Genomic DNA, 49,321 nt, shown 5'->3' on the forward strand with positions numbered 1-49,321 from the left:
AATCTTGCAGTACCAACTGATTGCCATAACTTTTGTTCCTGTTCTTTAGTTGGATATAGTCTAACTTTCTTGGCTAGGATCACTTTCCAACAACTCCTTAATCATTTTATTCACTTTATTAGCTCTTTTACCTTGAAGTGTACAACTAAAAACTGTAACAATTTGAATTAAATCTTCAACTAATTCTTGTTCCTCGGTCTTTTCAGTATTGTCTATGATTTCAATAGTTGTTCCGTACTTATTACATAGATTTTCTATGATTTCAAAACCAAATCTTAATAATCTATCTTTATATAGAATTACTATCTTTTCAACTTCTGAATTAGTTATCATGTCTATTAACTGATTTAATCCTTTTTTACTGTAGTTAATTCCACTTCCTATGTCTTGTATGATTTCAAATTGATAACCTTTAGCGTACATATATGTCTTAACATTTTCTATCTGTCTTGCTAAATCATCTTTTTGTTTATGAGAACTAACTCTACAGTATCCAATTACTTTTTTAGTTTCAATGCCTTTTATGCCTAAAAAATGATTAAGTTGCTCTTGAGAATAATATCTATAGCCACTAGGGGCAACATGTTGTGGCTTTAATACACCTTTTTTATCCCAATCTCGCAAAGTTTGAGTTGTTCTTCCAATAAGTTTTGAAAATTTCCCTATCGAATAATATTTCACTTATATCACCTCTTGAATTGATCACACTACAAATAATATAAAAATCCAATAAAGTTTTATAAATTTTTATAAATTTATTTCAACAGTTACCTTGCCCCATAATATACAAACATTTATTTTCTTAAATGATAGCATTTCCCATATAAACAATCAACCTATTAAATTTTTCTGAGCCAAAATGAATTATTTAAACAAAGTTGTTTTTTTATAAACATATGTCAAATCATAGTATCTTTATATTTATATCCATTTAGTCCATATTTCCTTTTTCTACTACCAATACTCTACTACATTTATTATCTTCTGATATCCATAAATGCACACTTTTTTCTTCTTTCTTTATTAGATTTTTGAATTCATCCATGGTAATTTTATTATATATGAATGTTGATTTTTGAATATTTCCATTAGGTGAATACTTATATTTTCTTAACTGAAGAAATAATTTAGTATTGTTATCTATTATATATTTATCTTCATTACTTTGAACTTTATAATTATCATCATAAAATCTTCTTGATTTGTCTATTAGGATACTATCATTATCCACATCTATACACACCGTTTGTATATCAGCACTATACGCATCTACACCTTCTAATATTTCCTGATTAATAACTTCTACTTGTGCTGGAAGAATATTAGGTTGGTATAAATATAATGATAATAAACCACATAAACCAAATAAACTTAAAAATGAAAATGTAGCTATTCTCATCTTTATTTTTATATCAATTCTTTTCAATATTTTAAAATAAATAAACATACCTATAATACCACCAAAAGTATTTAATACTACATCATCTATATCACTTGCACCTAATCCTATAATATATTGAAGAAATTCAAATAATAAACTTACTCCAAAACATATAAATACAGTCTTTTTTTTATTTATATGTTTAAATAATGCTGGCAACAATATTCCTAATGGAATAAATAGTGCAAAATTACCAGCCACATTTTTCAAAGCTACATCTATAGTCACATCTTCAGTAAAATAACTTTCAATAAAAGCAAAGGGCTTTAAATTTAATGAGCGTAACTCAGTAGTAAACCCGTATTTAAATAATACAATTTTTAATAATGCCAAAATATATACTATAGCAATTACCCATACTCCAAATGATAATACATTATTTATTTGTTTTTTTAATTCTAAATTCATTATTATTCCTCCTTAATTATATAAAAAATACACATCTTACTTTTATACCTACATGATATCAAAATAAGATGTGTATTTTTTTCATTATTTAGTAAAGTTTTCTTATGTTTTTCTTCTTAAAATCATACGATTTTCTTACAATAAACTTGGAAGATAAATCTCAAATCTAATTTCTTCTTCTTCACTATATGCACTTATTGTTCCTTTATGAGCCTCAATAATTTTTTTTGCTATTGCAAGACCTAACCCTGCGCCTCCTGTTTTAGTTCCACGAGAACTATCTAATCGATAAAATTGGTCAAATATTAGATTTAATCTTTCTTTAGGAATAACATTTCCTTTATTACTAAAACACATATATATTCCATCAGATTTTTTTTCTACTATGATTTTTATTAAACCATTTTCAAAACTATAATTAATAGCATTTCTAATTAAATTATCAAAAACTCTTTCAATTTTATTAACATCACATTTAAACTCAATATTAGAAGTAATCTGCAAATCACATCTAAGATTTTTCGTTGCTAACATTGGCTTAAATTCATAAACAATCTGTTCAATCATTCGTGTTAAATTAATATTACTTAATTCAAGAGTTAAATTACTTAAATTAAATCTTGTAATATCAAAAAATTCGTTAATTAATTCTTCTAATCGCTCAGCCTTTTCTAAAGATATGTTTAAGTATTTTTTTCGAAGTTCATCAGATATATGTTCTTCATCATTTAATAAGTTTAAGTAACCAATAACAGATGTAAGAGGAGTCTTTAAATCATGAGCAAGATACACTATTAAATCATTTTTTTGCTTTTCTGATTCTTTTGCTAATTGTGCATTTAGAATAGTTTTCTGCTTTATCTGATTCATTTGTTCTTCTACTTCTTTCAATTCATCTGGAAAATGCATTGAATTATCATCATTTAATATAAGTTGTTTACTTGCATCCATCATAATCTCTATATGACCTAATGATTTTTTCCAATAATACAAAATAACAAATATAATATCTATTAGCCAAACGAATATAACTAAGCAAGGTAAATAATACTTAATCATCTGTGCTAATATATATACTGTTTCATCCCCATAAAAAGTAAATTGATGATATGTAATAAACATTAATATTAGTATAACTCCTAAAGCTATACTAGATAATAGTATGGTAATAAAAATTTTTGCTAACACTATATTTTTTAAACTTTTATTAGTCAATTGTTTTTCTTTATTCAATGGTATAGCCAACTCCCCATACTGTTTTAATAAATTTAGGTTTTCTTGATGGCTCATTCATTTTTTCACGAAGTCTTGCCACATGAGCCATTACTGTATTATTATTGTCTAAATACTTTTCTTTCCACACCGATTCAAAAAGTTCTTCTGACGAGACTACTCGTCCTTTATTTTCACATAAATACCATAAAATCGAAAACTCAATAGGTGTCAGTGTTATTGTTTTTCCATATAAGCTACATTTATGGTTATCATTGTTAATTATCAATCCATGAAAATCATATTCACTTTTCCTACATTCAAATTTATCCTCTGAATTTTTTTTATTATATTTTTTATATCGTCTTAACTGACTTTTAACTCTTGCCAATAGTTCCAATGGATTAAATGGTTTAGTTAAATAATCATCAGCCCCTAAAGTTAATCCTGTTATCTTATCAATATCCTCAATTTTTGCAGTTAACATAATTATAGGGAAAAAATACTTTTCTCTTATTATCTTGCATATCTTAAATCCATCAATATCTGGAAGCATAACATCTAAAATTGCAAGGTCAAAATCCACCTTATCTAAAGATCTTAAAGCTTCCTTTCCTGTATAAAATTTATATACATTATAATTGTCATTTTGCAGATAAACTTCTACTAAATCTGCAATGGACTGTTCATCATCTACTAATAAAACATTCAAGTTTTTAGTACTCCTTTCATTTTTCAACTAATCAAGTTTAAATTTTACTTATTAAGTTATTGTATTTATTATACATTAATACCATTTATTTTTCTATATTACAACTATATACTATATTTATAACTTTTTAACTTTTTTAACTTTTAATAATGCTATTTTTCAATTTTATCTTCATTTTAATAATAAGTATTTTTCTCATTATTAACCAGTAAGTTTTAATCCATGAAGATGTTTTCCAATTTTTTCATTTTTATCTTAATACCTTTTACTAAGAAAATTGCACATAAAAAAAGGAGCTATCGCTCCTCTGACCTTCAGTTAGTTTTGCAACAGTCCCTTTAATAATTCTTATTTGATAAAACTATCTTACATACTTTAATAATTTTTGTGGTATAAGATTTTTAATTTTATTTGGTAATATATTTATTTCTTTTTTAGATACACCACCTAATAACACTATTACAACACTATATACTATAATAGCTACAGCTATAGCTACTATCATTGCTATAACATTAAATATATATCCATTAGATATTAATCCTAAAACTTTAATAATTCCATTATAAGTAAAATACGTTGCTATTCCCATAAAAGCTGATGCTATTATAGGTCTTATGGTTGGAACTATGCATCTAACTCTAACTCTTAACACTCTATTTATAAGCCATTGATTAAGTATAAACATTATAGCAAATGATACTGTGCTACTTATTATAGCTCCATATACGTTAATTCTAGGAATTGAAACAACAAAATAATTTACTATTATTTTACCAATCATACCTATTGCACAAAATATAGTTGCTGCCTTTACCCTATCAAGACCTTGAAGTATAGAAGTTTGAAGATATACTATTCCCATTATTACTAGTACAAAAGAACCATAAATTAGAAATGATGATATTTCTTGATCTAATTTAAGTGTACGTAATATTGGCTTACTTAAAACTGCAAGTCCTACTGCTGAAGGTATTGAAAATAAATACATGATCTTCATAGTAGAATTTATGCTAGTTTTTACAGATTTTCTGTCTTTAACTGCATTGTATGTAGCTATCATCGGCACAGCAGCTACAGATATAGAGCTTAATAAGCCTAATGGTACATTTATAAGCGTTGTATATTGACCATAAAATCCCCATAAAACATCTTTTTGCTTTTCTGTATAACCCAATACGTCAACCAATGTTCCTTGTACCATTTTTACATCTATCATTCCGCCTAATTGTTGTATAGCAATAGCTATAGTTATTGGTATTACATAAAATAAAATTTTTCTTAAAATTTCTTTGTTACTATCTCTTTTTATTTCTTTCTCTATTTTAATATGTGCTAAACCCTCATAACCTCTACGATTATAGTAATTTATAAAGTATACTAGTGCTAAAAGTGCGCCAAGAGTAGTTCCTACTGTACCTCCTGCAACACCTAATTCTAGTGAAAAACCTATTAAAATATATGCAAAAAGTAAGCTGAACACTACATTAGCTACCTGCTCCATAACTTGAGAAACCCCAGTTGGAACCATATTCCCAACGCCTTGAAAATATCCTTTATAAGTACTTAATACAGTAGTAAAAAGCATCGTTGGTGCAATTGCCATAAGTGCATATGTGGATCTTTCAGTATTCATTCCTCTTGTTATTGGTCCTGCAAATACAATTAAAATAGTTGTTGATAAAATTCCAATTCCAATTGCAAGCAATCTAGATATTTTAAAAGCTTTAATTGCATCATGTTTATTACCAACTGATGCATATTCAGCAATTATCTTTGATATTGCCACTGGAAGACCTGCATTAGCAATCATATATATATATGCATATATTACATAACAAGCTTGATATATTCCCATTCCGTCTTGGCCTAATATAGCTCTTAAAAATGGCAAATATAAAATAGACATAATTTTTGTCATAAACATACATATACTTAATATAGCCATACCCTTAGCTGCAGATTTAGTATCAAAATTCGAATTGCTACCCATGAAATTTTCCTCCACTAAAACTTAAATACGTCTGTCTTTATTTTCTTTAAAATAGGTGGAAGTGATTCCGCTATGGTTTTATTTTTTAAGTATGTTAACTTGTCTCCTGTATCTTTAAATATTACTTTATAAGCATATAAAAATTGATAATCTAATCCATATCTATTAACAAAGAAACTATTAAGCTTTTTCTCGCCATACTTAGTATCTCCAACTATTGGATTGCCTAAAAATGCTAAGTGAGATCTTAGTTGATGACTTCTACCTGTTAATAATTCTAACTCCACTAAAGAAAATATTCCACAACTTTGAATTACTTTTACTTTCATAGCTATTTTTTTAGTGTTTGGTTTATATTCTTCATAAACTTTAGATATATTATTATCTTCATTTTTAGATATATATGCTTCGTAGTAACCTTCTTTTATTTTCCCTTTAATAAGAGCCATGTAATATTTTTCTACTTTTCTTTCTCTTATCATTTCATTCATTTCTTTTAATGAAGAAAAATTCTTACCATATATAACAATACCTGATGTATTTCTATCTAATCTATTACAAGGTGCTGGTGTAAATGTGATTTCCTTTTCTGGTTCATAATCTCCTTTGTCATAAAGATAAGATAAAACATAATCCGTAAGTGTTGATTCCCCATTTTTTTTATCACTATGTACTAAAACTCCTGGCCATTTTTCAACCATCAATATATTTTCATCTTCATATGTAATTTTTAGTTTATTATCAATTCTCTCAAAATTACTTTTTTTCTTTTGAGAAGCTTCTGTCTTTATTTCTCTAATTTCAACTACATCTCCATCTTGAAGAGAATACTTTTCTTTAATTTTTTTTCCATTTACTTTAATATCACCTTTTCTAAAGGATTTGTAAATAGCACTTAATGGTACATCTTTTAAAAGCTTTCTTGCAAATTTATCACATCTTTGCCCAGCTTCATTCGGTCCAATGTTTATTATCATATATCTTCCTCCTAAAAATTGTATACGGTAAATTTTTATATAAGCCATATCAAAAGAAATAAGAGACCAAAGATTCAAAGCATATTTGACCTCTTATTTCTTTAATTATACCTAAAATTAAAATGTTAATTTCATATATTCATTAATTATTTAAATAATTTACTATCATATTTAAATTAGTAGCTATTCCTATTTTAAGACATCCCTCATCTATATCAAATAGACTACTATGGGCTGGATGTGTTATACCTTTTTGCTCATTCCTACATCCCAACCAATAAAACATAGCTGGAACTTTTTGTGAAAAGTATGAGAAACTTTCAACACCTAGTGTAGGTTCTAAAACTTCTTTTACATTATCATTTCCTAAAACCTCTCTAGAGGATTTACTAAATAACTTGTACATGCCATTATCATTTATAACACAAGGATATCCATCTATTAATGTTATTTCACATTTTCCACCTTTTATACTCACTATTCCTTCTATAACTTCCTTAAATCTTTTAGTTATATAGTCTCTATCTTCCATATTAACAGTTCGTATCATACCTTCAATTATAACTTCATCAGCAATAGCATTTTGAGCCATACCTCCATTTATCTTACCAACAGTTATAACTGCTGGAGAAGTTGGCGACATTTCTCTACTAACTAAAGTTTGAAGCATTAATATAACCTCACTAGCTATAACAATTGCATCAATTCCTCTATGTGGACTAGCTCCATGGGCGCCTTTACCAGTAATTTTTACTTTAAATGGATTTGAAGCTGCATAAACAGTATTATTTTTAACACCTATCATTCCACAAGGAATCTCCTCATTAACATGAAGCCCCATTATGGCGTCTACATTAGGGTTTAATAATACACCATCTTCTATCATAAATCTTGAACCGCCAGATGTTTCCTCTGCTGGTTCAAAAATAATTTTTATATTTCCTTTTAAATTATCCTTCATATTGTTAAGTGCTTTTGCAGTACCTAATGCTATAGTCATATGTGCATCATGCCCACATGCATGCATTTTATTCTCATTTTGAGATTTATAAATAACATTCTTTTTATCGATTATTGATAGTGCATCCATGTCCGCTCTTATAGCTATAGTTTTTCCATCTTTATGACCTTTTATAATTGCAACAATTCCACCTTTTCCAATATCCTTAAAATCTATATTTTCTTTTTGTAAAAAGTTCTTTATTTTTGCTGTAGTTTTAGGAAGGTCAAAATCTAGCTCTGGACTTTTATGAAACTCTCTTCTTAGAGATATTAATTCATTTTCAAATTCCGTTACAATACTTAAAAAGTCCATAAAAACACCTCTTTTCATAAAAAAATAATAGACTCTTGAGTCTATTATTCATAAATAAATATTTAAACTTACTACTGATTATATAACATAATTTCAAATACTTCAAGAAATAGCTAAATCATCAAGTTTTGCAGAAATTAAGAGCAGAATAAAATTCTGCTCTTAATTTCCATATTTAGATGAATATTCATTTAATAAGTTTTCTTTTAACTCCCAAAGATTTTTTGACAAATCAACATAATATGCATGTGGATTCTGGATTCTTAAAACCTCTGACCAAAGCTTGTTTCTCTCAACTCTAGCATATTCTCTTATTTCCATAACAGAAGGGCTAGTATAGACTTGTTTGCCTTTTTCAAAAATTTGAACCATTAAATCTTTAATATAATAGTCCTTAATTCTTTTTCTTTTCCATGTAAATGTAGGATGGAAAATTTCTAACGGCTCATTTATATCTATAACCTCATCATGAGTGCATATTAAATCAGCAATAGCCTTGTCTGTATATTTGTCAAAGATTCTATAAGTTCTTTTAAAACTTGGATTGGTTATTTTTTCTATATTTTCACTTATTTTTATTTTAGGTACTATCTTTCCATCTTCTTCTATACCTACAAGTTTATAAACACCACCAAAAACCGGTTCGCTTTTAGCTGTTATAAGTCTTTCACCTACACCGAAGCTGTCAATTGGTGCTCCATTTTCAATAACAGAATTTATTATAAACTCATCTAATGAATTTGATACAGTAATTTTAACATCCTCATATCCTGCATCATCTAACATTTTTCTAACTTCTTTTGTAAGATATGTTATATCACCACTATCTATTCTAACTGCTTTTGGTCTTTTTCCTAATGGCTTTAAAACCTCATTAAATACTTTGATTGCATTTGGAACACCAGATTTTAATACGTTATATGTATCGACCAAAAGAACTGTATTATCTGGATAAGTATTAGACCATGCTTTAAATGCTTCATATTCATTTTTAAATAATTGAATCCAAGAATGTGCCATAGTTCCTATAGCTGGAACTTTGAACATTTCCTCTGCTATTGTACATGCAGTAGAATTGCATCCACCTATTATAGCAGCCCTAGCTCCATATATAGCACCATCATATCCTTGAGCTCTTCTTGAACCAAACTCCATAACTGGTCTACCTTTTGCAGCTTCACATATTCGAGCCGCTTTAGTTGCAATTAATGTTTGATGATTTATAGTAAGTAACAGCATAGTTTCTATAAATTGTGCTTGCATTACAGGACCTCTCACTGTAACAAGGGGTTCTCCTGGGAAAACTGGTGTTCCTTCTGGAATTGCCCAAACATCACACTCAAACTTAAAATCTTCTAAATATTTTAAAAATTCTTCATTGAACATATCCTTTTCCCTAAGGTAATCTATATCATCTTTTGTAAAGTTTAAACCTTTAAGAAAATCTATTGCTTGCTCTACTCCAGCCATTATGCAGTATCCACCACCATCTGGAATTCTTCTAAAATACATATCAAAATAAGCAACAACATCTTGGACATTATTTTTTAAGTATCCATTCATCATTGTTAACTCGTAAAAATCTACAAGCATAGTCAAATTTCTTTGATTTTTAACATTAAAGCCTTCTGAAGTATTCATTTCTTCTCCCCTTACTGTTTTGTAAATTATGTGTTATATTATAACATATTACTATTATACAATCTATATAATAGTATTTTACAAATAAAATTTGTAACTATTTGTCTTTTATAATTATATTTATTCTAATATTTACTAAATTTACTAATAAGTATACGATAAATTTTATAAAATGACCATAGGTTTTTTATAAAATTTATTATAAATATAAAAAACTATAAATTAAAATTGTTTTTAAATAATAATCTTAAAACTCTAATTATAATTATAATTTTATATGAAATGAAAAATTTAAAGTAATTCATATTATCAAAGAGTATTAGCTTATTATTTTTTAATATGTAAAAAATTAATTTTGACTAAATAAGGAGCTGCTTTTTGTGTATAAAGAATATAAAAATCTCGATAATGAAAAATTACAAGCTATATTAAGTGATGAAACTAATACTTTAGTAAGTGCAGGCCCTGGCAGCGGGAAAACTACTGTTATAGTCTATAAAGTATATCATCTTATTAAATACAAAAATATAAATCCTAGAAATATAATAATATTGACTTTTACTAAAGCCGCTGCCAACAATATGAAAGATAGATATAAAGAACTTGCTAAAAGTGAGCACACCCCATTTTTCGGGACATTCCATGGTCTGTTTTATAAAATTCTAACCCATTATTATGGTGAAATTAAAATAATGAATTCAAGTGAAAGTTTTAAATTAATAAGAAGTTTTCTTTCTTCATATATGGATGAGGTTAGTGATGACAAAGTGAAGGAATATTTAAACGCTATATCTATTTTTAAAAGTAGTGGACTTAATCTATTTGAATTTGAAACAAAACTAGATAAAGATCTTTTCAAGAATGCTTATGAAATATATGAAAGCTATAAAAAAGAAAAAGGTCTATGTGATTTTGATGACTTACAAATAATGTGCAAACAACTTTTCATAAAAAACCCGAAGCTTTTAAATGGCTATTCAAATATGTTTAAATATATATTAATAGATGAATTTCAAGATTGTGATGAACTTCAAATTGAAATATTAAAAATGCTTAATAAGGACAATTTTGTATTTGCTGTTGGAGATGAAGACCAATGTATCTACTCTTTTAGAGGTTCTAAACCTAAATATATGATTACCTTTGAAGAAAACTTTAAGGACTCAAAAATATTATATCTGCAAACAAATTATAGATGTGCTAAAAATATAGTTTCTCTTTCCAATGATCTAATTAAACATAATAAATCAAGACGAGCTAAAACAATTATTCCATATAAAAAAATTGACGGGGATATTAGAGTTCTAAATGTAGAAAATGATACTAAACAAGGACTATATATAGCAAATCATATAGAAAAAACAGTCCTTTCTTCTAATTATAATTACTCTGATTTCGCAATATTATATAGGACAAACCTTGAAAGTAGAAGAATTATAGATACTTTCATTAAGCGCTCTATACCATTTAAATTAATAGACAAGGAGTTTAACTTTTTTAATCATTTTATCTGTAAAGACATTCTTTCATATTTAAAGCTTAGCTTAGATATGAAAAATAAAGACGCTTTTACTTCAATTATAAATAAACCTTTTAGGTATATAAGCAAAAATGCTATAGAAAAAATTAAAAGTTCTAAAATAGACATAGATTGTTTTGAAACTCTAAAAGAACTTGATAACATTCGTAGTTTTCAAATTAAAAATATAGATGAACTAAAATTAGATATACACAATTTGAATAAAATGTCCCTTGGGAGTGCAATTTCTTTTATTATAAACTCCTTAGGTTATTATGACTATTTAAGAGAATATACCTCAAGATTCAAAATAGATATAACAGATTTTGATAGTATTTTAGATGAATTTCAATCTATAGCCACTGAACACAGAACAATAGTAGCATTATTATCCTATATAGAGGAATATAATGATTTTTTACATTCTAATAAAAACAATAGTGATGGTGTTATTTTAAGTACAATCCATAGTGTTAAAGGAATGGAATTTAAAAATATTTTTATAATAAATGCAGTAGAGGGGTACATCCCACATGAAAGTAATATTGAGGATAATTTAGAAGAAGAACGTAGACTTATGTATGTTGCACTAACTAGAGCTATTGATAATTTATATATTTTAATTCCTTCTACAATTCAAAATAAAACTTATAAAATATCCCCTTTTATAAAAGAATGTAATTATAAATTAAAACTACCTTTTGATGTAAATGATACTGTAATTCATGGTAATAATAACGAAGGAATAGTTACTTATATTGATGAGGATATAATAGAAATTAAATTTACAGACCAATGTAAAAGATTTGATTTGAAAACATTAATAAACTATGACCTTTTAAGAAAATTACCTAAATAAAACTATATAATATATTTTAAAAGCATTATATTACTTTAAAATGATTATAAGAAACTGTTTCTAAAGAAATAAGCAAATATAATCATTAGTTAATAATATAATGCTTTTATTATTGAATAAATTCTTCTTAATTTGCAAAACATATTGTCGTTATTATATTTTAAGGGGTGACTATTTTGAAAATAACTTCTAATTTAAAAGAAAATATTCAAAACATTACTTCTGTATTAAAAGTTAAAGAAAGTTTTGATATAATTGAAAGAATTTTAGATGTTCATGATAAAAAAATCTATTTATATTTTGTAGATGGCTTTGTTAAAGATGAAAATTTAGAATTTCTTATACGTTCTTTATTATTCATGACTAAAGAGAGCTTTTCAAAATTTGAAACTTCCAACGATTTTATACAAAAGATGATATCCTCTATGGAGGTTAGTGAGGAAGATGATGTATCCAAACTATCTACATCTGTTTTATCTGGTCAAACAGCTATGATAGTAGAAGGTTTCCCTACAGCAATTCTTTTAGATTTACGTACATATCCTGCAAGAGGCCCTCAAGAACCTGAAAAAGAACAAGTACTTCGTGGCTCTAGAGATGGCTTTGTTGAAACAATAGTTTTTAACACCGCTCTTGTTAGACGTAGAATTAGAGATTCTAGATTAGTTTTTCAAATGTTTTCTATAGGTGAAATGACTAAAACCGATGTAGCTATTGGTTATATTGATGGGGTTGTTGATAAAAAAACCCTAGATATAGTAACCACTCAATTAAAAAACATAAAAGTTGATGCTTTAACTGTAGGTGACCAAACATTAGTTGAGTCCATCGCAGGGAAAAACTGGTTCAGTCCATTTCCTAAAATTAGATATACAGAGAGACCTGATGTTGCATCTGCCCATGTTATGGAAGGTAAAATAGTACTTTTTGTAGATAACAGTCCCTCTGCTATGATTTTGCCTACAAGTTTTTTTGACTTTATTGAAGATATAGACGATTATTACTTCCCTTTAATTACAGGGAACTATTTAAGACTTATTAGAAATCTTATTCTAATATTTACAGTATTCATAACGCCGCTATATATTTATATAGTTCAAAACCCTGGAGTTTTACCAGAAAACTTAAAGTTTCTACTGCCTAGCGATATATATCCAGTTCCGTTAGTACTACAATTTATACTATTGGAACTTTCTGTAGATGGATTAAAACTTGCGTCTTTAAATACTCCTAGTTCCCTTGGAATGTCTCTCTCAGTAATTGGAGCATTAATACTTGGTGAATATGCTGTTAATTCAGGTTGGTTTATATCAGAAGCTATACTATATATGGCTATTGTTGCCCTTGCTAGCTTTACTCAACCTAGCATAGAAATGGGTTTTGCTGTGAAGTTTTTAAGAATTCTAATTTTAATTCTTACAGGATTATTTAATCTTTGGGGTTTTGGAATTGGACTTATCTTATCAATAGTGCTTTTAGCTTCAACTAAAACATTAACTGGTGAACCTTATCTTTACCCACTGTTCCCATTTAATTGGAATGCCCTTAAAAACCTTATATTTAGAACCAGTGTATCCTCTAAACAAAAAATTAATAAAAAAAATGTTGTATAAGATTCTAAAGTTATTCATTTATCAAGTGAGAAATTCAGGTCAATACTTTACTGCCAATTAATAGTTTATTTTAATTAAGAATTAATATTTCTAATGCTAATCTTTCTATTTTATATAAAATTGCAAAGCAAATTATATTATTAGGTTAAAGAAAACCTTATTCCAGCTCCATCCTTAACTATTACCTTTTATCTATTAACTAACTATAGTTATACTTGTTTTTATCAACTGATAACAAAAATTTAATGAATGAACTTAAATATAATCTTGTATCATTATATAATAAAAATGTTTTAAGATGAATATATCATCTTAAAACATTTTTATTATTAAAGTGTATTTAATTTATTTTACGTTTATTTTTCAACTTTGTCTCACTAATAAATTTCAACGCTAAATTTTCTAAATTTATAGCATCATCTAAAGGATTATGTTGAACACCATTAAAATTTATATTATATGTTTTTAACCCATTTATTAATGATATGCAATTCTTTGATTTCATATAAATACAGAATTCTTCTTGAAAATCCACATAATTATTACTCATAACATTAATTATATTTAGCTTATTTCCATTGTTTTCAGTATCTCTTTTTAAAGTTTGCATATCAACAGATCCCCAACTTACAAAAATAGTTTTATTTTTTCCTACCCATTTATCAAACTTAATCATAATATCATTAAACTTTTTAGCTGTATCTATGCCTTGTTGCTGTATTTTTGTAAGTTCTATAATTTTTTCATTTAGTTTTACATTAAATAAAGGTTTTATTAAGGAATAAAAATAATCTGTACATTCATCCTTAATATTATATTTAACGGCACCTATAGCTATAGTTTCACTTAAATTTTTTTCTCCTATAAGACCATAATTCATTTCTAAATCAAAAAATACAATATTTTCATAGTCATCTATCAAGTCCTTTAAACTTTTTAAAATCACTTTCTTATTATTTTTTTTAAATTTTTTTTCTAAAAAATTGTTTACAAAGGAATTACTATATTTATGATATATTATTTTACAATTTTCACTTTTTTCTAAGAATCTATAAATATTTTTATTCTTAGACTCATTTAAAGATTTTACTATTTCTCTATTTCTAGCCCATATTTCAATTTCTTCTTTAAAATCTATTTTATTATCTATATATAAGCAATTCAAAAGTTTTAATATGGATTCTATAATTTTTATAGAGCTTTCTCTAATACTATTACTCTTAAATTTTTCATTTTTATTTATAATAACTTTATCTTCTTTAATTATTATTATTTTAGATATAACAACTTTATTTATCTTATTATATTTTTCACTATAATAACATTTAACCTTTTCTCTTTTGTCCATTTTATTCACCATTACCTACTTGTAAAGTTTTAAATTTTATTATACATTTTAAAATTATATCAGTATTTTAATAATATGTAAATTTTCCTATCCTAAATATGAATTTATCATTTTTTCATTTTAAATTTTATCATAAAAAAATACATCAAAATAATTAATATAAAATTATTTTGATGCATCTTATTATCTCTTTTATAATAGCCTTTTTAAAGAAAATAAACTTTATTATTTATATAGGGATACAAGCTCAAATTTAAATTTATTCAAATACTTAAAAATATTTTTATACAAAATTTAATATTGAATTTAGCTACTTGCGAGCTTGCATCATCTATTTAGATATTCAAGTTTTAAGTTCAGTAATTTTAACCATTAACTTGAAACCCTATATAACGCAATAAGCTCGAATTTTAATTATTCATAAATTATAAAAAAGCTTTATTCTAAATACATTCTAGAATTTATAATATATTCCTAATATAAAATAACATTCAACATAATTAATATATGTTAAAGTTCTTCTATTAACTCCTCATTTTTAGTATATATTCCTCTGATATAATCATCACTATAAAGAATACTTATAGGAGAGGTTTTATCTTCTTTATAAGCTTCATATTCAGAAATATGTTTCAATGCTTTTTTGGATTTTTTAAGTTCTATAAAGGGACATTTATTATCATTGCCTTCCCATTTATACAAATCACATTCCTTAAAACATTCTACATCTTCATCAATTGTGCTAAGCAAAGGACATTTAGCCATATTTCATCCCCCCATCCCAAGTCATTATAAGCTATACTATCATTATAAGGTATAATTAACATAATATAAAGTATTTTTAGAAAATTATATCAGTTACTTAACATATTTTATATTTTATTTAATTTTTAAGATTAATTTTTATAATTTCTCAAAAAAAATTAGACCAATAAGGTCTAATCTAATATCCTAGTTCTTCGCCTACTATAATAACACTAATATCACTTTGCATAGGTCTTTTAGTTATAACTGAAGAAATTCTACATATTCTACTTTGTGAATTGCAATTTACACAAGTACCTTCTATTACACAAGGATTCTTTACACCTAATCTTTTGCAATTTTTAGGTGCTACATTATTTTGTATTCTTTTAAATCCCTCTTCAACATTTTCTACTATTTTATTTATTCCTGCCACAATTATAACTTTCTTAGGTCCAAAACTCATAGCTGCAACTCTATTTCCAGCCCCATCTATATTAACTAATTTACCATCAAGTGTGATAGCATTGCTACTGCAAAGAAATAAATCACTTATTAATTCTTTTCTCATTACAGACAATTTTTCTTCTTTGTTTAGTCCTTCTTCTCCATGGTCAATTATATTTCCACCTAGCTCTCTTATTTTTCTTTTTAAATTCATAGCCTTTATAGTTTGAGAACCACCAAATGCTATATTATCTCCAGATTTAATATGATACATTATAAAATTTTCTGCTTCTTCTTTCGTATCAACATATATTGCATGGAATTGATTTTTTTCTAAAGCCTTAACAACTTTTCTTCCTAAAGTATCATTATGCCAATGATGTATATGCTCCATAATTTCCCCTCCTAATCCCTCTTTGTTTAACCAAACTCTAATTATATTTATTTTTTACAAATATTAAACATATAATAATTTTTTAACTTAATATTTACATTTTCATTCAATTATTAACTAATTTTTTATTTATTTTTTTATTTTAATATACTCTAATTTAATATATATATATTCATAATTATATCACAATATTACCAACATATATAAGCTTCAAATAAAGTTACTATAAGGCTTTAAATTTTAATTATAGTTTATTCATTAAATATTTTTTATTATTTATTTTGATTTTATTATATCTAAAAATTCTTTTAAAATATATGCAGTATAACCCCAAATTGTATATCCTTCAAAAGTATAAAAATATTGTTCTATTACCCCTTCTCTAAATTTATAAGTTTCTCCTCCATTTATAAGTTCAAAAGGAAAACCATTTTTATCTATTGGACCTATTTTCATATTATATAATTTAGGCTTATATTTTAATAACTCGTCCAAAGGTATTTTTATAATTTTTTCCACTTCAAATTCACTAGGTTCTATTGTTCTTATTGAAGTTTTAGCTATAAATGGATAGATTATAAGTCTATACGGTGTTACAAACTCATCCATCTGTCCTATGTACTTTACATCCTCTTCTTGTAAATTTAATTCCTCTATGGTTTCTCTTATTGCAGCGTCTTTTTCACTCTCGTTTTTTTCAATTTTACCTCCTGGAAAACAAATATCTCCTGGCTGACTTTTTAGTGTTTTAGCTCTCAATTCAAAAATTAAATTTAATTTATCATTTTCTTCTTGCAATAATATCATAACTGCTGCTTTTTTGTATTCACCCATTTTATTGACTTTTCTATTTTTAAATATTTTCTCTATATTATCTATCACTTTTTCACCCCCATTATTTTAAGTTTATATGGTTACAATGAAACAAGCTCCCCCTTTAAATTTATTCAATAATTTAAAAATAATTTTTTAAAATGTAGTGTTAATTTCTAAATGATTCAAAGCATGTTTCACTATTCTATATATCCAAATTTTGAAATGTATGGTTTTGAAAGTCAACTTAAAATCCTATGCAACTTTTAATTTATACTCTTAATAAATATAATCTTAAATTTAAATAAAACTTAAATACTATTTTAACTGAATATTTCATTAATTTAAACCCTTTATAAACTTAATTATTTCTATTACATTTTATACTAATAGATTTTCCTGTACCACTGCTAGTGTAATCTTCTTTAACTGAAGGATATACCTGTCTACTTCCTGTAGTTATTACTATATTATCATTTGCCATTAAATATACAGTAAACTCCCCTGGAATTTCATTTCCTACTTTTGCTTGTTGCTTTATATCACCATTAAAGTACTCATAAATCTCTGTTTCATTTAGATTACTTATAGTTTTTCCACAAGATAATTGAGAGTTTACAGCCATCGCTATATTTTTAGCTGTTGCAATGTCTGCCCTTTGTTTTGCACTTTGTTGAATTTGTCCAAATTTAGGTACTGCAATAATTGCAAGTATAGCTATTATTGATATAACTACTACTAGCTCTATTAAAGTGAATCCACTCTTCTTTCTTTTTACTTTTTTCATAAATAAACCCTCTCCTTTTCTTAGTTATTTAATAATTACTTTTATTTATACCTTTTCCACTTTTTATTAAATTAAACAATTTAAGCATAAAAAAAGTTAGCTTTAAAAACTAACTTTTTTAATACCAAAAAATATTAGGAGATTAGATTTATTTTATATAATTTAATGCAAATTTTTATCAAATGGCTATCCAAAATTTACAATGCATAAGTTAAAATATAATTTTAGATCCATATATTAAATCATCATTAACTTTGTAGAGATGTTTTATACGCTTCTTTAATTGCTCCTTTATAAGCTTTAAGCAAACTTTCATTTATTTTAGGATTTAAATTTTCAAGTTCTAATTCTTCTTTTATTCTATTAGAAATTATTTTTAAAATAGAATCTTTGTATAAGTAATTCAGACTTTTTCCTTCACATAACATCTCTACTTCATAAATTCTCATTGGTATTTCTTTTATTTTAAACGCTAACTTAAACCTTTCTATTATGCTATCATTAAGTCTTAAATAAACAATACTGTGTATGTCTGGGGATAAATTTTTATTTTCACTTTTAATCTTAAAAACTCCTTTGTTTTCTCTTAAATTTAAAATTTCTTCAACATCCATAAGTTTCCTTATAAGAATCTTTTCTTCTGATATATTATTTATTAACTCCATTTTTACATACCCCCTATTTTTTTTATGTAAACTCGTGAATTAAAAATATTACATATAATTACTATATTATGTAAAATTAATAATTAAATATTTATTTGGGGATACTTTTCAAATATCATTTACTAATTTTAAATCTTATATTAGTTATATATTATTTTACAACGTATAAAAATATAACACTTTTTAAAGTTTTTTATAAAAGATTATTAACAATATGTATTTATAATAAAACGAATTGGCAATAAAACTCTATCTTCCTTCAAAATATCAAATAAATTCTAATTAATTTAATATAATGGTAATTTTTGATAAAATAGAATTTGATGGAAATACTTATTCTATGATATAATATTTTTTGTGTTATCGTCTAAAGTAACCTTTAATTTATATGTTTTATATAGATAATTTTTTTAAGAAAAGAGTGATATGGTGATTATTAAACATGAAAGTATGCCTGTTGGAGATTTTAATTTAGACTCATCTCTGTTATTTGATAATCAAAACGATTTATTTAAAGATGCTATTTTTTTTGATTTAGAACATTATGTATACAAAAAACCTATATGCATAGGTGTTTTTGGAAGTGCATATTATGAAGCAAAAGATAATACATTGAAAATTACTCAATATATGCTTCAAAATAGGTTTGAATTAAAAAAGTTATTGGATTTATCTGAAAAATATTTTAAAGATTTAATCGACAATCACAATAAGAAATATATAGTTACATTCTCTGGCAATAATGATTTTACAGTTATAAATTATCTTTATAAGAAATATAATATAAATTTCAGTATTGAAAATTCATTAAAAGATATAGACCTTCAAAAAGAGTATGAAAAAATTATGAATACTTCAATAGGACTTAAAAATTTAGAATGTAAATTTAATATTAAGCGTGAAAGTGAAGTTATAAGTGGCTCTAATCTTGCAAAAACCTTTAGCAAAATTATGAAAGATGACACTTACTTTAACAGAATGCCACGTGCTAAGAAAGAAAAAATACTTTTATATAATATGCAAGATGTGGTAAGTTTGTTTTATATCTATGTAAATTGGAACAAATATATTTCAAATGAAGATAATAAGGATACCAATATATCATCTTTAAATGAAAGCTGTAATTAAGTGGTTTTACCCATTTAGTTACAGCTTTCATTTTTAATATAATTTCAACTATAATCTAAATTATATTTCTATTTTTAAATTTTATTATATATATGTATAAATTTTTAATATTCTACAGTATATTTTAAAAAAATATTGACAAAATCACTTTCCCTTAATATAATGATATTGAGAATTGTTTTCAATGAGGAGTGATTTTAATGACATTACAAGATTTAAAACCTGGAGATATAGGTTTTATTAAAAATATACATTGTGATAAAAAACTTTCAAAACGATTATTAGCCTTAGGTTTTGTTGAAGGTACAAAGGTTTTAATGAAACAAACTGCACCTTTAGGTGACCCTATAATAATAAATGTACGTGGCACAAATTTAGCTATAAGGAAAAAAGATGCTAAAACAATAGATATAGATTTAAATAATAATTCAAATGAAGAAAAATTCAAACTAGCTATGGAGGTATAATGATGGCTACTATTGCACTACTTGGTAATCCTAATGTTGGAAAAACTACTTTATTTAATGCATTAACAGGCTCAAACCAACATGTAGGAAATTGGGCTGGAGTTACAGTAGATAAAAAAGAAGGTTTTATAGATAAAGATATAAAGATTGTGGACTTGCCTGGAATATATGCTATGGATGCATTTTCAAACGAAGAAAAAATTTCAAAAGATTTTCTTAAAAGTGATGAAGTTGATTTAATAATAAATATAGTTGATGCTTCTAACTTAGAAAGGAATTTATATCTTACAAGTCAATTAACACAATTTAACAAACCAATTTTACTAGTTGTTAACATGATAGATGTTGCTCGAAGCAAAGGAATTAACATTAATTTTGATTTACTTTCTAAAAAATTAGGGGTTAAAATTATGCCTATATCTGCTTCTAAAAAAGAAGGAATTTCAACTGTAAAAGATTTTCTTAAGTCAAAAGATTATTCTCTTTTAGATTTAAGTATAAATAATAGGCATAATTTTGAATCAATGAATGAAGAAAGAACATATAAATATATTAGTAATATTTTAAATTCTTGTATAACTAAACCTAATGAAAGTAAAATAACAATAACTGAAAAAATAGACAAAATCGTTCTTAATAAATTTTTAGCATATCCTGCTTTTTTATTTATACTATATATAATTTTTAAATTTACATTTACTTGGATAGGAGCTCCATTACAAGAATTGTTAGCAAGCTTCTTTGATGGTCCATTTTCTAGTATAGTTTCATCACTGCTTTCTAACACAAGCCCATGGTTTCAATCATTAATAGTTGACGGTATTATTGCAGGTGTCGGCGGAATTATAACTTTTTTACCTATAATATTAACTTTATTCCTAGGTATGTCAATACTTGAGGATAGTGGTTACATGGCTAGAGTTGCCTTTATAATGGATAAAATAATGAGAAAAGTTGGTCTATCCGGAAAAGCATTTATTCCCCTTATGATGGGATTTGGATGCTCTGTTCCAGGAATAATGGCATCAAGAACTCTTGAAAGTGAAAAGGATAGAAAGCTTACAGCGCTAATCTTACCATTTATGTCTTGTAATGCTAGACTTCCAATTTACGCAATGTTTGTTCCTCTATTTTTTCCTGGCCATGAAACATTAGTAGTATTTTCATTATATTTTCTAGGTATAATTGTAGCATTATCAATTGCTTTATTATTTAAAAATACTCTATTTAAAAAGTCTGAAGAACCATTTATAGTTGAATTACCTGAGTACAAGCTACCTGAAGTAAAGTCAGTAATCTTTTTAACTTGGGAAAAAGGAAAAGGTTTCTTAAGAAAAGCAGGAACAATTATATTTTCAATTTCAGTTTTAGTATGGTTCCTATCTAACTTTAGCTTTAGTGGTATGGTAGAGATGGATAAAAGCTTTTTAGCAGCAATTGGTACTTTCTTAACTCCATTATTTAAACCTTTAGGCTTTGCAAATTGGCAAAATTCAGTTGCACTTCTAACTGGTCTTGGAGCAAAAGAAATAGTTATAGGTACTTTGGAAGTTCTATATCCAACTGGCCTTGAAGCATCACTAACAGCTACTTTAACAAGTATAAGTGCATTATCATTTTTAACATTCTGTCTATTATATACTCCTTGTGTAGCAGTTATAGGTACACAAAAGAAAGAGTTTGGTGGTAAATTTGCAGCATTTGGAGCAATATATCAGTTTGCAGTAGCTTGGATTGTATCATTTTTAGTATTTAACATTGGAACACTTTTATTTTAAAATTTAAGGAAGGTGGTCACATGATAGAAATAGTAATAACAGCAGGTATCGTTGTAGTTGCTTTATATATTTTAATTAAACAAGGTAAGAAAAAACTTAAAGATGGTGGTTGCTCTGGTTGTAATGGTAGCTGCCAAGGTTGCAATATAAAAAAGAAAGATTAACATAAAAAGTTTAGAATGAAACTAAAAATTCATTCTAAACTTTTTTATTTAGTATGTTGATTTTAAAATATTAACTTGTATTACTTTATTTAATCCTAAATTTTTATAAATTATAAAAGAAAGTCACAAAAACTGGAACTAGAGAACTTAATATAACTCCATTTATAAAAGATATAACTCCAATTTCACTATTTGTTGCCTTTGCAACTATTGGAAGAGTTGTATCCATGGAAGTTGCTCCACATGGCGCTATTGCTGTATAATTATTTAGTTTTTTTGCTAATATAGGTATTAAAATAACTGCCATAACCTCTCTAAATACATTTGATAAAAATGCTATAGCTCCAAGATTAGCATTAGCCATATCTGTAAGCAATATAGCTGATAAACTATACCATCCAAATCCAGATGCTACAGCTAAACTTTCATTATAAGGCATTTTAAATATTATTCCACTTATTAATCCTCCTGCTAAACTACCTATTATTGTTCCAAAAGGAATTATTAAAACTTTAAATCCAGTTTCTTTAATATCTCTTAATATCTCTTTATTAGAACCAACGTCTAATCCTACTAAAAATATTAACATGAATAAAGCCATATTAGCTATATTCTCCATATTCCCTATAATTTGTTCTGGAAAAATAAATTTTCCAAATAATATTCCTATCATCATTGATATAAGTATTACAATAGTCAAACTTAAATCTCCTCCCCTCTAAATATTTTCTTCATAAGATGTTGTACATTCATCTATAACTTTACCATTATTGGAAGCATTGGTACCCTTATGCTTTTTAATAATTAATTTTTCACTTAAAAAATATACTAATACAATGCTACCTACTACTGATAATGCAGAAAATATGAATGCAATTAACCCTATAGAGCCTATATTTTTTATAATTTCATCATTTGATCCTATAGATGCTCCCATAAAGAAAAGTAAAAACACAACACCTAATTGTTGTAGTTTACCATTGATTTTCAATTGTTTTTCTTTCAATGGCCTTATGTACCCTAATGTCATACCTATCACTAATGCAATTAAAATTTCCATAGCTATCCCCCTTAGTTGAAATTTTTCGAAAATTATCACTTTTAAATTATATCATTTTTTTTAATCTTTTAACATATTATAACTACGTTTTTGTTTACAACAGTTCTACTTTAGAATATTTTTTATACACTTAATAATAAGAAATATTTATATAATATTAAATTTTAAATTTTGAAATTTAATAAACGTGTAATTTAAAAACATATATAACTAAAAAATTAGATCTATTTAAAGAGATTTTAACTTAATAAAAATTATAGTGTAAAATGAATTTTAGGAGTTGATTTTTATGCCTATTGTAACACCAATATATTTAAATCCACCATACTTAGTTTCTATATTTAAAGCTACTGTAATCGCTCTTGCTAACACTGAATTTTTTATAAATAAAAAAGAATTTTCCATCAAGTCAACATTGCCATTAAGCGAACTTACCTGTGGAAGAATTACTCAAGGAAATGGAACCATAGAATATACTCAAGCTTTTGTAACTGTAACTATTGAATCTATTTGTCAGTGTCCAACTACAACTTTTTTAAGACTGCATGAAATGCTAGAAGAAAATAATCTTATAAAAAACTTAAATAATTTAAATGATTTAAAATCCCTTAAAGCAGGGGATATGATTGAAGTTACTACTCTATTATTTAAAGATCCTGAGGTGAAAAATCTTTGTTCCATTGCTAATTCACTAGAACTTCAAATGCTATCCAATGCTAATTCCAATACGGTGGACCCTACAAAATTTTTGACATACTTAAAATCTACTTTAACTGATATAGATACTAATCATTGTGTAGATTATTTTTCTCAGCTACTTTTTTATAAATATAGATTAGTAATACCTCTTAGTAAAGATAATTTTTCTTCATTAAGTTGTATAGAAAATAAACCTGTAACTATCTTTGGCAAAGTAGCTTATATAGATTCTATCTTAAGAGATACTATGGTAGATGATGTTATAGAGCCTATAAAAAAGTTTATATCAACAAATAATTTAAATTTTCCATATGCTGAAAACTTTGATTTTCCAGAACCTACCCCTATCTACATAGGCATAGTTCCATTATGTATTCATGTTTAATTTTTACTTTTTCAAGTATATAGGGAAACAAGCTCAAATTTATTCAATAACTTTAAAATATTTTCATACAAGATTCAGCATTGAATTCTAAATGATTCGGAGCATGTCTCACTATTTTAGGTATCCAGGTTTTGGAAAGGATAACTTTAAGAGTCAACTTGGAACCCTATATAATAAAACCTATAGACTTAAACTTTTCATTGTTCTAGTCTATAGGTTTTTATGTTAATCATCTTTTAGCCATGTCTTAACAATATTAGTTTCCTCTTGTCCTAATTCTATAGTACCTTGACTTTCTTCTATAGCTTTTTTTAATACATTTATATCTTCTGATTTTGTACTTTTTTTGCTACTAACTTTTCTTTTATCCTTTTTCTTTCTTCTAAATGGAGAAGTTAATATATCTATAATTTCATCTATTACTTCACAAAATAATGATTTTTTTCTGCTCATTCTATCAGCTCCGTATACTATTTTTTATTATTTTAAAATGCTATAAACTTTTCTTTTTTATAATCTTTATTATTTTCACCAGTAACCATATAATGCCACCCCATATTATTATGTTTATTATAAAAGCAATAGCCACCGAAATATTAAATTCCAAAACATCACCTCATTCAATATACCCTTTATTTAGTTACAATTATATTAATATGCTCTGTACTATCTCTATACTGTGGTAATTCACAACACTCTATAGCTGCTTGTACAAAATTATCATATAATTCAGGTGCATACCTATATAGATTCTCCATTTGTATATTTAGTCCACTTAAAAAACTTTCCGCTCCTCCATAGGATACAATTTTAAAATTACATTGCTTAACTTCGTCTATGGCTAAATGTGGACTTGTAAAAAAAGTTGCTGTAAAACTTTCATCTTTAGAAAATTTTAAATTTCCTTTTAAATATCTATCAAAATGCAATTTATCATTAAATACTTCTGGGAACTCACTTACAGCTGCCTTTAAACATCCCCAAGTATTAATATAAGTTATTAATGCTATACCATCATGTTTTAGTATTCTATAAACCTCTCTTAAAACTTTCTCTCTTTCTTCTTCATAATGTAAATGATATAACGGTCCCATTAATAAAACTCCATCAAAACTTTCATCTTCAAAACTGCTTAATTCCAAAGCACTTTGACAATAATAGTTTTCTGCTTTTAATCCTATATGATTTATTTTTTTCTTTGCTATATCAAGTTCATTCTGTGAAATATCTAAAAGTGAAACTTTATATCCCATTTTTAAAAGTTCTATAGAGTATCTACCTGGTCCACAACCTATATCTAAAATCTTTCCATCTTTTTTAAAATATTTATTAATCATATTAATTGTTGTTAAAAATTCTATATTTGAATATGGTTTTCCAAGTCTTTCCCATTCCCTTTCAGCTTCTTTATCATAGTATTCTCTAACCTCCTCAATCATTTTTTTCACCCCTTTTATTAAATAAAACAATTATATTTCTTTATATAATCGTTTATAAGATTACCACCTAAATATTTATATTATTAAAACTATTAATTATATAAAAAACTAGTTATAATCATGTTTCTTTATAACTAGTTTCTTATAATCACATTTAAAACATATCTTACCTTTATTTTACATAACAGTATTGTATTTTACAATGTCGCTTTAATAAATTAAAGATAAATTTCTGGATTATTTAATATTTGTTGAATTTTTTCAAAGTACATCCCTATATGAGCACCATCTACCAAAGCATGATGTGCTTGAATTGATAATGGCATTTTTATTTTTTCATTTTCTTTAAAATACTTCCCCCATGCTATTCTTGGAATAGTATCAACTGGGCTCATATGTATAGGATGTGACATGCTAGTAAATGATACCCATGGAATACTTGTAATAAATAAGAAATCATCTCTATTAGGCTCATCTTTAAGATCTACAAACTTTTTTCTTCTATCAATCTCATTAGTCCCTCTACTTACAAATTCATTAAAATCTTCACTAAATTCTACAGGACAAAAATTAAATACTTCATCATCATTCATTATTGTAAATGATGGACTAACAACATCATGTACTATAACTTTTTCATCTCTAACTCTATATTTAAATTCATTTATAAGATTGGCTGTTTTAGTAGCAACATATACAAAGGATATAAAAAAAGGTTTTCTTTTTGTTTTTATATAATTATAAAAATTTGTAATATCTATATTAGCACATACACTAATGTGTGGATAATCTAAATTTTTAAAATGCTCATATTGTTTTTTTCTCTTCCATTGATCTATATTTAACTCTTTCAAATCACACTCTCCCTACTACATTAAATTTAACATTTCATATTCCAAATTTTTAGACACTTTTTGTTTCAATGCTCTTTCAAGTATCTCCTTATTTTCTACTCCATTTTCTATAAAATATTCTTTTATTATAGGAACTCGTCCCTTTGGATCACCCATTAAATAGTATGCTACAATCCAATCTTCTAATGATGATACATTTACTTTTACACCATCTATATCCATTTTATCTATTATGGTTTTTTCATCTAATAAAAATGAGTATACATTATCATTAGAAACTATTTTAAAATCACCCATAAACTCTATGTTTATGCCATTAATCTTATATCCAAAAAATGCCTTTGTTTTAAAACTATCTTTATATTTAAGTTCTAGCTTTTCATATCTTACATCCATTACATTCTTTACTTTTTCTACATCTTTAAAATTTATTAATATATCTATATCATTAGGACATTCCCATAACCCTTTATTATAAAGCACTAATGAACCTCCTACTGCCCATAAACAATTCAGTTTATTTAATATTGCACTAACCTCTTTTAACGCATTAAAATACATTTTCCCACCTTCTTTCTCTAGGTATTATACAATTTTTTCTTACATTCATACAACACATTTTAATATGACTATTTAGAAATATAATAAAAATATAGCATTTAAAAAAATGCTATATTTTTATTAAATAGTTTATATTTAATTTGAAAACTATTTTCCCAAACTTAAATATTTAAAATAGTGAGCCATGCTTTGAATTACTTAGAATTTAACACTGCATCTTGTATTTAAAAATTATAAAATAGCATCTATATTTTTTATTAAATTCTCTCTTCTTTTACTTCCTATCATAGCAGCATATACTCCTTTAGTATTTATAACATAATCTATAAGTTTTTTATAATTAAATTCACTGTTGTCAAAATCCTTACATTGATTAAGTGGAGCACTTATTGTAACAAATAAATCCAATCTATTTGCAGCTTCTATCGGAGTAACATATCTGTTGTTTACCTTTTGAGTCTTACTTGTAGATGCTTCAGTATTCTTTATATTATATGGCATTTGAATAAACTTAAAATGATGTCCTTCTCCCCCTACTTTTTTTGCTAAACTTACTACTTTTTCTAAAGAAATATGCATTGGATTATTTTCTCCTACTCTAAAAGCATACCAAGTTGCCATACCATAGAATCTTATTCTACCATTTTTAACTTGCTGTTCATAAAATTTAAATAGCTCTTGTAATTGATTATAAAATTCTTTTTCTTTTAATATACTCATTGATAACTCCGGATTGTGTATATACATAATATCAATAGTACTTACTTTTAAATTTTTCATACTATTTTTTAAAGAAAATTCATGTAGTGCACTATCAATTGAATATATAACTTGATTTTCTTCTATTATTTGATTTTCTCTTTTTATTGAAGGTTCTTTTAAAATTATATTATTTATATAATCACTGCAACTAATACCTAAATCATAATTGTTATCAATAATACCTGCCTTTGATGATATAACAATTTCATTTCTCTTAATTAACCTTTTTTCATTTATTAAATATTCTAAGGCTTTTCCTATATCTTTTTCTGATCTCATTTCTCTATAAATGGCTGCTGTATCAACATAATTAACACCATGACTTAATCCATAGATTATACTATCTACATAAAGTTCTGAATGAACTTCCTTAGTTTCCCCAAGATATGTGCCAATGGCCATTGGTAATGTATAAAACCAAGGGGTTCTTCTTAAAATAGAATTATCCACACTCATTTTGTTAAAGTACATCTTTGTACCTTCTAAAGTTGCATATCCATTTATGTCCATAAATCAACCTACCTTTTTAATATTATCTCTATAGTATATTCATATATTAGGCTATATATGGTATAAGCTTAAATTCAAATCTATTTTTAAATTACAAAAGGATGATTTATAAACAATTATAAATACATCCTTTTAATATCCTTTATAACTTATTTTTTTACTGCTTTAACAGCTGCAGACATAATATACTCTCCAACTTTTAAATTATGTCCCCATTTTTCTTCATATTCCTTAGGTACTTCTTTTACATCTATTGTTATATCTTCAAAACCAGCTTCATGAAGATATGCTTCTAATTCCTCAACTGAGGATGCACCTGTAACTCATCCACAATAAAGCTTTTCATCATTTTTCATTTCCTCTGTAAGCTCTTTCATTATTACTATATCTGATATAGCAATTCTTCCACCTTTTTTTAAAGCACGATAAGCCTCATTATATACCCTCTGCTTATTAGTAGATAAATTTATAACACAATTAGATATGATAACATCCACTATAGCATTTTCTACTGGAAGATTCTCAATCTCACCAAGTCTAAAATCAACATTTTTATACCTATTTCTTCTACTCGTAGCTCTTGCCTTTTTTAACATCTCAAAGGTCATGTCTACCCCTATTACCATTCCTTTATCGCCTACTTTATCAGCTGCTAAAAAACAATCGAATCCTGCTCCACATCCTAAATCTAATACGGTTTCACCTTCTTTTATATTTGCTATAAGCTGTGGATTTCCACACCCTAGTCCCATATTTGATTCTTTTGGTGCAGATTCTAGTTCTTTCATTGAATATCCTATTTTACTTGATATATCTACTGGTGAATTTTTTATTGTTAAAGTTTTATTGTTACAGCAACTCTCACTTGCACCATTAGATATTGCAATTGACTTGTAACTTTTTAATACAGCACTTTTTATCTTTTCATCACTTAAATTTTTCATACTATATTCTCCTTTTGTATTTATCTAATATCATTAACTTTGATTATTTATAGGGTTTCAAGTTTACTCTTAAAGTTATCCATTCCAAAACTTGGATACCTAAAATAGTGAGACATGCTCCGAATCACTTAGAATTCAATACTACATCTTGTGCAAAAATATTTTAAGGGTGTTGAATAAATTTAAATTGGAGCTTATTTCCCTATAATTATCGTTTTCCTTTTTTATTTAATATATATTATCACTTACTTGCAATCACTTTAGTTAATTCTAAAATTTTGAGTACTTCTTCATTTTTTATACTATAATACATCCACATTCCCACCTTACGAGAATCTAAAATATTTGCTTCTTTTAATATTTTTAAATGTTGTGATAAGTTAGACTGAGTAAATTCAACATCTTCATTCAATTTGCATACACATAACTCTTCTTTAGATAATTTTTCTACTATTTTTAATCTTATTGGATGGGCCAAGGCCTTTAAAATTTTTGTTTCCTTCTCCATAAAATCCTCCTTAAAGAAAAACATACTATATAAGCATTTTCTAATATACTTATATAGTATGTTTTTTATTTATTTTTGTCAATACATTTTTATTTTTTCTATAAAAAAACCAGCACCTAATCCATTTTAGTAATTAGCGGGCTGGTTTCTATGTTTCTAAATTTTATTTTAATTCTAATAATGTTATTATGTTATCACTTTTATTTAAAAAAGTTCTTTTTATACACCAATGTCCAACAACAATTAATTTATCATTTTCTTTATTTAGTGATAAATTCATTAAATTCTCTCCATAAGTTAACTCTTCATTTCCGTGAATACATTTTTTATTAACAAAGTCACATTCTTCTAAGGATGTAGATGTTCTACCACATATGTGAAATAAAACATTATTACTTATTAAAATGTCTTTCACACTCCTTATAATATTACACGTCATAGTACCTGTTAACTCTTTAAAATATTTAGGTCCAATTATATCTATGTTACCAACAGGGTCTGCATACGATATAACTTTAACTCCATTTTCAATAGCTTTTCTAATATATTCTACTATGCCTTCTTCTATTAATTTTAAAAGTTTTTCTATAGCATCTTTATTTTTTCTATATAATTTATAAAACAACCTACTATCCATAAGTGAAGTAACTATTGTCATAGGACCTTCTACCATTAATACAACATTTTCCTTATCTTCACTTAAATTCTTTACAGAATCTAATACTTCTTTTATTCTACCTTTAGAAAAATTTATTGGCCTTATTTTTTCTAAATCCTCAACACTATTAATAAAATATTCCCCAACTCGTGATGATGTGTTTTCATCTGCTAATTTTATTATACCTCCAAAAGCTTCAGCCTCTATAGTATTACAAAATGGCACTTTACAAAATACATCATTTTTTATTTCTTTTATTTCCTTGGAAATTTTTGACATAAATTCATTAGTATTTATTCTATCGTAAAAGTCTGGATAGCAATCACATATTGTTTTAGGTATACTTTCTATATTATCACTAACACATTTAAACATATTTTTAATCACCTTTATTTATAAATTTTAAAAACTTAATTCTTTTACAAAATGCTTTTGAAATTCTTCACTAGTTGAAAGTTCTAATATTGATATTTTTTCTTTTAAGTCCATCATAGACTTTAATACATCTTCATTTATAGTTGCAAGCCTTGCTCCTTCTAAAGATGTGTTTCCTAAGAAATCTATTTTACCACTAAATCCTTTTGGAATAAGTCCTATACTTGTAATGCTTTCACCTTTAACATGATATCCAAAAGCTCCAGCTATATATGCATTTTTCACATTCTCTATTGATATATTCATTTCTTTTAACAACATAGTTATTCCTGCTGCAATTGCTCCTTTAGCTAATTGAATTTGTCTAATATCTTTTTGTGAAATATATATATTATGTGTTATATAAAACTTTTTCTCTTTTAATCTATTTTTTAATTTATCTGGTAATTCCTTATTAAATCTCCCACTGCTTAATATTACATTAGCTTTTACAAGTTCTGCAGCTATATCTAAAAGACCACTACCACATATTCCTATTGGCTCTGAATCTCCTATTACTGAGTATTCAATATGGTAATTTTCATCTATTCTAAATCCTTCAATAGCTCCTTCTTGAGCTCTGCATCCACAACTTATATTCATACCTTCTAATGCTGGACCAGCTGCTGTGGATGTCCCCATTATCTGACCATTATTTATGGCAACTATTTCTCCATTAGTTCCTATATCTACAAATATGCTACACTCACTATTTCTATCAAATCCACTAGCTACAACCCCAGCAATTATGTCTGCTCCAACATAAGCAGATCCATTAGGGAGAATTAAAATTGTACCTTCATGATTTATATCTATATTTAAATCTGTAGCTTTTATTTCTAGCCCATTTAAGAATATCGGTCTATATGGCGCTTTTGCTAATGAAATAGGGCTAATTCCCAATAATAAATGTAACATTGTAGTATTACCTGCAATAGCTATATTATAAATATTTTTTCTTTCCCCTATTCCTCTTATAAGTTCTCCACTTAATCTATTTATTTCTAGTGTAATTGCCTTTTGTAAGTCTTCTAAACCGTTAGGATTCTCCATGCAATATGTTATTCTTGTTAAAACATCTCCACCAAATTCTGTTTGAGGATTTAATGAAGATAATTTGTTTAAAATTGTTCCATTTTCTAAATTTATAAGATAACTGGATATTCCTGTTGTTCCAATATCTATTGCTACTGAGTAAACTTTTTCTATCTTATTATCTATATCTAATATTGTTGAGTTATTTTTCACAACTTCAAAAGAATCCACATTTTCTGATTCTAATTTGTAAATTTTTTCATAAAGTTCTATTGAAGATACATCCTCATTTACATACTCTATATATGGTATTGAAACTTTATTATCTAAGTTATTTACTAATTCTTTTTTTATTTTAGGTGACACTTTTATATCTATTGATTTACCTTTAGTTACTGTTTTTAAATTTTTATTGTTTTTAATAAATTGTACATCAACATCCCCTTGAATCTTTGCTACACATGCAAGTCTTTCATTTTTTTCTTTATTTATAAAAGGTAATTCTATAGTATCTATTTCACTTAATTTGCCCTTTGCAATAACCTTACATTTTCCACAAATGCCAATACCATTACATGGAGTTTCTAACTTTAAATTATTTTTTCTTATAACTTCCAGTATAGTTTTTCCTTCTTCACATTGTACCTTTAGATTCTCATCTATAAAATGTGCTATTGCCATTACTATCTTCTCCCTTTCACATAATCCGTCATAGCTCTTAAATTTTCTTTTGGAGTTGACATACCAAGTCCACAGGCTGGTGAAACTATATCAACACCAGAGTTAATACAATTTTCTGTTACCCTTATTATTCTTTCTTTATCACCTTGATGTAATAGCAAGGTACTTACATTCCCCATAAGTGCTTTATTTATTTGTTTTCTTGCACTTCTCATATTTACTATAGAGTCAAAACTTACTGCATCAATATCTAAGTCATCTAAACTTTCTATAATATTTTTTGTATCACCACAAATATGGATTATTACAGGAGTATCTAGTTCATGTATTTCAGTTAAAAACTTCTTATACATAGGATAAGCAAATTTTTCAAAGTTTTTTCTTCCTAGAATTTCACCTGTAGCTGTAGGATCTGATATGGCTATAACATCTGCTCCTGCATTAATCATAGCTTTTGCATAGTCTATAGAGTAATCATTTACATATTCTATAAATTCATATGCTAAATCTGGATCTTTTCTAAACATTTTTATAAGCTTTAAAGGATCTACAATAGAAGTTGCAGTACTTATGGGACCAGTTATATTACCTATCACTGGTACTTCATTATTTTTAAGTTTTTCTATAGCCTTTAAAACAATTGGCATTCTTTTATCTTTTATAGGATTTATATCATATTTTTTAATAATTTCCCCTATCTCTTCTTCATTATATTTTGTTACTCTTGGCTCTACTGTTTTATCGCCGAAACTTAATTCTATACCTAATGGTTCTGCCTCAACAGTCATGCAAAATGGTACTCCATAATTTTCAAAGCCAATTTCTTCATTCACCATTTTTGCTGCCATTACCATACCTTCTAAATCACAATTGTGGTTTTCTTTAATTTCTTTTAATATATCAGTAACAGCTGCATTCATCATACCACCTGGACATATAACTGGAGGCCTGTCTACCTTTTCACCTTTTAAAACTTTTAATAATCTTTTCTTTTCATTCATAACTAAAACCTTCCCTTTTAATTTTTTAAAGTTTACTTATGTCTATAGGATATCTTCCATATATTCTAGCTGCATTCATAAGAGCTTCTATATTTTCAATTTTAGTTCCAGTAGGAATTTGACATCCAGTTCTTAATATATATCCTTTAGGACTTCCATAACCTTTTTTTATACAGCTTTTAGCTTCATTCATAATTTCTTCTATGGTTCCATTTTTTATAGTTTCTACTGGTTTAACATTGCCTGAAATACAAATTTTGTTACCTAATATATCTTTTGCATCTTTAACATCCTCAATATTATCTATACTTATAGATGTTATTCCTGTTTCAGCTACTAAATCCCAAATTTCCTTACTTTTACCACAAATATGAATACCCATTCCTCCACCAGTTGTTTCTTTAACCTTGTCAACACATTTTTTCTCATAAGGCATAGAAAACTCTTTATATTGCTTTATACTTAAAAGACTTGTAGATGATACTGGATCTGACATTGAAAAACCTACACCCAAATTTGATGCAGCTTCTATAATTTTCATATTACACTGTGTAACAATATCCAAAAGAGTATGAAGTTTATCAGGATTTTTTATCATAGCTCTTAAAAGTTTGTCTGTTCCTATAACAGCTGAAGCTGCGCTTAGTGGTCCAGCTAGATTGAATCCCACATTTACACCTTTAGAAAGTCTATCAACTACTTTAGATAATGCCTCTAAACAAATAGGAATCTTTCCATCTTTAAATGGGTTAATAACATCTAAATTGTGTACATCTTTTATATCCTTTAATATTGGTTCTCCAACATAAGATATATTATTCTTTGGAAAAACTAATTTACTTCCTAAAGCTTCTCCGACACCTCTTAATGTTGTATTTATCCCAACTGAATCATGACCTAATTTATTAAACAGAAATTCTTCTAAATCTGCCATTTTATCTGCTGAGTGATAATACTCATCAATTGTTATTCCTATAAGTGGTGCCATAGACTCTCCCATATGCGGCATACATGGTATTCTATCAATTTCTAATCCCTTTGAAAAAGCTGACATTCTTTCTTTAGAAGTCATTTCATCTTTCTTAATAATAATTTCCTCCATACTTTCCTACAACTCCTTTTAATATATAAAAATGCTCTATAAAAAATTAAGAGCATTTTCCCATATAATAATTATTAAATTATCTATATTTCTAGATTACAAAGACTTCTTTTACTTTTCTAACTGCCTCATTTGCATCAACTGTGTAAAAATCCGCACCTATTTCAGTAGCAAATTTTTGAGATACTGGACCGCCACCTATCATAACTTTGAATCTTTCTCTAATATTTCTATTTTTTAAATTATCTATAACAGTCTTCATTCCTGGCATAGTTGTTGTCATAAGTGTTGACATACAAATAATATCTGCTTCTTTTTCTTCTGCCTCTTCAACAAATCTAGTAACTGGAACATCCCTACCTAAATCATATACAGTAAATCCTGCCGCTTCCATCATTACCTTCACTAAATTTTTTCCTATATCGTGAGTATCTCCTTCTATAACGCCTATAACAACTTTCAATGGTTTATCTAATATTCCTCTATCTAAATGAGGCTTTAAAATACCCAATCCTTCATTCATCGCATCTGAAGAAATTAGTACTTCTGGAAGAAAATATTCTTCTTCCTCATACAATTTTCCCACTCTATCCATACCTTTAATTAATCCATTATTTATAGTTTCATAAGCAGGAATACCCACTTCTAAAGATTTTTCACATAACTCTCTAGTTATATCTTCCTCCATATCTACTATGGCATCACTAATATTTTTAAATAATTCTTCTTTATTCACAATAACTACCTCTTTTCCAAAACTATATGATTACTTTTTATTACCTTTTTATTACCCTTTTATATTAAAGTTCATCTACATTAATTGGATATCTTCCATATATTCTAGCTGCATTCATGAATGCTTCTATATTTTCAATTGGTGTTCCCATAGGAATTTGACATCCTGTACTTAAAACATATCCCTTAGGACTTCCATAGCCCTTTTTTATACATAATTTAGCTTCATTCATTATTTCTTCAATTGTTCCATTTCTCATAGTATCTACAGGCTTAACATTACCTGAAATACACACTTTAGGTCCTAATATTTTTTTAGCTTCTTCTATATCTTCAGCATTATCAATACTAAAAGAAGATACACCAGTTTCTAAAATAGATTCCCATATCTCTTTGCTTTTACCACATATATGTATGCTCGTTCCTTTTCCAGAAAGCTCTCTCATTTTATCTACACACATTTTTTCATAAGGCATAGAGAATTCTCTAAATTGTTTTACACTTATTAAGCTTGTAGATGACACTGGATCTGACATTCCTAAATCTACACCTAAATTTGCAAAAGCTTTTACTATCCTTAAGTTTGTTTCTGTTACTATTTCTAACAATGTATGAACTTTCTCAGGATATTTTATCATGCCTTTTAATAAGTTCTCTGTTCCAACTACAGCTGCTGCTGCACTTAGTGGTCCTGCTATATCACTTCCCACATCTACTTTATCACCTATTTTTTTCACTATAATTTCTAGCGCTTTTAAAGCTAATGGTAATTTTCCATCTTTATATGGATCTGCTGGTGAAAGATTATCTACTAATCTTATATCTTTTAATACTGGTTCTTCTAAATAAGATACCCCATTATTAGGATAAGCAATTTTGCTTCCCATAGCTTCTGCTACTCCTCTTAAAGTAGTTCCTACCCCTACTGAATCATGACCTAATTTATTAAATAAAAATATTTCAAGTTCTGCCATGTATTCTGCAGAATTATAATACTGATTTGTTGTTATACCCATAAGTGGTGCCATTGTAACTCCCATTTGTGGCATACATGGTATCCTATCTATTTCTAAACCTTTAGAGTAAGCAGCCATCCTTTCCTTAGGCGTCATTTCATCTTTCTTAATAATTAACTTGTCCATAAGGCCCCTCCTTTTCACTGTTCTTCAACTGTATTTTAAAGTATTTATCAATTCTATTCCAATAGAAAAAGGCTATAGCTTGTACAATATCTATCAGTATATTCTATAAAGTTACATTTTATTACTTATTTTTCTATTAACATTTTTTCATATTAAATATAATTTATCAAATAATAAAAACCTACATTGAAAATATTGTAGGTTTCTTATGTCTATTAATTTTTTACATAAAATTATGAAGTAATATTTTAGTTTGATTCTATATATTTAAAAGCTTTCTAATTTGCAATCTTCCATATATATTACTAATCCTAAAAAACCATCGTTAATCTTTTTTAAAGTCCCCTTTATTAATATATTATCACCTTTTTTTAAACTTTCTATTTGCTCAATATCATAACGTTCAAATTCAAAATTTCCTCTAATAATATTGTAATCTTCAATAGATTTTATTACTATTTTTTCATCTTTTTTTTCAATTTTATCAATAGTAGTTTTTACTACTATTTCAGTATCTTTAGTTCTATTATATTTAACTTCATTATATTGCATCATCACTACATCTTTTAACGTCATAGGTTCTATTGCAATTACATTTTTACACCAAAATACAGTTATTATAATCGCAAAAATAGCAAACTTTTTATTCATATTTACAGCTCCTTAATTACTACCTATATTTTCATATATTGTACAGTTATCTAATTTTAATGTTCTAACTCCACAATCGGTCAAAATGCCCTTTATTGATACTTCTGTCCATACTTTTAAATCACATATTTTTTCTATATCAGAACTTTTCATTATACATTTTGCTCTTTTATCTAAATCAATTGTAGGTGTATTTTCTAATGGAGAATTGTGCTCCTTTATAAATATTACTATCTCATCATCCTTTTCAGTTATTTTGTATATTTTTCCATAAACTACAATTTCATTATTTAAATACTTTTCTTCATATAGTTTTTTGTTATCATACTTTAAATCAAACACATTTTTTACATCAGTTGGATTTCCATAACAATTTGAATACCCTATTAAACATATTAAGATTGAAATTAGAGTGATATTTACTCTTTTCAAATTAATCCCTCCTCCATGAATTTTTTATATTTAAAACTAATATTCTACCTATGATTGTTTTTTATTCATAAATCTTACCAAAATTTTTAATTGTTATAAAAGTAAAACTAGCTACCTAAAATTATAATTTTAGGTAGCTAGTTTAGATTTAAATTTAATTTAAAACACTATTTATAAATTTGTGAACTATATCTTCATATTTTTTCTTATCTTTATCATATGCAACAACATGACCTGCATCCTCAATTATAAGTAATCTATCTTTTTTCCCTTTTTTAACTTTATACATTTCCTCACTCATAAAACATGGAACTGTAGTATCTGCTGTTCCATGTATAAACAAAGTTGGAATTTCACTTTCTTTTATATCATCTATTGGTGATACATCATTCATTGAAAACTTACATTTGATTTTAAATACCATATTTAGAAATGGATATATTGGCGTTAGAGGAACCTTAGCTTTTTTAAATTGATATTTTAAAATTTCCTTTCCATTTGAGTATCCACAATCAGCTATTATAAAATTTATTTTTTCTTCATTTCTTCCACCATACATAAGAACAGTTGCAGCTCCCATAGATTGACCACACAATCCTATAATAGCATCTTCACCTAACTTTTCTTTAATTTTTTCAACCCATATATCTAAATCTTCTCTTTCCAATATACCGTAAGTTGGATATTCCCCATCACTAGCACCATGAGCCCTTACATCTATTTGTAATATGTTAAATCCATCTTTTAAAAATATATCAATATATTGAAGAGTTAAATAATGATTTGCTGTATATCCATGGCATAATATAATAACCTTTTTATTATTAGGAAATTTATTTATATAATATCCTTTAAGTTTATATCCATCCTTACTTACAACTTCTAAATTTTCATATTCTATACTATCGTATAAATTTACATCATAGCTTCCTCTATTTTTTAAAACATTAAAAGCTTCTTCTTTATCTTTCTTCTTTCCTAATATAACTTTTTTATAAGAGTAGTTAACTAAATATACTATTGTTAGCACTAAAACTAATAGTAAAAATATAATTATGTTAATCATAGTAAATCATCCCACCTCACACTACTTAAATAATACAATTATATTCAAAAGATTTTTTTCAGTCAACAAAGTATTATTATATATAGGTTGCAAATTGACTTTTAAAATTAATGTTTTTTAAAATAAACTAGTAAAGACTAATTTTCTATAAAATTTATAAGGTGACAACAAATTTAAAATCTATTGTCACCTTATTTTATATAAAAATCTCTATAGAATAAATCCATAGAAATTAGTTGTCAGTAAAAATTCATCTCCATTAATATATATTTTTAAAATAATTATTTATTCTAATTTCTATCTTTTACATATATATATTAAAATAATTAATACACATAAACCAACAAAAAAAGGACTACATACTATAAATGATAATACTGCAATTATACTGGTTAAAATACCACCTATAGTTACCCCTATAATGCCTAATGAGGCTATCACTGGAAGAATTATAACTAATATAATTATGGATGCTATTATACTGATTAAAATGCCTAGCCCTATTCCAACACCTTTTATAATAAACTTACAGGTAATACAAATTATATAAAACATGAAAATTATCATAGCTAAAAAACATAAAATACTTATCATAATATTCATACCCTCCCTATATTATAATAGTATTATATAATTAAAATTATTTTACATATTTCATACAATTTAACATATTTTTAATATAGTTTCAAAATAAAAAAGTTTACTTCATATCTTAATAAAGTAAACTTTCTACCAATTATTTAACTATCTCTACATTCTCCAATAAAAATAGCAGCAAGCGTTCCCGGGCCACCATGTGCTCCAATTACAGCTCCCATAGAATTTAAAATAACCTTTTCTACATTATTTTCTTTTAAAATTATTTCTTTAAGTTCATGCGCCTCTTTTTCACAATCTGCATGGGCTATAAATATAACTTGATTTTCTATATTAAGTGCTTTTTCTTTAACTTGAGCTCCTAAATATTTAATTGCTTTTTTTCTTCCTTTTATTTTCCCAGCTTGAACAACTTTACCTTCATTATTTATAGTAAGTATAGGTTTTATATTCAATAAAGATCCAACTGTTGCTGCTGCAGATGAAATTCTTCCGCCTCTTTTTAAATGGGATAAATCATCTACAGTAAAAGCATGTAATATCTTACTTTTATTTTCTTCTAACCAATTTACAACATCACATTTGTCCTTACCTTCTCTTAGCATCTCACAAGCATAATACACTAATGCCCCTTCTCCTAAAGATGCACTTATAGAATCTATTATATTTATATCTGCATTTTCATATTTCTCTAAAATATTTTGTTTTGCGATATTAGCACTATTAATCGTACCACTTAAACCTGAAGATAATCCTATATATATTATACTCTTACCTTCTTTAACATATTTTTCAAAAACCTCTTCAAAAGCATAGATATTTACTTGAGATGTAGATGCCGTTTTGCCATCTCTTAATTCCTTGTAAAAGTAATCATACTTTAACGTATCACCTAAATCATCTAAAATATAATCCCCATTTATATTCACACCTAAAGAAAGAAATTCTATGTTGTTATCTTTAATATAATTTAATGGTAAATCACAAGCAGAATCTGTTATAAGTTTTATATCCATTTACTTTCGCTACTAAAATATCCATTTTAGTAACTTCCTCCTTCCAATCCCTTCATTATATATAATATATTTTTTTTCACTTTATACTCTCTACTAAATCATTTTCTAAATTATTGTTTATTAATTGTCTTTAAGATAGTTTGCTATTTTAAAATATTAATATTCAATAAATTTTAAATAAACGATATCTTATCAAGATATCACATTATAACATAACTTATTTTGATATTCAAATGGTTTGACTATCAAAATAAGTTCGCCGTCTAACTATTTATTGCAAAGTACATTTTTGGAACTATTAGTATGATGTTAATCTTAAATTTTCTTAATCTAATAAATTTAAAATTCAATAATATTTTACACATATAAATTATTATTGAAATAAATGTAATTCTACATAAAAAGAGCCATTGACCAATTAACTTTTATTAGTTAATTTTCCAATAGCTCCTGTTTTTATTTTTTACATTTTTTCTACAACTTCTAAACCTATTAAAGACAATCCATTTTTCAATACTTGAAGTGTTGCCTTTACAAGATTAATTCTTGCATTTTTAATTTCTTCACTTTCTGAGTTTGCTATGTTGTGAGCATTATAAAATTTATTAAATGCTTTAGCAACATCTATACAATATCTTGTTACCATACATGGTTGAAGCTTATCTAACGCAAAATTAATTACATTTTCTAAGTTTCCAAGTTCTTTTACAAGTTCAAATTCTTCCTTAGAATTTAATTTGCTATAATCTATATTTTCATCTAAACCTTCTCCAACTTTTCTTAATATACTTCTTCCTCTTGCATAAGTATATTGTACATAAGGACCTGTTTCACCTTCAAAGCTTAGCATTTCATCCCAGTTAAATATTATATCTCTTTCTCTATTATTTTTAAGATAAGTAAATACTATTGCACCTATACCAACTTTTTTAGCCACTTCTTCCTTATTTTCTAATTCAGGATTCTTTTCATTTATTATCTCTAAAGTTTTAGCTACTGCTTCATTTAATAAATCTTCTAAAAATACAACATCACCTTTTCTTGTTGAAAGCTTTTTATCAGCAAATCTTACAAGCCCAAATCCTACGTGTGTACAATCATTAGCCCACTGATGACCCATAAGTTCTATTGTTTTAAATACTTGATTAAAATGAAGTGCTTGATCCTTTGCAACTACATATATATTTTTATAAAAGTCATAAGTTTTCTTTCTATAAAATGCTGCTGCTAAATCACGAGTTGCATATATAGTAGCTCCATCTGCCTTTTTTATTATACAAGGAGGCATATTATATTCATCAAGCATAACCACCTTTGCTCCTTGACTATCTGTTAAAAGACCCTTTTCATCTATCTCTTCTATAACTGCATCCATTTTATCACTGTAAAAACTTTCGCCTGCAAAAGAATCAAAAGATACATTTAACATTTTAAATAACTTGTCAAACTCTTTTAAACTTAAATCTCTAAATCTAGTCCAAAGTTTAACTTCTTCTTCATTTCCATCTTCAAGTAGTTTAAAATGTCTTCTGCCTTCATCATTAAGAGATGGATCTTTTTCTGCTTCATCATGAAACTTAACATAAACCCTTAACATCTCTTTTATTGGTTCTTTTTCTAAAGCTTCTTCATCTCCCCAATTATTATAAGCGTATATAAGTTTACCAAACTGTGTTCCCCAATCACCTAAATGATTTATTCCTATGGCATTATATCCATGAAAATTAAATAATTTATATAAAGAATTTCCAAGCATTGTAGTAAATAAATGTCCTACGTGGAAAGGTTTTGCAATATTAGCTGAACAATACTCAACTATTACATTCTTTCCGTCCCCATCATTATTACTACCATATAAATCTTTTTCTTTTAAAATTTTTTCTATAGTATTTTTTATAAGAATCTCTTTATTAACAAAAAAATTTAAATATGGTCCAAAAGCTTCAACCTTTTCAAAGTTATTATCCTTTATTTTTTCTTTTAATTCTTGTGCAATCATTTGTGGTGCTTTTCTCATTGATTTTGCTAATGAAAAACAAGGAAATGCATAATCACCCATATCTGACTTTGGTGGTATTTCTACTAATTTTTCTAACTCATCTATTGATATATCTACATTTGAAGATAATATACTTGCTATATGATTTTTATAATCCATTTAAAATTCCTCCTAATTTTTTATAATAAAAAAACCGCCTCTTTACAAAAGTAAAGAGACGGGTAAATATCCGTGGTACCACTCTATTTGATCTTAATTATAAGATCCTCTCAAAATTTAACGCTATTTAGCGGCAATCCTTTGTTAGCTTATATTAAACTAACTTTCTAAAATTGCATCTCCAAGGCTCTCTTCCTATAGCAATTGCTATGCTTTTATGTCCCCACTTAAGCTTCTTTGAAATATAAGGCTCACACCAGTTCCTTACTCGCTTAATTTCTTTAAAGAAAGTACTATCCTTTTCATTGATTTTTTCATTAAATTATATATTACATTATATACATATACTTAATTTTGTCAATAGTTTTTATCATTTATTTTATTTATATAATTTCAAAATTATCTTTTCCCTTATGCATTATATATATTCATTACTAAATAACCGCTGTTTTCATTCTCAATTGATAACAAAATCCACATATATTTTTATTTAGTTTTTATTCACAAAACAAGAATTTTAGTATATTATAGTTAGTATACTTATATATAAATAAACTATTTATGTTATATCAATTGATAATGGAGGAATTATGAATAACAATTTAGAAATCGGAGTAAAGGTTAGTAAAAACACTATAATAGTTAACGGACTATTATCTTTTGTAAAAATTTTTATTGGCATTATATCTAAAAGTAATGCAATGATAGCAGACGGAATTCACTCTTTTTCAGATATAATAAGCACTTTAGGTGTTATTATAGGTTTAAAACTTTCTAGCAAACCTGCTGATGAATCTCATCCTTATGGACATGAAAAAATAGAAAGTTTATCTTCACTATTTTTATCTATATTACTTTTTATAGTAGCTATTGGTATCGGTTTTACTGGTATTAAGAACATAATTTCAGGAAATCTTAGTGTTCCAACTTCCATTGCGATATTAGGAGCTATAATTTCTATAATCACTAAAGAATGGATGTATTTTTACACAATGAAATATGCTAAAAAAATAGACAGTCCATCTTTAAAAGCAGATGCATGGCATCATAGATCTGATTCATTATCATCAATTGGAGCGCTTCTAGGAATTTTAGGCGCTAGAATGGGTTTCCCTGTATTAGATTCATTAGTAGCTTTAGTAATCTCTATTTTAATAATCAAAGTTTCTTATAATATAGCAAAAGAAAGTATATCTCAACTTATAGACCAATCTGCAGATAAAAATACAGTGTTAGAAATAGAAAATAAAATAAAATCCATAGATGGAGTTGAAAGTATAGATAAGCTAAGAACAAGGCTTCATGCTAATAAAATTTATGTAGATGTTTCAGTTTCTGTAAATTCTAACCTTACAGTAGATGAAGGTCATTCAATAGCAACAAAGGTTCATAATTTAATAGAAGAAAACTCTAATATAAAACATTGTATGGTTCATATTAACCCATATAAAGCTTAAATTTTTAACTTTAATAAGAAGCGCAATATATTAATGCGCTTCTTTCTTAACATTTATTTATTTTAATAACAATTTAATAAATATTTAAGTGACTTAAATTTAAGACTTGTAATCCTACATTAATACTTTTTTTTCTTCTAATATTTCAACATTATAATTAAAAGAATTTACAAATTTATATTTAATTTTAAATATACCACTTTCCTGTGAACAATGTACAAATTCTGTCAGTATATTTTCCGTATATTTTGATATAATCATTTTTATGTCTTTTATTACAGTTTTATTATTTGTAAAAGGATTAAACTCTAAATCTACCTCCTTAGCCCCTTCTAAAGGCATATAAATCACATAATATCCACTTTCACATGAAAAACCATTTTTTATAATATCCTTAGGTTTTAAATACTTTATCGTTATAGATAAAATCCCTTCATATATTAGTATCCCTTTATTATTTTTATTACTTTTTGCACAGTTTGAATTTAAAATAAAAAGTTCACTGCTAACACTCAATATTTTAAGTACTGGAAAATTAAATTCCACATTTGCTACTACTAAATCATTAATAATTGTATTAGCTAATTGAACTTCTACTTTTTTTATGCTTTTATCATCTTGTGATTTTTTCAAAACAACATCGTCTTTCTTATATCCTTCTATTGATGCACTATCACAAACTTGTATTTTACTTAAATCAACACTATTATAATCAGGCTTAACTTCATATGAATTTCTATAGTTTTTTTTATAATTACCACTATATTCTTTGTTGTTTTTATTAAAGCCTTCACTTAAAATTCGTTTATAACTTTTTTTTCTTTCATTTTCTTTTAATTCTTTACAATGATTTTTTTTATAATAATCATCTTCATTTAATATCCTACTTTCTTTATAATATTTTTTAATATTTGTATTATCAACTTCGGTATTCTTACTATGTTCTTTTGAATCTATCTTATAAGTACTACTATCCTTAATTTTATTTATTGTTTTTTTTTTATTTTTAGATGTTTGATCAATTTCTTCTAAATATAAATATAGTAATATATAATTTAAGGTTTTAGAATCAATTTTAATTTTTTTTATTATCAATTCCACAGCTATTTTTATTAGTAATATTTCTAATTCCATATATACCCCACCATAACATTGCTATAATATTATTTTATAAAAAAGATGCAGAGTTGTTACAACTCTGCATTATTTTTAAATTTTCAATATTCAATTTTATATATATTCTTCTATCCTACTCTTGATCATCTTCTACTAACTGATCATCTTCTACTGCTTCATCATCTACACCATAGCATTCTTTACCATCAGGTTCTCCACTATAATGCCATCTTTCTATTTCAGTTTTAAATATATCAAATTCAAGAGTTAATACTATTTTTTCTGTAAATATAGAATATAATTCTCCTTCACAGCAATTTTCATCACATTTTCTTAAAATGTCTCCTTCTCGTATTGACCATGATATTAATTCTGCAAAAGGCGGTCTAAATAATGTTACACTTTCAAATTCTTCTCCATCACATAATGATTGACCCATAAATCCCTTATCACATGGTTCTATTGTATTGTTATAATATTCAAACCTTCTTTTTTCTCTTGCTTCCGGTCTTGGCAATCTTATACGTCTATCTAATGGACTAGCAAAACTAAATGGTACTTTTATAATTATATCATTTAAATTATTTCTATAAGTTCTACATCTACTTGTATCTATTGTTGGATCTATAGGAGTAGCATATTTTATATCTTTTATAATATATCCTTCAACAATTAGCATATGATCTATTATTTTACATTGGTTTATTATAGGAGTTCTTTTTATTCCTTTTATTTCAACAAATCCCTCCGGAATTTGAACGTGATCAATTATTACACCACTAATTTTTGCTTCACCTATTTTTTTTATTTTCTTTTCGCCATGTCTTCTATGAGAAGTTCCTGTAGGTGTTAATATAGTAGATTCTAGTTCTATATCACTACAATCATGTGTTGGACATCCACTTGGTAATAAGTTTGGTATACAATTATTGCTCATTATTTTTTTCACCTCAAAATATAGTGTAATCACAATATATAAATAAAGCTGTATTACAAGCTTTATACTATAATATATTGTATTTATTTGTTTTTGTTACACTCCTCTACATTTTTTGCAAACAATTTATTATAACTAAACATTTTTTAAATAAATTAATTATTATTTTATATATATTATTAAATAATAGTCACTTCTACATACTTTTTTACATATATATCAAAATCTAAATTTAATGAAATTTTTTCACTAAATACTTTATATAGTTTGGTATCTTTATTTTCCCTTTTATAATTATCTACTCCCTCTATTGTCCAACCAGTTAAATCACCATAAGGCAAATCATTAAAAGTCAAAGAATTTTTAAAATAATTTTCACATATTGACGATGTATTGAAATTTTCTTCAAAATATCTTTTTTTATTATCCTTATTTAAAACTTTACCATTTTTATTTTCTGTAAAACTATTAGAATTGAGTTCACTTATAATAGTAGAAATGTTAAATGGAATTTTTATTTTCACATTTCTTAAATAGTTTTCACAAAAATTATATTTTTCCAAATTACTATCACCATATTTAGGTGTAGCATAACAAATATCTTTTAATATATATCCTTCAACAATTAAGTTGTCATATAAAATTTTGCAATTTTTTATAAAAACATCTCTTTTACATTCTTCTATACTTATATAACCTTCTGGAATTGTTACCTCTTCTAATATAGTAGTTTTCATGAATACAGTAGCAAGTAAAACAGGAACTTTTGCTTTATTTAACTTTTTTTCACCAGAATTCACTCCACTACTTCCTATCTGTTTATGTTCTATTGTTATATCGCTACAATAATTGTTAGAATTATTTATAATACTTTCTTCTACTTTTATGTTCATACCCATATAAAAATCACCTCAAAAGTGCTATTTATAATATTCTATTCCCCCTCTAGAAGTTAAGTTCCATTTTTTCATATGTTTTCCATACTTATAACTATAAAAATGGCCTAAGATAATAAAATTATCTTAGGCCATTTTTTATAAATTACTTCTTATACATTTCTTGAATTTTACTTTGAATTTCATCATTTTCTAAATACTCATCATATGTCATCGCTCTATCCATCATTCCATTTGGAGTTATTTCTATAACTCTATTAGCTATTGTTTGAATAAATTGATGATCATGTGATGTAAAGAATAATGTTCCTGTAAAGTTTATAAGTCCATTATTTACAGATGTTATCGATTCAAGATCTAAGTGGTTAGTTGGTTCATCTAAAATTAATATATTAGCGGAACTTAACATCATCTTAGATAACATACAACGAACTTTTTCTCCTCCTGATAATACAGAAGATTTTTTTAATGCTTCTTCTCCAGAAAATAACATTCTTCCTAAAAATCCTCTTATAAAACTTTCAGATTTTTCTTCAGAATATTGTCTTAACCAATCAACTAAAGTTAAGTCACAGTCCTCAAAATACTTTGAGTTATCGATTGGAAAATAACTTTGAGAAGTTGTAACTCCCCATTTAAACTCACCATTATCTGCTTCTAGTTCTCCTACTAAAATTTTAAATAAAGTAGTTTTTGCAATACCTTCACCTAAAAATATTATTTTATCATTCTTATTTACTCTAAAACTAATATTATCTAAAACCTTTATTCCATCTATAGTTTTACTTAAGTTCTTAACCTCTAAAATATCGTTTCCAGCTTCTCTTTCTGGTTTAAATCCAACAAAAGGATACCTTCTTGTAGATGGCTGTATATCATCTAATGTAATTTTATCTAATTGTTTCTTTCTACTAGTAGCTTGCTTTGCTTTAGATGCATTTGAACTAAATCTAGCTATAAAAGCTTGAAGTTCTTTAATTTTTTCTTCTTTTTTCTTATTTTGATCTTTTGACATTTGAAGTGCTAACTGACTTGATTCATACCAAAAATCATAGTTTCCAACATAAAGTTGAATTTTTCCGAAGTCTACATCTGCCATATGTGTACATACTTTATTTAGGAAATGTCTATCATGGGATACAACTATCACAGTTCCTTCAAAATCTAATAAAAAGTTTTCAAGCCAAGTTATAGATTTTATATCTAAGTGGTTAGTCGGTTCGTCCATTATTAAAATATCTGGTTTTCCAAATAAAGCTTGAGCAAGTAATACTTTAACTTTTTCTGGACCACTTAAATCTTTCATTAATTTTGCATGTAATTCTTCAGTAATTCCTAAACCATTTAATAATGTAGCTGCTTCACTTTCAGCTTCCCATCCATTTAATTCTGCAAACTCACATTCAAGTTCTGATGCTTTTATTCCATCTTCATCTGTAAAGTCTGGTTTTGCATATAATGCATCTTTTTCATCCATTATTTGAATCAATCTTTCATGACCCATCATAACTGTTTTTAATACTTCTACTTCATCATATTCAAAGTGATCTTGCTTTAAAACAGCCATTCTTTCACCAGAAGTTATAGATACCTCTCCAGTATTTGCTTCTATTTCCCCTGATAATATTTTTAAGAAAGTAGACTTTCCTGCTCCATTTGCTCCTATTATTCCATAACAATTTCCTTCAGTAAACTTTATATTAACATCTTCAAAAAGTTTTCTTCCACCATATCTTAAACTAATATTAGTTGCTTGTATCATTAATATGTACCCTCCAAATAATTCAAATTTATTCTTTTGTAATTATAACTAATCACCTAAAATCAGTATATTTTTTACAATTAGTGTTCTCAATATAAACACGTTCACTATTATAGCATATAGCTTGCTTTATTTACAATTATAAATTTAAAATCTCTTTGCTATAGGATTCCAAGTTGACTTTTAAAATTATCCATTCCAAAACTTGGATACCCAAAATAGTGAGACATGCTCTGAATTGCTTAGAATTCAACACTACATTTTGTATGAAAATATTTTAAAGTTATTGAATAAATTTAAATTCGAGCTTGTTTCCCT

48 protein-coding genes are annotated in these 49,321 nt (G+C 26.2%); 8 read left to right on the plus strand and 40 right to left on the minus strand.

The window, feature by feature from the left end; all coding sequences use genetic code 11:
* From AZI32_RS18015 to AZI32_RS10860, 9 genes are all read right to left on the minus strand, one after another.
* Nucleotides 1-83, minus strand: an 83-nt coding sequence (locus tag AZI32_RS18015; RefSeq protein WP_157450895.1) for a helix-turn-helix domain-containing protein, incomplete at its 3' end; no start/stop codon positions are given.
* Nucleotides 61-681, minus strand: a complete 621-nt coding sequence (locus AZI32_RS10825) for an IS607 family transposase (protein ID WP_061995857.1) — start codon at nucleotides 679-681, stop codon at nucleotides 61-63. The genes AZI32_RS18015 and AZI32_RS10825, both read right to left, overlap by 23 nt.
* 250 nt (nucleotides 682-931) lie before the next feature.
* Nucleotides 932-1,849, minus strand: a complete 918-nt coding sequence (locus AZI32_RS10830) for a VanZ family protein (protein ID WP_061995858.1) — start codon at nucleotides 1,847-1,849, stop codon at nucleotides 932-934.
* 135 nt (nucleotides 1,850-1,984) lie between these two features.
* On the minus strand, nucleotides 1,985-3,082 hold the full coding sequence (locus AZI32_RS10835; RefSeq protein ID WP_061995859.1) for a HAMP domain-containing sensor histidine kinase: 1,098 nt from the start codon (nucleotides 3,080-3,082) through the stop codon (nucleotides 1,985-1,987).
* Nucleotides 3,075-3,773, minus strand: coding sequence for a VanR-ABDEGLN family response regulator transcription factor (gene vanR, locus AZI32_RS10840; protein ID WP_061995860.1), 699 nt, complete (start codon nucleotides 3,771-3,773; stop codon nucleotides 3,075-3,077). Before vanR ends, AZI32_RS10835 begins: the two co-directional genes overlap by 8 nt.
* A 361-nt stretch (nucleotides 3,774-4,134) precedes the next feature.
* Nucleotides 4,135-5,766: a polysaccharide biosynthesis protein gene (locus tag AZI32_RS10845; protein WP_061995861.1), complete on the minus strand. Its 1,632-nt coding sequence runs from the start codon at nucleotides 5,764-5,766 to the stop codon at nucleotides 4,135-4,137.
* 14 nt (nucleotides 5,767-5,780) lie between these two features.
* Complete coding sequence (locus AZI32_RS10850) at nucleotides 5,781-6,743, minus strand: RluA family pseudouridine synthase (protein WP_061995862.1); 963 nt, start codon at nucleotides 6,741-6,743, stop codon at nucleotides 5,781-5,783.
* 142 nt (nucleotides 6,744-6,885) lie between these two features.
* Complete coding sequence (locus tag AZI32_RS10855) at nucleotides 6,886-8,058, minus strand: M20 family metallopeptidase (protein WP_061995863.1); 1,173 nt, start codon at nucleotides 8,056-8,058, stop codon at nucleotides 6,886-6,888.
* 162 nt (nucleotides 8,059-8,220) lie between these two features.
* Nucleotides 8,221-9,699 (minus strand): nicotinate phosphoribosyltransferase, encoded by a 1,479-nt coding sequence (locus AZI32_RS10860; protein ID WP_061995864.1) that lies wholly within the window; start codon nucleotides 9,697-9,699, stop codon nucleotides 8,221-8,223.
* Nucleotides 9,700-10,079: 380 nt separating this feature from the next.
* Between AZI32_RS10860 and AZI32_RS10865 the strand changes: the two genes are divergently transcribed.
* Nucleotides 10,080-12,077 carry an ATP-dependent helicase gene (locus tag AZI32_RS10865; protein ID WP_061995865.1) on the plus strand — a complete coding sequence of 666 codons (1,998 nt, stop codon included), beginning with the start codon at nucleotides 10,080-10,082 and terminating at the stop codon, nucleotides 12,075-12,077.
* Between the two features lie 176 nt (nucleotides 12,078-12,253).
* Entirely contained in the window at nucleotides 12,254-13,690 is a 1,437-nt protein-coding gene (locus AZI32_RS10870) for a spore germination protein (protein WP_061995866.1), read from the plus strand.
* Between the two features lie 340 nt (nucleotides 13,691-14,030).
* Here AZI32_RS10870 and AZI32_RS10875 read toward each other — a convergent pair whose 3' ends face one another.
* The 6 genes from AZI32_RS10875 to AZI32_RS10900 all read right to left on the minus strand — a co-directional run bounded on the left by AZI32_RS10875 (nucleotide 14,031) and on the right by AZI32_RS10900 (nucleotide 18,888).
* Nucleotides 14,031-15,038 (minus strand): 3'-5' exonuclease, encoded by a 1,008-nt coding sequence (locus AZI32_RS10875; protein ID WP_061995867.1) that lies wholly within the window; start codon nucleotides 15,036-15,038, stop codon nucleotides 14,031-14,033.
* A gap of 510 nt (nucleotides 15,039-15,548) precedes the next feature.
* The gene (locus tag AZI32_RS10880; protein WP_061995868.1) at nucleotides 15,549-15,803 is read right to left on the minus strand and encodes a hypothetical protein; all 255 of its coding nucleotides are present in this window, start codon (nucleotides 15,801-15,803) and stop codon (nucleotides 15,549-15,551) included.
* A 178-nt stretch (nucleotides 15,804-15,981) separates the two neighbouring features.
* Entirely contained in the window at nucleotides 15,982-16,623 is a 642-nt protein-coding gene (locus AZI32_RS10885; RefSeq protein ID WP_061995869.1) for a lactate utilization protein, read from the minus strand.
* A 276-nt stretch (nucleotides 16,624-16,899) separates the two neighbouring features.
* Nucleotides 16,900-17,505 carry a CoA pyrophosphatase gene (locus AZI32_RS10890; RefSeq protein ID WP_061995870.1) on the minus strand — a complete coding sequence of 202 codons (606 nt, stop codon included), beginning with the start codon at nucleotides 17,503-17,505 and terminating at the stop codon, nucleotides 16,900-16,902.
* A 292-nt stretch (nucleotides 17,506-17,797) separates the two neighbouring features.
* Nucleotides 17,798-18,223: a prepilin-type N-terminal cleavage/methylation domain-containing protein gene (locus tag AZI32_RS10895; RefSeq protein ID WP_061995871.1), complete on the minus strand. Its 426-nt coding sequence runs from the start codon at nucleotides 18,221-18,223 to the stop codon at nucleotides 17,798-17,800.
* Nucleotides 18,224-18,471: 248 nt separating this feature from the next.
* Nucleotides 18,472-18,888: a hypothetical protein gene (locus AZI32_RS10900; RefSeq protein WP_061995872.1), complete on the minus strand. Its 417-nt coding sequence runs from the start codon at nucleotides 18,886-18,888 to the stop codon at nucleotides 18,472-18,474.
* 450 nt (nucleotides 18,889-19,338) lie between these two features.
* Here AZI32_RS10900 and AZI32_RS10905 point away from each other — a divergent pair, with 450 nt between their 5' ends.
* The 4 genes from AZI32_RS10905 to AZI32_RS18430 all read left to right on the plus strand — a co-directional run bounded on the left by AZI32_RS10905 (nucleotide 19,339) and on the right by AZI32_RS18430 (nucleotide 22,425).
* Nucleotides 19,339-20,016 carry a ribonuclease H-like domain-containing protein gene (locus AZI32_RS10905; RefSeq protein ID WP_061995894.1) on the plus strand — a complete coding sequence of 226 codons (678 nt, stop codon included), beginning with the start codon at nucleotides 19,339-19,341 and terminating at the stop codon, nucleotides 20,014-20,016.
* A gap of 200 nt (nucleotides 20,017-20,216) precedes the next feature.
* A complete protein-coding gene (locus tag AZI32_RS10910; RefSeq protein WP_061995873.1) occupies nucleotides 20,217-20,483 on the plus strand; it encodes a ferrous iron transport protein A in 267 nt (88 codons plus the stop codon).
* Between the two features lie 2 nt (nucleotides 20,484-20,485).
* The gene (gene feoB / locus AZI32_RS10915; RefSeq protein WP_061995874.1) at nucleotides 20,486-22,261 is read left to right on the plus strand and encodes a ferrous iron transport protein B; all 1,776 of its coding nucleotides are present in this window, start codon (nucleotides 20,486-20,488) and stop codon (nucleotides 22,259-22,261) included.
* A gap of 20 nt (nucleotides 22,262-22,281) precedes the next feature.
* The gene (locus tag AZI32_RS18430) at nucleotides 22,282-22,425 is read left to right on the plus strand and encodes a FeoB-associated Cys-rich membrane protein (RefSeq protein ID WP_157450894.1); all 144 of its coding nucleotides are present in this window, start codon (nucleotides 22,282-22,284) and stop codon (nucleotides 22,423-22,425) included.
* Nucleotides 22,426-22,528: 103 nt separating this feature from the next.
* On the opposite strand, the gene AZI32_RS10920 is transcribed toward AZI32_RS18430, so the two are convergent.
* Both AZI32_RS10920 and AZI32_RS10925 read right to left on the minus strand, forming a co-directional pair.
* Nucleotides 22,529-23,125 (minus strand): lysine exporter LysO family protein, encoded by a 597-nt coding sequence (locus tag AZI32_RS10920; protein ID WP_061995875.1) that lies wholly within the window; start codon nucleotides 23,123-23,125, stop codon nucleotides 22,529-22,531.
* 18 nt (nucleotides 23,126-23,143) lie between these two features.
* On the minus strand, nucleotides 23,144-23,485 hold the full coding sequence (locus AZI32_RS10925) for a LysO family transporter (protein ID WP_061995876.1): 342 nt from the start codon (nucleotides 23,483-23,485) through the stop codon (nucleotides 23,144-23,146).
* A gap of 289 nt (nucleotides 23,486-23,774) precedes the next feature.
* Here AZI32_RS10925 and AZI32_RS10930 point away from each other — a divergent pair, with 289 nt between their 5' ends.
* Nucleotides 23,775-24,569 (plus strand): hypothetical protein, encoded by a 795-nt coding sequence (locus AZI32_RS10930; RefSeq protein ID WP_010292002.1) that lies wholly within the window; start codon nucleotides 23,775-23,777, stop codon nucleotides 24,567-24,569.
* Between the two features lie 225 nt (nucleotides 24,570-24,794).
* On the opposite strand, the gene AZI32_RS10935 is transcribed toward AZI32_RS10930, so the two are convergent.
* From AZI32_RS10935 to argS, 19 genes are all read right to left on the minus strand, one after another.
* Nucleotides 24,795-25,022: a hypothetical protein gene (locus AZI32_RS10935; RefSeq protein ID WP_010292003.1), complete on the minus strand. Its 228-nt coding sequence runs from the start codon at nucleotides 25,020-25,022 to the stop codon at nucleotides 24,795-24,797.
* Nucleotides 25,023-25,201: 179 nt separating this feature from the next.
* A complete protein-coding gene (locus tag AZI32_RS10940; RefSeq protein WP_010292004.1) occupies nucleotides 25,202-26,008 on the minus strand; it encodes a class I SAM-dependent methyltransferase in 807 nt (268 codons plus the stop codon).
* Between the two features lie 218 nt (nucleotides 26,009-26,226).
* Nucleotides 26,227-26,862 carry a chloramphenicol acetyltransferase gene (locus AZI32_RS10945; RefSeq protein WP_010292005.1) on the minus strand — a complete coding sequence of 212 codons (636 nt, stop codon included), beginning with the start codon at nucleotides 26,860-26,862 and terminating at the stop codon, nucleotides 26,227-26,229.
* Between the two features lie 15 nt (nucleotides 26,863-26,877).
* Complete coding sequence (locus tag AZI32_RS10950) at nucleotides 26,878-27,423, minus strand: hypothetical protein (protein ID WP_061995877.1); 546 nt, start codon at nucleotides 27,421-27,423, stop codon at nucleotides 26,878-26,880.
* A 231-nt stretch (nucleotides 27,424-27,654) separates the two neighbouring features.
* The gene (locus AZI32_RS10955; protein ID WP_061995878.1) at nucleotides 27,655-28,695 is read right to left on the minus strand and encodes an aldo/keto reductase; all 1,041 of its coding nucleotides are present in this window, start codon (nucleotides 28,693-28,695) and stop codon (nucleotides 27,655-27,657) included.
* A 149-nt stretch (nucleotides 28,696-28,844) separates the two neighbouring features.
* Nucleotides 28,845-29,639, minus strand: coding sequence for an arsenite methyltransferase (arsM, locus tag AZI32_RS10960; RefSeq protein WP_147582067.1), 795 nt, complete (start codon nucleotides 29,637-29,639; stop codon nucleotides 28,845-28,847).
* Nucleotides 29,640-29,880: 241 nt separating this feature from the next.
* On the minus strand, nucleotides 29,881-30,147 hold the full coding sequence (locus AZI32_RS10965) for a metalloregulator ArsR/SmtB family transcription factor (RefSeq protein WP_061995879.1): 267 nt from the start codon (nucleotides 30,145-30,147) through the stop codon (nucleotides 29,881-29,883).
* A 163-nt stretch (nucleotides 30,148-30,310) separates the two neighbouring features.
* On the minus strand, nucleotides 30,311-31,180 hold the full coding sequence (locus AZI32_RS10970) for a uroporphyrinogen decarboxylase family protein (protein WP_061995880.1): 870 nt from the start codon (nucleotides 31,178-31,180) through the stop codon (nucleotides 30,311-30,313).
* Nucleotides 31,181-31,207: 27 nt separating this feature from the next.
* The gene (locus AZI32_RS10975) at nucleotides 31,208-32,935 is read right to left on the minus strand and encodes an ASKHA domain-containing protein (protein ID WP_061995881.1); all 1,728 of its coding nucleotides are present in this window, start codon (nucleotides 32,933-32,935) and stop codon (nucleotides 31,208-31,210) included.
* A gap of 2 nt (nucleotides 32,936-32,937) precedes the next feature.
* Nucleotides 32,938-33,936 (minus strand): MtaA/CmuA family methyltransferase, encoded by a 999-nt coding sequence (locus AZI32_RS10980; RefSeq protein ID WP_061995882.1) that lies wholly within the window; start codon nucleotides 33,934-33,936, stop codon nucleotides 32,938-32,940.
* 25 nt (nucleotides 33,937-33,961) lie between these two features.
* The gene (locus AZI32_RS10985; protein ID WP_082761218.1) at nucleotides 33,962-35,038 is read right to left on the minus strand and encodes a uroporphyrinogen decarboxylase family protein; all 1,077 of its coding nucleotides are present in this window, start codon (nucleotides 35,036-35,038) and stop codon (nucleotides 33,962-33,964) included.
* A gap of 91 nt (nucleotides 35,039-35,129) precedes the next feature.
* On the minus strand, nucleotides 35,130-35,774 hold the full coding sequence (locus tag AZI32_RS10990; protein ID WP_082761219.1) for a corrinoid protein: 645 nt from the start codon (nucleotides 35,772-35,774) through the stop codon (nucleotides 35,130-35,132).
* A gap of 64 nt (nucleotides 35,775-35,838) precedes the next feature.
* The gene (locus AZI32_RS10995) at nucleotides 35,839-36,900 is read right to left on the minus strand and encodes a methylcobamide--CoM methyltransferase (protein ID WP_026022173.1); all 1,062 of its coding nucleotides are present in this window, start codon (nucleotides 36,898-36,900) and stop codon (nucleotides 35,839-35,841) included.
* Between the two features lie 282 nt (nucleotides 36,901-37,182).
* Nucleotides 37,183-37,566 carry a hypothetical protein gene (locus AZI32_RS11000; RefSeq protein ID WP_061995883.1) on the minus strand — a complete coding sequence of 128 codons (384 nt, stop codon included), beginning with the start codon at nucleotides 37,564-37,566 and terminating at the stop codon, nucleotides 37,183-37,185.
* 12 nt (nucleotides 37,567-37,578) lie between these two features.
* A complete protein-coding gene (locus AZI32_RS11005; protein ID WP_061995884.1) occupies nucleotides 37,579-37,998 on the minus strand; it encodes a hypothetical protein in 420 nt (139 codons plus the stop codon).
* A gap of 154 nt (nucleotides 37,999-38,152) precedes the next feature.
* Complete coding sequence (locus AZI32_RS11010) at nucleotides 38,153-39,064, minus strand: alpha/beta hydrolase (protein ID WP_061995885.1); 912 nt, start codon at nucleotides 39,062-39,064, stop codon at nucleotides 38,153-38,155.
* Nucleotides 39,065-39,361: 297 nt separating this feature from the next.
* Nucleotides 39,362-39,658 (minus strand): hypothetical protein, encoded by a 297-nt coding sequence (locus tag AZI32_RS11015; RefSeq protein WP_061995886.1) that lies wholly within the window; start codon nucleotides 39,656-39,658, stop codon nucleotides 39,362-39,364.
* 146 nt (nucleotides 39,659-39,804) lie between these two features.
* On the minus strand, nucleotides 39,805-40,677 hold the full coding sequence (locus tag AZI32_RS11020; protein ID WP_061995887.1) for a DegV family protein: 873 nt from the start codon (nucleotides 40,675-40,677) through the stop codon (nucleotides 39,805-39,807).
* Between the two features lie 463 nt (nucleotides 40,678-41,140).
* Nucleotides 41,141-42,835, minus strand: a complete 1,695-nt coding sequence (gene argS, locus AZI32_RS11025) for an arginine--tRNA ligase (protein ID WP_061995888.1) — start codon at nucleotides 42,833-42,835, stop codon at nucleotides 41,141-41,143.
* 590 nt (nucleotides 42,836-43,425) lie between these two features.
* Here argS and AZI32_RS11030 point away from each other — a divergent pair.
* Nucleotides 43,426-44,292 (plus strand): cation diffusion facilitator family transporter, encoded by an 867-nt coding sequence (locus AZI32_RS11030; RefSeq protein WP_061995889.1) that lies wholly within the window; start codon nucleotides 43,426-43,428, stop codon nucleotides 44,290-44,292.
* A 114-nt stretch (nucleotides 44,293-44,406) separates the two neighbouring features.
* Here AZI32_RS11030 and AZI32_RS11035 read toward each other — a convergent pair whose 3' ends face one another.
* From AZI32_RS11035 to AZI32_RS11050, 4 genes are all read right to left on the minus strand, one after another.
* On the minus strand, nucleotides 44,407-45,426 hold the full coding sequence (locus AZI32_RS11035; protein WP_061995890.1) for a hypothetical protein: 1,020 nt from the start codon (nucleotides 45,424-45,426) through the stop codon (nucleotides 44,407-44,409).
* 115 nt (nucleotides 45,427-45,541) lie between these two features.
* The gene (locus tag AZI32_RS11040) at nucleotides 45,542-46,345 is read right to left on the minus strand and encodes a hypothetical protein (RefSeq protein WP_061995891.1); all 804 of its coding nucleotides are present in this window, start codon (nucleotides 46,343-46,345) and stop codon (nucleotides 45,542-45,544) included.
* 179 nt (nucleotides 46,346-46,524) lie between these two features.
* Nucleotides 46,525-47,244, minus strand: a complete 720-nt coding sequence (locus AZI32_RS11045) for a hypothetical protein (protein WP_061995892.1) — start codon at nucleotides 47,242-47,244, stop codon at nucleotides 46,525-46,527.
* A gap of 142 nt (nucleotides 47,245-47,386) precedes the next feature.
* Entirely contained in the window at nucleotides 47,387-49,003 is a 1,617-nt protein-coding gene (locus tag AZI32_RS11050) for an ATP-binding cassette domain-containing protein (protein ID WP_061995893.1), read from the minus strand.
* Nucleotides 49,004-49,321: the final 318 nt, after the last annotated feature.

Origin of the sequence: Clostridium sp. ATCC 25772, from assembly GCF_001573875.1 — a bacterium.
GTDB lineage: Bacteria > Bacillota > Clostridia > Clostridiales > Clostridiaceae > Clostridium_J > Clostridium_J senegalense.

What these genes read in the sequence shown, in the direction of transcription:
- AZI32_RS10885 (WP_061995869.1), bottom strand. Translation starts at nt 16,623, where the DNA reads ATGGAGCATATACATCATTGGCATAATGATACTTTAGGAAGAAAAGTT.
- AZI32_RS11050 (WP_061995893.1), bottom strand. Translation starts at nt 49,003, where the DNA reads ATGATACAAGCAACTAATATTAGTTTAAGATATGGTGGAAGAAAACTT.
- AZI32_RS10925 (WP_061995876.1), bottom strand. Translation starts at nt 23,485, where the DNA reads ATGGAAATTTTAATTGCATTAGTGATAGGTATGACATTAGGGTACATA.
- AZI32_RS11030 (WP_061995889.1), top strand. Translation starts at nt 43,426, where the DNA reads ATGAATAACAATTTAGAAATCGGAGTAAAGGTTAGTAAAAACACTATA.
- AZI32_RS11045 (WP_061995892.1), bottom strand. Translation starts at nt 47,244, where the DNA reads ATGGGTATGAACATAAAAGTAGAAGAAAGTATTATAAATAATTCTAAC.
- AZI32_RS10845 (WP_061995861.1), bottom strand. Translation starts at nt 5,766, where the DNA reads ATGGGTAGCAATTCGAATTTTGATACTAAATCTGCAGCTAAGGGTATG.
- AZI32_RS10980 (WP_061995882.1), bottom strand. Translation starts at nt 33,936, where the DNA reads ATGAATGAAAAGAAAAGATTATTAAAAGTTTTAAAAGGTGAAAAGGTA.
- AZI32_RS11040 (WP_061995891.1), bottom strand. Translation starts at nt 46,345, where the DNA reads ATGAGCAATAATTGTATACCAAACTTATTACCAAGTGGATGTCCAACA.
- AZI32_RS10950 (WP_061995877.1), bottom strand. Translation starts at nt 27,423, where the DNA reads ATGTATTTTAATGCGTTAAAAGAGGTTAGTGCAATATTAAATAAACTG.
- AZI32_RS11020 (WP_061995887.1), bottom strand. Translation starts at nt 40,677, where the DNA reads ATGGATATAAAACTTATAACAGATTCTGCTTGTGATTTACCATTAAAT.
- AZI32_RS10975 (WP_061995881.1), bottom strand. Translation starts at nt 32,935, where the DNA reads ATGGCAATAGCACATTTTATAGATGAGAATCTAAAGGTACAATGTGAA.
- AZI32_RS10895 (WP_061995871.1), bottom strand. Translation starts at nt 18,223, where the DNA reads ATGAAAAAAGTAAAAAGAAAGAAGAGTGGATTCACTTTAATAGAGCTA.
- AZI32_RS11015 (WP_061995886.1), bottom strand. Translation starts at nt 39,658, where the DNA reads ATGATAAGTATTTTATGTTTTTTAGCTATGATAATTTTCATGTTTTAT.
- argS (WP_061995888.1), bottom strand. Translation starts at nt 42,835, where the DNA reads ATGGATTATAAAAATCATATAGCAAGTATATTATCTTCAAATGTAGAT.
- AZI32_RS10860 (WP_061995864.1), bottom strand. Translation starts at nt 9,699, where the DNA reads ATGAATACTTCAGAAGGCTTTAATGTTAAAAATCAAAGAAATTTGACT.
- AZI32_RS10875 (WP_061995867.1), bottom strand. Translation starts at nt 15,038, where the DNA reads ATGGACAAAAGAGAAAAGGTTAAATGTTATTATAGTGAAAAATATAAT.
- AZI32_RS10935 (WP_010292003.1), bottom strand. Translation starts at nt 25,022, where the DNA reads ATGAGCAGAAAAAAATCATTATTTTGTGAAGTAATAGATGAAATTATA.
- AZI32_RS10940 (WP_010292004.1), bottom strand. Translation starts at nt 26,008, where the DNA reads ATGATTGAGGAGGTTAGAGAATACTATGATAAAGAAGCTGAAAGGGAA.
- AZI32_RS10910 (WP_061995873.1), top strand. Translation starts at nt 20,217, where the DNA reads ATGACATTACAAGATTTAAAACCTGGAGATATAGGTTTTATTAAAAAT.
- AZI32_RS10970 (WP_061995880.1), bottom strand. Translation starts at nt 31,180, where the DNA reads ATGTTTAAATGTGTTAGTGATAATATAGAAAGTATACCTAAAACAATA.
- AZI32_RS11010 (WP_061995885.1), bottom strand. Translation starts at nt 39,064, where the DNA reads ATGATTAACATAATTATATTTTTACTATTAGTTTTAGTGCTAACAATA.
- AZI32_RS10830 (WP_061995858.1), bottom strand. Translation starts at nt 1,849, where the DNA reads ATGAATTTAGAATTAAAAAAACAAATAAATAATGTATTATCATTTGGA.
- AZI32_RS10955 (WP_061995878.1), bottom strand. Translation starts at nt 28,695, where the DNA reads ATGGACATAAATGGATATGCAACTTTAGAAGGTACAAAGATGTACTTT.
- AZI32_RS10855 (WP_061995863.1), bottom strand. Translation starts at nt 8,058, where the DNA reads ATGGACTTTTTAAGTATTGTAACGGAATTTGAAAATGAATTAATATCT.
- AZI32_RS11000 (WP_061995883.1), bottom strand. Translation starts at nt 37,566, where the DNA reads ATGAATAAAAAGTTTGCTATTTTTGCGATTATAATAACTGTATTTTGG.
- AZI32_RS10900 (WP_061995872.1), bottom strand. Translation starts at nt 18,888, where the DNA reads ATGGAGTTAATAAATAATATATCAGAAGAAAAGATTCTTATAAGGAAA.
- AZI32_RS18430 (WP_157450894.1), top strand. Translation starts at nt 22,282, where the DNA reads ATGATAGAAATAGTAATAACAGCAGGTATCGTTGTAGTTGCTTTATAT.
- AZI32_RS10905 (WP_061995894.1), top strand. Translation starts at nt 19,339, where the DNA reads ATGCCTGTTGGAGATTTTAATTTAGACTCATCTCTGTTATTTGATAAT.
- AZI32_RS11035 (WP_061995890.1), bottom strand. Translation starts at nt 45,426, where the DNA reads ATGGAATTAGAAATATTACTAATAAAAATAGCTGTGGAATTGATAATA.
- AZI32_RS10880 (WP_061995868.1), bottom strand. Translation starts at nt 15,803, where the DNA reads ATGGCTAAATGTCCTTTGCTTAGCACAATTGATGAAGATGTAGAATGT.
- feoB (WP_061995874.1), top strand. Translation starts at nt 20,486, where the DNA reads ATGGCTACTATTGCACTACTTGGTAATCCTAATGTTGGAAAAACTACT.
- AZI32_RS10985 (WP_082761218.1), bottom strand. Translation starts at nt 35,038, where the DNA reads ATGGAGGAAATTATTATTAAGAAAGATGAAATGACTTCTAAAGAAAGA.
- AZI32_RS10850 (WP_061995862.1), bottom strand. Translation starts at nt 6,743, where the DNA reads ATGATAATAAACATTGGACCGAATGAAGCTGGGCAAAGATGTGATAAA.
- AZI32_RS10930 (WP_010292002.1), top strand. Translation starts at nt 23,775, where the DNA reads ATGCCTATTGTAACACCAATATATTTAAATCCACCATACTTAGTTTCT.
- AZI32_RS10965 (WP_061995879.1), bottom strand. Translation starts at nt 30,147, where the DNA reads ATGGAGAAGGAAACAAAAATTTTAAAGGCCTTGGCCCATCCAATAAGA.